At 55.7% G+C, this 57,671-nt stretch carries 50 protein-coding genes and 1 riboswitch (2 of these 51 running past the window's edge); of the genes, 22 read left to right on the forward strand and 28 right to left on the reverse strand.

Annotation, left to right across the window (positions count from 1 at the left end; all coding sequences use genetic code 11):
• The 6 genes from guaB to AC1RKC_RS14350 all read left to right on the forward strand — a co-directional run.
• Positions 1-409, forward strand: the 3' end of a protein-coding gene (guaB, locus tag AC1RKC_RS14325) for an IMP dehydrogenase (protein WP_020828138.1). It extends 1,055 nt beyond the left edge of the window; only the last 409 of its 1,464 coding nucleotides appear in the window; the start codon falls outside the window, past its left edge; it ends in the stop codon at positions 407-409.
• 176 nt (positions 410-585) lie between these two features.
• Entirely contained in the window at positions 586-2,163 is a 1,578-nt protein-coding gene (gene guaA / locus AC1RKC_RS14330; RefSeq protein WP_020828137.1) for a glutamine-hydrolyzing GMP synthase, read from the forward strand.
• A 426-nt stretch (positions 2,164-2,589) separates the two neighbouring features.
• Positions 2,590-5,643 carry a DEAD/DEAH box helicase gene (locus AC1RKC_RS14335; RefSeq protein ID WP_493092623.1) on the forward strand — a complete coding sequence of 1,018 codons (3,054 nt, stop codon included), beginning with the start codon at positions 2,590-2,592 and terminating at the stop codon, positions 5,641-5,643.
• An 848-nt stretch (positions 5,644-6,491) separates the two neighbouring features.
• A complete protein-coding gene (locus tag AC1RKC_RS14340; RefSeq protein WP_493092624.1) occupies positions 6,492-7,838 on the forward strand; it encodes an MFS transporter in 1,347 nt (448 codons plus the stop codon).
• A gap of 41 nt (positions 7,839-7,879) precedes the next feature.
• On the forward strand, positions 7,880-9,016 hold the full coding sequence (locus AC1RKC_RS14345) for an FAD-dependent oxidoreductase (protein WP_493092625.1): 1,137 nt from the start codon (positions 7,880-7,882) through the stop codon (positions 9,014-9,016).
• 94 nt (positions 9,017-9,110) lie between these two features.
• Positions 9,111-10,001 (forward strand): alpha/beta hydrolase, encoded by an 891-nt coding sequence (locus tag AC1RKC_RS14350; RefSeq protein WP_258090528.1) that lies wholly within the window; start codon positions 9,111-9,113, stop codon positions 9,999-10,001.
• Positions 10,002-10,093: 92 nt separating this feature from the next.
• On the opposite strand, the gene AC1RKC_RS14355 is transcribed toward AC1RKC_RS14350, so the two are convergent.
• Positions 10,094-10,468, reverse strand: coding sequence for a winged helix-turn-helix transcriptional regulator (locus AC1RKC_RS14355; RefSeq protein ID WP_493092626.1), 375 nt, complete (start codon positions 10,466-10,468; stop codon positions 10,094-10,096).
• A gap of 124 nt (positions 10,469-10,592) precedes the next feature.
• Between AC1RKC_RS14355 and AC1RKC_RS14360 the strand changes: the two genes are divergently transcribed.
• On the forward strand, positions 10,593-11,426 hold the full coding sequence (locus AC1RKC_RS14360; RefSeq protein WP_262017003.1) for an enoyl-CoA hydratase/isomerase family protein: 834 nt from the start codon (positions 10,593-10,595) through the stop codon (positions 11,424-11,426).
• An 80-nt stretch (positions 11,427-11,506) separates the two neighbouring features.
• On the opposite strand, the gene AC1RKC_RS14365 is transcribed toward AC1RKC_RS14360, so the two are convergent.
• Positions 11,507-13,288, reverse strand: a complete 1,782-nt coding sequence (locus AC1RKC_RS14365; RefSeq protein WP_116689981.1) for a hybrid sensor histidine kinase/response regulator — start codon at positions 13,286-13,288, stop codon at positions 11,507-11,509.
• The gene (locus tag AC1RKC_RS14370; RefSeq protein ID WP_129983491.1) at positions 13,285-13,917 is read right to left on the reverse strand and encodes a response regulator transcription factor; all 633 of its coding nucleotides are present in this window, start codon (positions 13,915-13,917) and stop codon (positions 13,285-13,287) included. Before AC1RKC_RS14370 ends, AC1RKC_RS14365 begins: the two co-directional genes overlap by 4 nt.
• 178 nt (positions 13,918-14,095) lie before the next feature.
• Here AC1RKC_RS14370 and AC1RKC_RS14375 point away from each other — a divergent pair, with 178 nt between their 5' ends.
• On the forward strand, positions 14,096-14,410 hold the full coding sequence (locus tag AC1RKC_RS14375) for a lipoprotein (protein ID WP_041414827.1): 315 nt from the start codon (positions 14,096-14,098) through the stop codon (positions 14,408-14,410).
• Between the two features lie 219 nt (positions 14,411-14,629).
• On the forward strand, positions 14,630-17,680 hold the full coding sequence (locus tag AC1RKC_RS14380) for an autotransporter outer membrane beta-barrel domain-containing protein (protein ID WP_187961776.1): 3,051 nt from the start codon (positions 14,630-14,632) through the stop codon (positions 17,678-17,680).
• A 94-nt stretch (positions 17,681-17,774) separates the two neighbouring features.
• Here AC1RKC_RS14380 and rluF read toward each other — a convergent pair whose 3' ends face one another.
• A complete protein-coding gene (rluF, locus tag AC1RKC_RS14385; RefSeq protein WP_262017001.1) occupies positions 17,775-18,560 on the reverse strand; it encodes a 23S rRNA pseudouridine(2604) synthase RluF in 786 nt (261 codons plus the stop codon).
• A 166-nt stretch (positions 18,561-18,726) separates the two neighbouring features.
• Here rluF and AC1RKC_RS14390 point away from each other — a divergent pair, with 166 nt between their 5' ends.
• On the forward strand, positions 18,727-18,987 hold the full coding sequence (locus tag AC1RKC_RS14390) for a type II toxin-antitoxin system Phd/YefM family antitoxin (protein ID WP_262017000.1): 261 nt from the start codon (positions 18,727-18,729) through the stop codon (positions 18,985-18,987).
• Positions 18,988-19,293, forward strand: coding sequence for a type II toxin-antitoxin system RelE/ParE family toxin (locus tag AC1RKC_RS14395; RefSeq protein ID WP_262016999.1), 306 nt, complete (start codon positions 18,988-18,990; stop codon positions 19,291-19,293). It abuts the gene before it with no gap.
• An 18-nt stretch (positions 19,294-19,311) separates the two neighbouring features.
• Here the strand turns inward: AC1RKC_RS14395 and AC1RKC_RS14400 are convergent, their stop codons facing one another.
• Entirely contained in the window at positions 19,312-19,761 is a 450-nt protein-coding gene (locus AC1RKC_RS14400) for a winged helix-turn-helix transcriptional regulator (RefSeq protein ID WP_020828124.1), read from the reverse strand.
• Positions 19,762-19,854: 93 nt separating this feature from the next.
• Between AC1RKC_RS14400 and AC1RKC_RS14405 the strand changes: the two genes are divergently transcribed.
• From AC1RKC_RS14405 to AC1RKC_RS14420, 4 genes are all read left to right on the forward strand, one after another.
• Positions 19,855-21,087, forward strand: coding sequence for an MFS transporter (locus AC1RKC_RS14405; protein WP_493092627.1), 1,233 nt, complete (start codon positions 19,855-19,857; stop codon positions 21,085-21,087).
• Between the two features lie 195 nt (positions 21,088-21,282).
• Entirely contained in the window at positions 21,283-21,990 is a 708-nt protein-coding gene (locus AC1RKC_RS14410; RefSeq protein ID WP_493092628.1) for a GntR family transcriptional regulator, read from the forward strand.
• A gap of 9 nt (positions 21,991-21,999) precedes the next feature.
• Positions 22,000-22,977: a sugar phosphate isomerase/epimerase family protein gene (locus AC1RKC_RS14415; RefSeq protein WP_493092630.1), complete on the forward strand. Its 978-nt coding sequence runs from the start codon at positions 22,000-22,002 to the stop codon at positions 22,975-22,977.
• Between the two features lie 107 nt (positions 22,978-23,084).
• A complete protein-coding gene (locus AC1RKC_RS14420; RefSeq protein WP_048762742.1) occupies positions 23,085-24,350 on the forward strand; it encodes an MFS transporter in 1,266 nt (421 codons plus the stop codon).
• A gap of 46 nt (positions 24,351-24,396) precedes the next feature.
• Here the strand turns inward: AC1RKC_RS14420 and AC1RKC_RS14425 are convergent, their stop codons facing one another.
• The gene (locus AC1RKC_RS14425; RefSeq protein ID WP_046372925.1) at positions 24,397-24,822 is read right to left on the reverse strand and encodes a GNAT family N-acetyltransferase; all 426 of its coding nucleotides are present in this window, start codon (positions 24,820-24,822) and stop codon (positions 24,397-24,399) included.
• A 68-nt stretch (positions 24,823-24,890) separates the two neighbouring features.
• A riboswitch (TPP riboswitch) is annotated at positions 24,891-24,992 on the forward strand.
• Between the two features lie 36 nt (positions 24,993-25,028).
• Between AC1RKC_RS14425 and thiM the strand changes: the two genes are divergently transcribed.
• The 4 genes from thiM (at position 25,029) to AC1RKC_RS14445 (ending at position 28,558) form a co-directional block, all read left to right on the forward strand.
• A complete protein-coding gene (thiM, locus tag AC1RKC_RS14430) occupies positions 25,029-25,823 on the forward strand; it encodes a hydroxyethylthiazole kinase (protein ID WP_493092631.1) in 795 nt (264 codons plus the stop codon).
• On the forward strand, positions 25,820-26,620 hold the full coding sequence (gene thiD / locus AC1RKC_RS14435; protein WP_493092632.1) for a bifunctional hydroxymethylpyrimidine kinase/phosphomethylpyrimidine kinase: 801 nt from the start codon (positions 25,820-25,822) through the stop codon (positions 26,618-26,620). The genes thiM and thiD overlap by 4 nt, the downstream gene beginning before the upstream one ends.
• A gap of 86 nt (positions 26,621-26,706) precedes the next feature.
• Positions 26,707-27,165, forward strand: a complete 459-nt coding sequence (locus AC1RKC_RS14440) for an inhibitor of vertebrate lysozyme family protein (protein ID WP_046372928.1) — start codon at positions 26,707-26,709, stop codon at positions 27,163-27,165.
• A gap of 358 nt (positions 27,166-27,523) precedes the next feature.
• The gene (locus tag AC1RKC_RS14445; protein WP_061069179.1) at positions 27,524-28,558 is read left to right on the forward strand and encodes a methyltransferase; all 1,035 of its coding nucleotides are present in this window, start codon (positions 27,524-27,526) and stop codon (positions 28,556-28,558) included.
• A 57-nt stretch (positions 28,559-28,615) separates the two neighbouring features.
• Here the strand turns inward: AC1RKC_RS14445 and gutQ are convergent, their stop codons facing one another.
• From gutQ to AC1RKC_RS14525, 16 genes are all read right to left on the reverse strand, one after another.
• Complete coding sequence (gutQ, locus tag AC1RKC_RS14450; RefSeq protein ID WP_020828113.1) at positions 28,616-29,587, reverse strand: arabinose-5-phosphate isomerase GutQ; 972 nt, start codon at positions 29,585-29,587, stop codon at positions 28,616-28,618.
• Positions 29,580-30,353, reverse strand: a complete 774-nt coding sequence (srlR, locus tag AC1RKC_RS14455) for a glucitol operon DNA-binding transcriptional repressor SrlR (protein WP_493092633.1) — start codon at positions 30,351-30,353, stop codon at positions 29,580-29,582. The genes gutQ and srlR overlap by 8 nt, the downstream gene beginning before the upstream one ends.
• Positions 30,354-30,436: 83 nt before the next feature.
• Positions 30,437-30,793 carry a transcriptional regulator GutM gene (gene gutM, locus AC1RKC_RS14460; RefSeq protein WP_046372929.1) on the reverse strand — a complete coding sequence of 119 codons (357 nt, stop codon included), beginning with the start codon at positions 30,791-30,793 and terminating at the stop codon, positions 30,437-30,439.
• 52 nt (positions 30,794-30,845) lie between these two features.
• Positions 30,846-31,625 (reverse strand): sorbitol-6-phosphate dehydrogenase, encoded by a 780-nt coding sequence (gene srlD, locus AC1RKC_RS14465; protein WP_493092634.1) that lies wholly within the window; start codon positions 31,623-31,625, stop codon positions 30,846-30,848.
• A 10-nt stretch (positions 31,626-31,635) separates the two neighbouring features.
• Positions 31,636-31,998, reverse strand: coding sequence for a PTS glucitol/sorbitol transporter subunit IIA (gene srlB, locus AC1RKC_RS14470; protein ID WP_020828109.1), 363 nt, complete (start codon positions 31,996-31,998; stop codon positions 31,636-31,638).
• Positions 31,999-32,020: 22 nt separating this feature from the next.
• Entirely contained in the window at positions 32,021-32,998 is a 978-nt protein-coding gene (gene srlE / locus AC1RKC_RS14475; RefSeq protein WP_020828108.1) for a PTS glucitol/sorbitol transporter subunit IIB, read from the reverse strand.
• A 15-nt stretch (positions 32,999-33,013) separates the two neighbouring features.
• Positions 33,014-33,562, reverse strand: a complete 549-nt coding sequence (gene srlA, locus AC1RKC_RS14480; RefSeq protein ID WP_020828107.1) for a PTS glucitol/sorbitol transporter subunit IIC — start codon at positions 33,560-33,562, stop codon at positions 33,014-33,016.
• Between the two features lie 265 nt (positions 33,563-33,827).
• Positions 33,828-34,877 carry a class I fructose-bisphosphate aldolase gene (gene fbaB, locus AC1RKC_RS14485; protein ID WP_012146277.1) on the reverse strand — a complete coding sequence of 350 codons (1,050 nt, stop codon included), beginning with the start codon at positions 34,875-34,877 and terminating at the stop codon, positions 33,828-33,830.
• Positions 34,878-35,082: 205 nt separating this feature from the next.
• Positions 35,083-35,769 carry a GntR family transcriptional regulator gene (locus tag AC1RKC_RS14490; protein WP_201896099.1) on the reverse strand — a complete coding sequence of 229 codons (687 nt, stop codon included), beginning with the start codon at positions 35,767-35,769 and terminating at the stop codon, positions 35,083-35,085.
• Positions 35,770-35,920: 151 nt separating this feature from the next.
• Entirely contained in the window at positions 35,921-37,396 is a 1,476-nt protein-coding gene (locus AC1RKC_RS14495; RefSeq protein WP_493092635.1) for a mannitol dehydrogenase family protein, read from the reverse strand.
• Positions 37,397-37,450: 54 nt separating this feature from the next.
• On the reverse strand, positions 37,451-38,740 hold the full coding sequence (locus AC1RKC_RS14500) for an MFS transporter (protein ID WP_020828104.1): 1,290 nt from the start codon (positions 38,738-38,740) through the stop codon (positions 37,451-37,453).
• Between the two features lie 353 nt (positions 38,741-39,093).
• Complete coding sequence (locus AC1RKC_RS14505) at positions 39,094-40,110, reverse strand: Zn-dependent oxidoreductase (protein WP_493092648.1); 1,017 nt, start codon at positions 40,108-40,110, stop codon at positions 39,094-39,096.
• Positions 40,111-40,124: 14 nt separating this feature from the next.
• A complete protein-coding gene (manD, locus tag AC1RKC_RS14510) occupies positions 40,125-41,339 on the reverse strand; it encodes a D-mannonate dehydratase ManD (protein WP_404780106.1) in 1,215 nt (404 codons plus the stop codon).
• A 212-nt stretch (positions 41,340-41,551) separates the two neighbouring features.
• Positions 41,552-42,469, reverse strand: coding sequence for a lipid kinase YegS (gene yegS / locus AC1RKC_RS14515; protein WP_149573715.1), 918 nt, complete (start codon positions 42,467-42,469; stop codon positions 41,552-41,554).
• 473 nt (positions 42,470-42,942) lie between these two features.
• Positions 42,943-44,295, reverse strand: a complete 1,353-nt coding sequence (gene trhP / locus AC1RKC_RS14520; protein WP_041414820.1) for a prephenate-dependent tRNA uridine(34) hydroxylase TrhP — start codon at positions 44,293-44,295, stop codon at positions 42,943-42,945.
• Between the two features lie 177 nt (positions 44,296-44,472).
• Positions 44,473-44,811, reverse strand: a complete 339-nt coding sequence (locus AC1RKC_RS14525) for a YegP family protein (RefSeq protein WP_020828098.1) — start codon at positions 44,809-44,811, stop codon at positions 44,473-44,475.
• 351 nt (positions 44,812-45,162) lie between these two features.
• Here AC1RKC_RS14525 and AC1RKC_RS14530 point away from each other — a divergent pair, with 351 nt between their 5' ends.
• Together AC1RKC_RS14530 and AC1RKC_RS14535 are read left to right on the forward strand one after the other, a co-directional pair.
• Positions 45,163-45,426, forward strand: a complete 264-nt coding sequence (locus AC1RKC_RS14530; RefSeq protein WP_197821614.1) for an antitoxin — start codon at positions 45,163-45,165, stop codon at positions 45,424-45,426.
• Between the two features lie 2 nt (positions 45,427-45,428).
• Positions 45,429-45,815 (forward strand): type II toxin-antitoxin system VapC family toxin, encoded by a 387-nt coding sequence (locus AC1RKC_RS14535; RefSeq protein WP_020828096.1) that lies wholly within the window; start codon positions 45,429-45,431, stop codon positions 45,813-45,815.
• Positions 45,816-45,821: 6 nt separating this feature from the next.
• Here the strand turns inward: AC1RKC_RS14535 and baeR are convergent, their stop codons facing one another.
• From baeR to AC1RKC_RS14565, 6 genes are read right to left on the reverse strand one after another with little or no spacing between them, the layout of a single operon-like run.
• Positions 45,822-46,538 carry an envelope stress response regulator BaeR gene (gene baeR, locus AC1RKC_RS14540; RefSeq protein ID WP_020828095.1) on the reverse strand — a complete coding sequence of 239 codons (717 nt, stop codon included), beginning with the start codon at positions 46,536-46,538 and terminating at the stop codon, positions 45,822-45,824.
• Entirely contained in the window at positions 46,538-47,920 is a 1,383-nt protein-coding gene (gene baeS, locus AC1RKC_RS14545; RefSeq protein WP_046372938.1) for an envelope stress sensor histidine kinase BaeS, read from the reverse strand. The genes baeR and baeS overlap by 1 nt, the downstream gene beginning before the upstream one ends.
• The gene (locus AC1RKC_RS14550) at positions 47,920-49,350 is read right to left on the reverse strand and encodes an MFS transporter (protein WP_020828093.1); all 1,431 of its coding nucleotides are present in this window, start codon (positions 49,348-49,350) and stop codon (positions 47,920-47,922) included. Before AC1RKC_RS14550 ends, baeS begins: the two co-directional genes overlap by 1 nt.
• Before the next feature lie 10 nt (positions 49,351-49,360).
• Complete coding sequence (gene mdtC, locus AC1RKC_RS14555) at positions 49,361-52,441, reverse strand: multidrug efflux RND transporter permease subunit MdtC (protein WP_493092636.1); 3,081 nt, start codon at positions 52,439-52,441, stop codon at positions 49,361-49,363.
• Positions 52,438-55,557 carry an MdtB/MuxB family multidrug efflux RND transporter permease subunit gene (locus AC1RKC_RS14560; RefSeq protein WP_128865063.1) on the reverse strand — a complete coding sequence of 1,040 codons (3,120 nt, stop codon included), beginning with the start codon at positions 55,555-55,557 and terminating at the stop codon, positions 52,438-52,440. The genes mdtC and AC1RKC_RS14560 overlap by 4 nt, the downstream gene beginning before the upstream one ends.
• Complete coding sequence (locus tag AC1RKC_RS14565) at positions 55,557-56,804, reverse strand: MdtA/MuxA family multidrug efflux RND transporter periplasmic adaptor subunit (protein ID WP_041415587.1); 1,248 nt, start codon at positions 56,802-56,804, stop codon at positions 55,557-55,559. Before AC1RKC_RS14565 ends, AC1RKC_RS14560 begins: the two co-directional genes overlap by 1 nt.
• A gap of 269 nt (positions 56,805-57,073) precedes the next feature.
• Here AC1RKC_RS14565 and AC1RKC_RS14570 point away from each other — a divergent pair, with 269 nt between their 5' ends.
• On the forward strand, positions 57,074-57,671 hold the 5' portion of the coding sequence (locus AC1RKC_RS14570) for an aldo/keto reductase (RefSeq protein ID WP_490633393.1). Its footprint extends 356 nt past the window's final position; the window shows 598 of its 954 coding nt (coding positions 1-598); its start codon is at positions 57,074-57,076; the stop codon falls past the right edge of the window.

The following is a 57,671-nucleotide window of genomic DNA, read 5'->3' on the forward strand; positions in this document are numbered from 1 at the left end:
GGCCGGCGCATCCTGCGTAATGGTCGGCTCCATGCTGGCGGGTACCGAAGAATCACCGGGCGAAATCGAGCTGTATCAGGGCCGTTCGTTCAAATCCTACCGTGGTATGGGTTCACTGGGCGCGATGTCCAAAGGCTCTTCCGACCGTTACTTCCAGACCGATAACGCCGCCGACAAACTGGTGCCGGAAGGTATCGAAGGCCGCGTGGCTTACAAAGGCATGCTGAAAGCGATCGTACACCAGCAAATGGGTGGCCTGCGTTCTTGCATGGGCCTGACCGGCTGCGCCACCATCGACGACCTGCGTACCAAGGCTGAATTTGTTCGCATCAGCGGCGCCGGTATTCAGGAAAGCCACGTGCATGACGTGACCATTACCAAAGAGTCACCGAACTACCGCATGGGTTAATTTCAGGGGCTGCGGCCGGCGCATTTGTTCGCCGTCCGCTGCTCGCATTGCTCATTGACTTTATGTCAACTGCGCATGCTGTGCTGCGGGCGACCACCAACTGTTTGGCCTCGCCGACTGAAACTGTCCTAACGTTTTAGATTTTCCTTTTTCTCTGTTGCTGGAATTCGCCTCACATGACAAAAAATATCCATAAGCATCGCATTCTGATTCTGGACTTTGGTTCGCAATACACCCAACTGGTCGCCCGCCGCGTGCGCGAAATCGGCGTTTACTGCGAGCTGTGGGCCTGGGACGTTAGCGAAGAGCAAATCCGCGAATTCAATCCGAGCGGCATCATCCTGTCCGGCGGCCCGGAAAGCACCACCGAAACCAACAGCCCGCGTGCGCCAGAATACGTGTTCACCGCCGGTGTACCTGTGCTGGGCGTATGCTACGGCATGCAGACCATGGCAATGCAGCTGGGCGGCCATGTGCAAGGTTCCAACGAGCGTGAATTCGGTTACGCGCAGGTGGAAATTACCACCGACAGCGCACTGGTTCGCGGCATCGAAGACGCGCTGAGCCCAACGGGTAAACCACTGCTCGACGTGTGGATGAGCCACGGCGACAAAGTGACCGCTATCCCGTCCGACTTCGTGACCGTTGCCAGCACCGATACCTGCCCGTTTGCCATTATGGCCAACGAAGAAAAACGCTTCTACGGCGTGCAGTTCCACCCGGAAGTGACCCACACCCGTCAGGGCCAGCGCATGCTGGAGCGTTTCGTGCTGGATATCTGCCAGTGTGAAGCCCTGTGGACTCCGGCGACCATCATCGAAGATGCGGTAGAGCGCATTCGTGAGCAGGTGGGCGAAGATCACGTGATCCTCGGCCTGTCCGGCGGCGTCGACTCTTCCGTAACCGCAATGCTGCTGCATCGCGCCATCGGTAAACGCCTGACCTGCGTGTTCGTCGATAACGGCCTGCTGCGTCTGAATGAAGCAGACCAGGTGCTGGAAATGTTTGGCGACCACTTCGGCCTGAACATCGTTCACGTGGCGGCGGAAGATCGCTTCCTGAGCGCCCTGGCTGGCGTTGACGAACCGGAAGCCAAGCGCAAGATCATCGGCCGCGTGTTCGTTGAACTGTTCGACGAAGAAGCCTGCAAGCAGACTGAAGTGAAATGGCTGGCGCAGGGCACCATCTACCCGGACGTGATCGAATCCGCCGCTTCCGCCACCGGTAAAGCGCACGTGATCAAATCGCACCACAACGTGGGTGGCCTGCCGAAAGAGATGAAGCTGGGCCTGGTCGAGCCGCTGAAAGAGCTGTTCAAAGACGAAGTGCGCAAAATCGGTCTGGAACTGGGCCTGCCGTACGACATGCTTTACCGTCACCCGTTCCCGGGCCCAGGTTTGGGCGTACGCGTACTGGGCGAAGTGAAGAAAGAGTACTGCGATCTGCTGCGCCGTGCCGATGCGATCTTCATCGAAGAGCTGCACAAAGCCGATCTCTACAACAAAGTCAGCCAGGCATTCACCGTGTTCCTGCCGGTGCGTTCGGTTGGCGTGATGGGCGATGGCCGTAAATACGACTGGGTTGTTTCACTGCGCGCAGTGGAAACCATCGACTTTATGACCGCACATTGGGCGCACCTGCCGTACGATTTCCTCGGCCGCGTCTCCAACCGCATCATCAACGAAGTCAACGGTATTTCCCGCGTGGTTTATGACATCAGCGGTAAGCCACCGGCTACCATTGAGTGGGAGTAAGAGGTTTTTATAGATATTTGATTTAAAACAATATTCAATGTGCCATTGATAATGCATATTGCGTTGTCAATGGCATTTTTTATGGCATTGAGTCAGGTATCACAAGTTGGGTGGTACTGATACCAAGGACACATCTAGCGACTGGCATGGTATTTGTCCGAAGTCTGTAAGTTGGGGTGATTTTCGCTGCGTCCTGCGGCTCTGTAAATGGAAGGCACTGACTGTTCTGCAGCGATCTCAGTCGTTCAACACCTGTGTGTGAATAGACGCTGTACGATGAGTTCCGGTCGCCACGATCAACGGCACTAGTAGCGTCGGTTGGGTAGAAAAACTATTCTGCTCCTCATTATTTGAGGATGCCCCAGTGCAGTTGACGAGCACTGCGCCTGATAGACTTACGTGAATAAAAAAGCATGGGAGGCACCGATGTTTAGCGATATTCCTCAGGGCATTAGCCTTTGGGATCACCAACGCAGAGCGCTTTCATTCGTCATTGAGCGTATGCGAGCCAATAGTACTGCTTGCCTAGTTCGGATGCCTACCGGTACAGGAAAGACTGGCGTCATCGCCTGTCTGTCCGTGATCAGTGCGCCAGGTCGTGTCCTGGTACTTACTCCTTGGAAGAATTTACGAGACCAGATGGTCAGCGCGCTCCAGCACGGATTCTGGGCAAACGTCAGATACCCAGCGCCAAATGAAAAAACTATTGTCGGTTTTGTGCCCTCATCCATAAAAGACGTATTAAGTAACACCGATGCCAAGGTGCTTGTCTGCACGTTCACCACACTGACTGAACTCCAAAGATCCTCGCCTCAGGAGTACGCCACGCTCGCCGCATCCGTCGATGCCGTTGTCGTTGATGAGTGCCACTACGAACCGGCACTACGCTGGGGGAAGGCGGTGAAATCGCTTAACAAGCCCATGATCCTCATGACTGCGACACCGTATCGCAATGACCTAAAGCTGTTCCGCATCGAGAACCCAAAAGAATCCGTTTTTCATTTTTCACACCACGATGCCGAAGCGGCAAAGATTATTCGTCCCCTTAAGACGCTATCCCTGCCTGATGAGATGGACGTTCCGAAACTGGCTCAGGAATTCTCCGCTGCTTGGAAGGCCGCGGTACAGTCGAATAGTCTGATCAGCAGCACACCTCGGGCCATCATATGCTGCACCAGTGCTGCTGACATCAAGGCAGCAGTGGCAGTGATTCGCGACGCGGGTCTTGACGCCATTGGCATACATGACACTTTTACAGGGAATGCTGGCTCGCATTTGTTGAAGGAAGTCCCTGAGAGGCACAGCGCGGTGATCTGGATTCATCAGCACAAACTAACCGAAGGACTGGACGACCACCGATTCTGCTGTGTCGCCTTCTTCGGGCCTGTTGGCAATGACCGCAAGCTCATTCAGCAAATCGGACGGGTTCTGCGAAGGGGACGTTCGGATCGAGAGGACTGTGCGGCTCTACTCTACGCGCCGAACTACTTAAATCTGGGTGATCGTTGGCTGGCGTACCGAGAGTTCGAAAAAAGTGTAGAACTCCTGACAGCGCAGCACTATCGCAATGTTGTCGAGCGTATGTTGGAGAGCCAGCCTTCCGTGGAGTACTTCGATGGTCGCTTCCGGCGAAGGTTTCGTCAGGATGTGCTTGCAGACAATCCTCAGGTTGTTATTGCGCCAAGCGTGCTCGTGCGCAGGCTAAAGAGCAGCTTTTCTCTGGAAGAATATATCGAAGACTGCACCGACAGTCTTAACCTTACAGACGCAATCATTCTTGGTGAGCCGAATGCGCCGTGCCAGCGAGCGACAGACTTCGCACTATGGGTCTACGCATCGATAGCAAATTCCCGTCTTCTGGAAGAGACATCACTGTATGAAGTCAGACTCGAAGTGCACTGCGTAGTCGTTGCTGGCGACTACCTTCTGGTTTCGGACACCACAGGTACTTATCCTGAAGCGCTTATCGATGTGTCGACCACAGCTCTCGGGGCAGCCGAGCTATCTCAGTTACTTGATGCGTCGTACAGCATCACCAATGTTTCCACGAGCAGCGCTATTCCATTTGACACTGTGATCAGGGCGTCAGTTCATCGCGGTCACGATCTGAAGCTGATCCCTGCCTCGCTGACTGACCGGGTTCAGATCTGCAAAGCGGCCCGTGGAGCGTCGGCAAAGGGTCGACGCTACGTTGGTATGCATCGCGGTCGGGTTCGTCAGGATATTCCCGAGCAGCAAAGACGACGCCACTCTGTATCTTTGTTTAAAGAATGGGCAACGTCAATCGCCTCGGCGCTGGCCTCGACGCATGTTGACAATATCGTCTTGCAAAGATACATGCAGACCTGCAAGCCACCTCTAAAACCGCTTCCGGTGACAATGTCGATCGATTTGTCGCAGTCGAAGATCCGCATCTCTTCCGCCGAAGGCGAAGAACTTCGCATCGTAGCTTCTTCCGTTGAGGTCACGTCGCCAAAGAGCGGGCCATCCGGCACAAGCACCAATATGCACGAGTGCACATACATATTCGAAGATCTCGCGGACCCGCCGGTAAGCGTTGAGCTGGAATTGCTCTTGGAGTACCAGCAAGATAAGGGTCGCTTCTGGTTCAAGGGAAAGGGCGTTCGAGGTGGGCTTGGCGTTCAAGTCCTCGAGGACGACACTGGGAGCAGCGCCAAGTCGTTCACGGACTACCTGAACCAGAATCAGGAGTTGGTTCTGATCGGTCTTCAGGATGGGGCCATGGTTTACCAGGGCCGCAACTTCTACAAGGTTGACTATGCTCACGCCGAGGAATCCCTTTTGCAGCACTTCAGTCGCCCACGCATCGCTGCCTGCGCTAACGAAAAGGGCACGACCGATGAGTTAGATGCAGCCAAGAAGCAAGGTACGAAGGCCACTGCCTTTATCCCAGGCTCTCTCTTCAAGGCAATCGCCGATGGTGACGTATCGCCCGGATTCTCGCCTGAGTTGGTCATCTGTGACGACTTGGGTTCGGAGTGCGCCGACTTTGTGCTGGCCAACTTCACGAATCGTCAAATCGCACTAGTTCATGCAAAGGCTGGAAAGGGTACGTCGATCTCGGCCTCGGCCTTTCACGATGTCGTCGCGCAAGCCATGAAGAACTTAGTTTACCTAGCGCGTGGATCGGAGACGCCTGACGGGGCAAAGAGTTGGACGAAATCCACCTTTTGGAACAACACGAAGATTCCACGGCTATATAAGGCACCCGCGAAATCGCCAACGGGCATCGCGCTGTGGAGGAAGCTAAGGAGCGACATCATCGAGCGGGCTGACGCGCAGTTGCATGTGGTTTTAGTGACCGCTGGCTGCTGCGACCTTGATGCACTTCAGAAGGTGATCAAGGATCCCTCCAAGAGAACCGCAGAAACCGCGCAGCTATTTCACCTGTTTGATGGTCTGGTTGGTTACGCTAGACAATTGGGTGTGCGAGTGACCGTGCTGGACGTTCCTCACTAAGCCCTATAGGCAATGCCAACAACAGCTGGATCAATGCAGACGTTCAGTGAATCGCCATAGGTTCCGTAGACAGCACCGAGCTTCAACGATTCACATACGTCAGGTGTCCGCCTCACGCAATCACAGATATTTGAATTCGTTAGGTTGCAGTTACAGATTTGGGGGTGCAGAACAGACTTCTGTAGAGTCCTTCAACAACTGTAGTCATTGATCTTTCTGAATTGAGCGACTGCAACCAGCCTAGTCTGGACATTCGGGCCTTGAAGCGAGTTCCCGTCATTGGTGAAATTGTGAGGCTGGGCTCTACAAGGCGGTTGACGAGGTCCGTTAAGAGGCTCACATTTGCTTCTTCTCTGTATGGTATTTTTAATGGTATTGGATAGTATGTTGGTTGAAAATCATTGTTGTATAAGAATTATTTTTTCTCATTTATGACTGAGTGGGAATGATGAACCGCTAATCACTGACTATCAGTGATGATCTAAAAACCCCCGTTGCGGCTAGGCTGTGCGGGGGTTTTCTTTTTTCCGACGCCCACGAAATATTCCCTTTGCGCGCCTCCTTGTATTCATTTTGGTTATACCAAAGATCCCTTTTTTGATTATTCCCTGATATCAGCACAGCCCTATACTCGATCAATCCCTGCTTTCTGGAAAACCTGCCCCTGCAGCGCTACCCAGTAAAACACCAGGTTATGCATAAGCTCCGGAACTGGCAGAAGGTAAATTATTACTAATCAGTATGTTGATGCCATTTTATTCACCGGTTAATCCCGGGTCTTCCTGCCGGTGGTGGCGTGCTTTTCATGATGCAAGGTAATACAAAAACAAGAAAAGAGGATTTTTGCCATGAACAAACAATCCGTCACCGACATTGTCGATCAAAGCCCGATCGGTGGTTTACAGATAATGACGCTGCTCTTGTGTTTTATTGTATTGATGATTAATGGTCTGGATGCCAGCGCGATGGGTTATATCGCCCCTGAATTGGCTCAAGAATGGGGGATTGATCGCGCCGAGTTGGGCCCGGCTTTCGCGGCAGGTCTGTTCGGCATGTTACTCGGCAGTTTCATTTGTGGCCCCGCGGCGGACCGTTATGGGCGCAAAACGGTGTTGCTGATCTGCTCGGTTATCGTCGCTTTAGGCACCCTGGGTTATGCCTTTTCCTCATCGATTAGCGTGCTTGTGGCACTGCGGTTGCTGACTGGCATGGGACTAGGCGGCGTATTGCCCGGTTGCATTACTCTGGTGTCAGAGTATTCGCCCATTCGCTGGCGCATGTTGCTGGTCACCTTGAGCTTTTCCGGCTTTACCTTGGGTATGGCGCTCGGCGGCTGGGTGGCCGACTTGCTGCTGCCGGTGCTGGGCTGGAGAGGCCTGCTCTTTGTGGGCAGTATCGCTCCTTTGGTGATGCTGCCTGTACTGTATTTCATGCTCCCTGAGTCGATCTGTTTCCTGGCCAACAGGCCGCAACAGAAAGCTAAATTACTGCGGATCGTCGAGCGGATTGGCGGCCATAGGAAGTGGCAGGACGTAATCTTTACCGACGGTATGGACAGAAAGCCCGGCGAAAAAAACCTGCAGCTGTCTCCCGTGGCGGCGCTATTTTCTGAAGGGCGAACCGAGCGTACGCTGCTACTCTGGCTGACCTTTTTCTGCTGCTTATTCTCGTTCTACCTGTTGAGCAATTGGCTACCCACGGTATTGCGCAGCAGCGGCTTTGACGCTCGGATGGCCTTACATGTTGCCGCAATGCTGCCGCTGGGGGGCATGATCGGTGGCATCATCACAGCACTTCTCATCGATCGAATCGGTATCGCCAAAATACTCCCTCCTTTAGCCTTATTGGCCTCGGTCGCGCTGCTGGTTACCGGCAGCCAGCTCGGCAGTTCTACCCGTTTATTGGTTTGCGTTTTTTTCGTGGGTTTTACCCTCACGGGAGCATTGAACAACATCAGTATTTTGAGCGCTGGCCTTTATCCCACCACGGCACGTGCGACCGGAGTGTCATGGGGGATCGGCGTGGGTCATGTGGGTTCCATCACGGGGGCTTATCTTGGCTCTTGGCTATATACCGTGGTTGGTGATTTGCAGAATTTTTTCTACTGGATGGCGATTCCCGCATTAATTGCCGCTTTGGCGTTGTTCTGCATGACCAGGAGAAAGGATCTGTTTGCGGTACAGGCGGGTTCTTAACGACGGGTACGATCAAAAACAAACGGGGCTGAGGAGAGGGTATGAAGCAACTGCATGCAGAAATTGCTGGGGCAGGTATCGCCGGGCTTACGGCGGCGGCGGCGCTGGCTCAGCGTGGCTGGAGCGTGAGAGTGCATGAGCGTTCGGCAAACCTGCGCACCTTTGGTGCGGGCATCTATATCTGGAGTAATGGGCTGCGTGTGCTCGAGGCGATTGGAGCCTATGACGAAGCTATGGTGGGGGCACACGAAGGGGCCGTATTCCAGACCCGGGATCACGGCAACGCAACGATGGAGGATATTCCGATCAACAGCAGCGGTGCCCCACGTCTGGTTACCATCCTGCGCGAGCGGCTGCTGCTGTCTTTGCTCAATGCGGCTCGCCGCGCCGGTGCTGAAATTGTCAGCGATTCCGAGGCGGTGGGGGCGACACCGGATGGAAAGCTGCTGATGGCGGACAAGCGAACGCTGTCAGCCGATTTGGTGATCGGCGCTGACGGTATCAACTCGCGGGTGAGAGAATCTCTGGACCTGCTGATGTACCGCAAGCCGCTGCACTATGGCGCGGTCAGAATGATGTTGAAGCGCGATGACGATGACGTACCGCCTGCAGATCGCTCGAACTACATTGAGTACTTTTCAGGCACGAGGCGGATCCTTTATACGCCCGCCAGCGCGACCGATCTTTATGTTGCACTGTGCTGCGCTGAGGACGATGTGGGTGCCTATCAGCTTCCGATTGCCCCGGAACTTTGGCGCAAATCCTTCCCACACCTTTCCGGCCTGATCGCACGTTTTGGCGAGGCCGGCCGCTGGGATGCGTTTGAGGTGCTGAAGCTCAAGGCCTGGAGCAAAGGGCAGGTGGCGATCCTCGGCGATGCAGCCCATGCGATGCCGCCTTACCTCGGCCAAGGGGGCGGTTGCGCACTGATGAATGCTCTTGGATTGGCGGTCAGTCTGGAAAATAACCGGGATATTCCGGCGGCGCTGGCAGTCTGGGAAGCGCAGGAAAGGCCGTTGACCGAACATACCCAAGACACGGCGGAATGCATGGGGCATATGAACCTGTGGCCAGACGACGTTCGTTCGGCCGTTTTGCGTATCACCGGACGCTGCGAGCAGATCGGCGCAGAGCGTATGAAAACGGCGTTAAGCCTGCCGACGGGCACTTTGGCCTGATCATTGCTCCGGCCCGAGAAACGGGGCCGGGAGTAACCACTTTTTTAGTCCGCAGCCGCTGGGATAAGGCGGTGTTCATCAGGGAGGTTGAAAAATGACGCTTTTGGCAGACGAAGTGTTTATGGATCCGGCACGCCTCAATGAGGATTACGATGCACGCGCTACGGTAGGTGTCGATGGCTTTGCCAAAGAAATGGCGCGTTATCGCTCGCAGTCTGAAAAGATGAAACTGGCTTATGGCCTCCATTTTGATATCACCTATTGCCAGAAAAGTGGCCAGGCTCTGGATATTTATGGGCCAACGGTGAATGGAAACGGGCCGCTGCTGCCCGTTTTTCTTTTTATTCACGGGGGATACTGGCGAGCGCTGTCGAAAGCAGATTCCGCGATGATGGCGGGCACATTGGCGGCAAATGGCATTGCCACGGTGGTTATAGATTATCCGCTTGCGCCGGCAGCCGGCATCGGTGACATCGTCCATGCCGTACGCAGTGCGGTGGCGTTCATTTGGCGGCGGGGACATGAGTTTGGGCTGGATCCGCAACGGATCTCGCTGGGTGGCAGCTCTGCTGGTGGCCATTTGCTTGCAACACTATTAGCACCAGGCTGGCATGTAGCTTTTGGCGTGCCGACCGATGTGGTGAAGTTTGCTTTTCCCATCAGCGGGCTTTTTGAACTCGCACCTTTGATGAAGACGCCCGTGCAGGCATGGCTGGCACTCTCCGACACCAGCGTGGCCGATTACAGCCCGATGCGTCACATCCCAGCGCCGGGGTGCCCCATCACCGTTGCCTGGGCTGAAGGCGATCCGCCCGGCTTCAAGCGGCAGTCCGAAGCCTTTGCCTCTTTGTATAAAGCGGCCGGTGCGGAAACGAATATGCTCGAGGTGCCCCATTGCAACCATTTCGATGTGCTGATGGAGTGGGCTGACCCGACTTCTCTGCTTTCCAGGACGCTGATCTCGGGAATATTCCGCAACCTCTGACCGCCCCCACTCATTTCTAGAGTTTCGGTTATCGCCGGGTGATTACTGGATGTACACGGCCATTCATCGCAAGGAAAAGTGAGGCAGGAGCCTCACTGTTCAAGCTGCTGGTTTTGCTCATCATATCTGCGCCGGCAGTCCTGAATAGCCTCCATATTCCCCATAGTCCACTCAAACAGAATAGAGAACGGCCCTTGCAATGATTGGCCGAGCGGCGTCAGCGAATACTCGACGCCGAGCACCGGCCCATCCAAAACCTTGCGGTTCACCATGCCGTTACGCTCCAGCTTGCGCAGCGTCTGGGTGAGCACACGTTGAGTGACGCCATCAAGGCGACGCTTGATCGCATTGAAGCGCCTCGGCTCACGCAGCACCTCCAGCACCATCATTGACCATTTGTCCGCGATCTGGTCGAGAATGATTCGGCTCGGGCAGTCAGCGCGGTAGACAGTTTCATTCGTCTCCATCGGTATCCTCCAGCATCCCTGGGATGCTTCAAGTGCGTAATTGACGCCAGGTATGCAAAGTATACCATTCGATCAGCGGCGCGAAAGTCCAGCGCCGATACGCCTGACAAACAAGGACATCGACATGAAAGATACCGATTTCAGCAAACTCAGCTTGTCTCACGCAAAGGGGGTCTTGACGATCACCCTCAATAATCCGCCGGTCAACGTGCTTGATGTGGCTTTGATGTCGGAAATCAGCCGCTTACTGCGTGCCTTGCGTGGCGACCCGGATACTCGCGTGCTGGTTTTCCAGAGTGCGGATCCGGAGTTCTTCATTGCTCATGTCGACATGACCTTAATCGATGAACCGCATGCTTTCGATGAGCTGGCGCGTAATGCGCCGGAAGGGCTCAACCCGTTCCAGGCATTCGGTGAGTTGCTGCGCAGCCAGCCCCAGGTGACTATCGTTAAGCTTGCCGGGTTGGCGCGTGGGGGCGGCGCAGAATTCGTTGCGGCGGCCGACATGGCTTTTGCCGCCGAAGGGCGGGCAGGGCTGGCCCAATGCGAAGCCTTGATGGGCATTACGCCCGGTGGCGGCGCGACGCAATACCTGACGAACCGCATGACGCGTGGTCGCGCGCTTGAAGTGGTCCTGGGGGCCGATCTTATCGACGCGGCGACCGCAGAGCGCTATGGCTGGATTAACCGCGCCTTGCCCGCATCCGAACTCGACGACTTTGTCGAACGCCTGGCGCACAACATTGCGGCACTGCCCGAAGGGGTTATCGCGGCGGCCAAGCAGGCGATGCCGGCGGCAGATCTGCGGGAAGGTTTTTATCGTGAGCATGAGGCCTGGGCGGGGCTTTTTGAACGTCCCGCAGCGGAGAGACTCATTCGGGGCGGACTGAAGGCGGGCGCCCAAACCAAGGTAGGTGAGCGCAACCTCGAAGGCCTGCTGCGCAATCTTGGTGCCTAAGCGGCAGTCTCAGCCGCAATCTTGCCGATGCCGGAAATGCAACGTCGGCAGGATAAAGCCCCGAACAGGCCTGGCGCCGGCTAGCAGGATGACCACTGCGACAGCAAGGCATGCAGCTTCGCGGGTTCCAGCGGCTTTCTTAATACCAGATAACCTTCCTGTTCGGCCTCTTGCAAAATGGGGGAGTTGAATTCCCCGCTGACCATGGCGCCGCTGGTGTTCGGCAGGCGTTCGAACAGCGCTTTCAATATATCGAAGCCGCTTTCACCGGAGCGGAGCCGTTGATCGCAAAGCACGGCGAAGGGGGTGAAGCCTGCGTCGATAATCGCAAAAGCCTCCTCGGCGGAAGCGGCGCAACGCACGGTGATCCCCCAGGTACTCATCAAACTCGACCAGGCGGAGGTGACCAGCGGATCATCATCCACCACCAGGCAGGCGCCGCTCAATGACTCATAGCGGGTAGGGATCTGGCTGTGGGTATAGGCGTTGAGGTTTTCTGGCGCTTTGACTTCGCCGGTATAGAGGGCAAAACGCATCCAGAAATGCGATCCCTTGCCCTCCACGGAGCGCATGCCGTATTTCACCTTCATCAATTTGGCGCAGCGGGCCACTACCGCAAGGCCTAACCCATGACCGGCGCTATCGATTTTCCACGCCAGTTCGGGGCGATAGTAGGGGGAGAAGATTTTGCCTTTCTCTTCGTCGGCGATGCCCACGCCGGTGTCCCAGACTTCGATCAGGCATTCTCCCTTTTGTGGGCGGATGGCAATCAATACGCCGCCTTTCTGGGTGTAGCGCAGCGCATTTTGTATCAGGTTAATCAGCGATTGTCGGATGAGCAATTGATCGCCCATAACGGCAATGCGTCGCTTGGGGCGCCATGTCCGCAGGGATAATCCCCGGCTGTTCGCTTCTTCACGGAACAGGGTAATCACCGAGTCAAGCAGGGTTCCAATATCGACATGGGTGGTCGCCGTACTGACGTTGCCGGACTCAATCTTGCTGAGATCGAGCAAAGAATTGAACATCAGGTGCACGGAGCGCACGCTCTGCTGCAGATCCAATAGCTGCGGGGTTAAAGAGGCATCGCGATTTTTATGGATGATGGCCTCGATCAGGAAACCCATGGCATGTACCGGTTGGCGCAAGTCGTGACTGGCGGTGGTCAGAAACTGGTTTTTATCGAGCAGGGCTTGTTCCGCCTCCTCTTTGGCCTGGCGAAATTGCTCCGCAAGGCGAGAGCTCTTCTCTTCGAGACGGGCTTGCTGAATAAAAAACTGATGAGAACTCAATGCGTGGCGGTAGATGGCGAACCCATAAAGCAGGTTGAGCATCAACACAATGAGCATGACGTCGTTTAAGCGCCAGATGATGCCAATGTTAAGCATGCCCCAGCAGGCAAAGAAGAACAGGGTAAAGGTACTGATGATGGGCGTCAAATGGGTCGCGTTCGCCGCGACGATGGCCGCGATGCTGATATTTAATAACAGGAAAAAATCGAAATTATTTATTTGTGGGGTTATTAAATATAATGAGGATATACCTATCCCATGTACGAAGGCGACTTTGTTGATATGTGGGAGCCAGCGGTTAAGAATAACGCCAGCATCCTCTTTCTCCGCTTCGCGTTGATATCTTTGGTGCCATAATCGGATAGCCAAAGCGCAGAATAAATACACTATTATCCAGCTGATTATCGGCCACAGCGGTTCACCCAGTAAATAAATCCAAATAGCAAAGGGGATGCCGACGCAGGGCACAGCACTGAAACTAAAGACCAATCGAATAAACGTATTGTTCAATAATCGGATTTGCGCGTGCGACGAAATGCCATCATCTTGTAAAGATTGAAGTAGTTTCATTCGGACGGCCCCTGCCTGCCATGCAGTAACGTAATAGCTTCTACCCGGCTGTTTACGCCTATCTTTTTAAGGATATTGCTGATGTGTTCTTTAACCGTAGGTTCGGAAATAGCAAGCTGAGAGGCTATTCTCTTATTGGGAAAACCGCGCATCATCATGGTCAAAACGTCAATTTGTCGCGGCGTTAAATTGAAGTTTTGAAGATGGTTTTTGGCACTGGAAGCCTCCAATAGATTATCCATAGGAAACCAGCTTTGATTTTCTAACAGCGCAGCAACGGCTTTGGCGAATAATTCTGGTGGCTCATTTTTGAGCACGAAACCATGGCCTCCGGCATCACGTACCTTTTGGCCTATTTCATTATTTTCATCGCCGCTGACCACTAATAATCTTACCTGTGGGTAAAGCTGTCTGATCTCTTTGAGTAATTTTAATGCCGTGCCGTCGGATAACCAAAAGTCGATGACGATTAAACGCGGGGCGCCATTTTCCAGAATATGTCGATAACAACTCTCCTCGTTTGTCATCACGTAGGCGTGTTTAAATCGACAGTGCGTATTCAGGAAATTGGCGATGCCACTTGCCACCAACGGATGGTCATCAACGACCAACGCATAATCCTGCCCCAAGGGTATCTCCTTTTGCTAAAACCTATCAGATTGGTCTGACGACTTGTTATTTTCTACCCTCCCTACTTTAGGAGGGTTTTTTCGGTTAGGAAAGGGAAATATATTATTCAGGGATTTTGATAAGGTAAAACATAAAGCCATTCAGCATTTGGAACTGTTTGGTTACAAAGGACAATTTATGAGAAAACCACTTATCGCATTAACCGTTACGCTTCTGGTAGCTGGCTGTTCCACATTGAAAACCGATCAGGCAATACCGCTGCTGCAGGCGGAAACGGCCAAAATGCTGGGCCTGGGTTCATCGGATGAAATTACCGTCACCAATGTTAATGGTGCCCAACCCGACGCCCTTGGCGGGCAAAAACTTTCTTACCGTGCCACTACGGAGAAAGGACGAATCTTTGACTGTTCCTCGATGATGATGCCGGGTATTTTAGGTTCAGCCCCGTCGTTAAGCACACCAAGCTGTACCCCGGTCGTTACGCATAAATAATTCACCTGACGCGTTTAGCGAGGGTGGATGATCAATACCGATCCGCAGTTCCCATAATTTTGGCATCGAAACGTTAGCGCTGGGGGGCAATAAGCTAGTGTCTCGATGACAAATCAGCCTGTGTTCTCGCACAACGCGTCGCGCATCCTCTAATGCATTGAGTTTTTCATATAAATAATAACTTTGATGGCATCAAGATAATTGGGCCGGAGAGAAAACATGAAAGATAAAACATCGCATAACTTAGCGGTAAGAAAACCGCTTTCGAAAGTTTACCTCGCACTTTTTTCCGCACCGTTGATATTGATTGGCCCAGCCGACGTGGCGCGTGCCGATGATGCTATTTTTGATGGTGAATCACGTATTACCGAATCTTTGACTTACACCGGGGATGTTTACGTCGGCCGTAATCAAAGCGGAAACCTGTTGATCGATAATGGCCAAATCAATGCCTATAACGTCAATATTGGCCGTCGTGCTAATGGCCAGATATACGAAAGCCTGGTCACGGTCAAAGGGCCGAATGCCGTATTAAATGCGATCAATGACCAATCCGTTATGCACGGCAGTCTGAATCTGGGGCTGGGGACGTTACGGGTAGAAGAGGGCGGATTGGCGACGGCGGAAGAGATTATCGTCGGCACCACCGGGGGGTATGACAGCCATCTTAATGTCAAAGGGGCCGGTTCCCAGGTGATCAGTGAGAGACTCGGTCTCGGCTTCGGACAGGGCGCACGTTCCACCTTGCTGATTGAAGATGGCGGGGTAGTGACCACCACGGCCGCCGCCAGAATCGACAGCGGTTTTCGCCCCGACGAGGCTGACAAGCTCAACCCCAAAGCCACGGTGACCGGCAATAACTCTCTGTGGAATATCACCCAGTCGCTCACCGCCAATGGCGATGTGGACGTGCTGAACGGCGGTGCGGTCAACGTTGGTAGCGCGGAGATTGCCGGTGTTTCAGGCTCAAGAAAAACCGCAGAGCTTTACATCGCCGGCAACGGCTCACGCTTTACCAGTGCGGGCAATGTCAACGTAGGGGATTATGGCAACGGGGTGCTGTCGGTTGTTGATGGCGGCTCATTCTCTGCCGGCAGCAACGAATTGCGGCTGGGGGATACCGGGTCCGGCTCTAACCGCGGCGCGTTGATTATCGGCAGCCGCGGCAACATGGATACCGGCACCGGCTTGACCGAACCTACGCTCGGCGCGGCGGGTGGTGCGGGTACTGTCGATGCCCAAACGGTGGTCAATCTGCGTGGCGGGTTGTTCGGCAGCTACGTTTACTTTAATCACAACTCAGATAACTACGACTTCCGCAACAAGATGGTCGGCGAAGGCGAAGTCATCAACACGGCCGGCCAGACGACGCTGAGCGGCGACCTGACTCAACTCCAGGCGAATGTCACCGCACGCGGCGGCAAAATCACCATCGCCAGCGACATCAATACGCAGCAAGAAGACAACGTTTTCGATGTGCAGACGCTGAGCGCCGAGAATGGCGGCACGCTGATCCTGAACGCCACTGCCGGTTCCGACGTCAGCAATGGTCTGGGTTACAGCAGCGCCGCGTCAATCAAAGCCGGCGGGACGCTGGGCGGCAACGGCACCTTGGGGCAGACTGAAATCCAGTCCGGCGGCCATATTTCCCCTGGCGACGGCAACATCGGTACCCTGACGCTGAAACGCTATCTGAATTTCCTGGGTGAATCCTTCTATGACGTCGATATCGCCGGTGATGGCAGCAGCGACAAACTGGTCGTTTCAGGCAAAACCACCATCAGCGATCAGGCCAAGGTGCAGGTGACCGCGTTGGATCCGCAAACCAGCTATCAAACCGGCCAAAGCTATCGCATTTTGACCTCGGATGGCGGGATTGACGGTCGGTTTGCTGAAGCCGTCTCAAAATCTGCATTTTTGGACGTCGCGCTTAACCACAGCACCAACGCCGTGGATCTGACGATTGCACAAAAGGACGGTAATCCAGGCGAAGGCGGCAACCCAGGCGAAGGCGGCAACCCAGGCGAAGGTGGCAACCCAGGCGAAGGCGGCAACCCAGGAGAAGGTGGCAACCCAGGCGAAGGTGGCAACCCAGGCGAGGGCGGTAACCCAGGTGAAGGCGGCAACCCAGGCGAGGGCGGCAAGCCCGGTATTTTCCAGACGGTCGCGCAAACCAGTAACCAGTGGAATACCGCCGGTGCGCTCTCGACGTTAACGCAAAGCGGTCCTTCGCTGGCCTTGTATAACTCTGTGCTGCTGTTGAGCGCACCGGAAGCGCGCGAGGCGTTCAATCAACTGTCCGGTGAAGTTTATCCGTCCATTCAATCTAACCTGATCGCCGGCAGTAGCATGCTGCTCAACGTGTTGAATCAGCGCATGCTTCGCGTATTTGATAATGATGCGCTGCCTGTTCCACCGATGGCGATGACGTTGGTTCAACCGGCTCAGGCTGAAAATAACGGCGTTTGGGGGCAGACGTTCGGCTCCTGGATGAGAAACAGCGGTAATGACAACGTTGGGAAATTGGACGGCCACACCAGCGGTTTCCTGTTGGGCGCCGATCGTAAACTCGCTGACCACAGTATCCGCGTTGGGGGATACGTAGGCTATAGCCGTGGCGACTATGATGTCGATAGCCGTCGCTCCAGTTCCGACAGCGATAATTACCACCTGGGTCTGTACGCTGCAGGGCAGCAGGATGCCTTCTCCCTGCGCGGTGCGCTGGGCTATACCTGGCACCGACTCGAAAATGAGCGCAACGTTAATTTCGGCAATTACTCGGATCGGCTCAAGGCGGACTATGACGCAGACTCGCTGCTGGCGTTCACCGAAGCGGGTTACCGTTTTGGTCAGTTGGATGCGAATATCGAGCCATTCGTCAACCTGAGTTATATCCGTTTGCATACCGATAACTTCCAGGAGAAAGGCGGGGCAGCGGCGCTGAGCGTCCGTAATGAAACGATGAATACGTTCTATTCAACGTTGGGCGTGCGGGGATCTACCGAACTGCCGAAAAACGTCAGCCTTTACGGTTCATTAGGCTGGCAGCACGCTTACGGCGATAAAAATACGTCATCGCGCATGGCATTTGCCGGCAGCGACGCATTTATCACGCAGGGACAGGCGGTAGATGACAATTTGCTGGTGGCGGATGTGGGGGTGAGCGTGAAGCTATCGCGTTCCACTACGCTGGCTCTCGGTTATCAGGGGCAGTACGGTTCTGATACCCAGGTCAATTCGGTCAATGCCAATATCAGATGGTCGTTCTGATTCACTGAGGAAAAGGGCCTTTGGTCTTGAGATGTCGTTGGGCAACTTGCAGTTTTACCTGGTTGCCTGGCGATATCTCTGCTCCAGAAAACCTTCACTCCGTGTCGAGATTTTCGCTGACATCAGGCGCTAGCGAAACGGGCAGGCGAACATCCTCGCAAGATGAGTGCTCAATCAGCTTAAACAGCACGTTCTTTTCGTCACCGGTCAAATCTCGCCATTCACCCAGCGGCAATCCTGTCAGATCGACGTTCATAATGCGCACACGCTCAAGTTTGGTGACGTGATAACCAAAGTATTTGCTCATACGGCGGATTTGGCGGTTAAGGCCCTGAACCAGCGTGATGCGAAACATCTGCGGCGCGATTTTCTCCACCAGGCACTTTTTCGTCACCGTATCCAGGATGGGGACACCGGCGCTCATCCCCTGAATAAACGCGTCGGTCAGCGGCTTATCGACGGTAACCAGATACTCTTTTTCGTGGTTATTGCCGGCACGAAGGATCTTATTGACCAGTTCGCCGTGATTGGTCAGGAAAATCAGCCCCTGGGAATCTTTGTCCAGACGGCCTATAGGAAAGGTGCGTTTGCTGTGATTGACGAAATCACCGATGTTATTTTGCACGTGCTTTCCCATGCTGGTGATGATGCCCACCGGCTTGTTCAGCGCGATAAGCACCAAATCTTCCGCATTACGTGGCTCAATCCGCTGGCCGTTAACTTGCACCACGTCCCCGACAAATACCTGAGCGGCCACGGCGGCTACGTTGCCGTTGATGAAAACGTTGCCCTGTTTGATATGACGATCGGCACTGCGGCGTGAACAGATGCCGCTGTCGCTAATGTATTTATTAAGGCGAATGGATGATTGAGTCAGCATGATTTCCCCGTAAAACGCGGACTATACAGTAACCCTTGAGGCCTTGCGAAGGGGCATATGGGGTAATGCGTAAACCGAAAGATCGCCCCCAATAAAAGCGTGTGAATAATTTTTGCTCAAGAAATCGAATGAGCGAATCGAACGATTCAGTCGAAAGGTAATGAAAATGCATATTCTGACAGCCAATGAAGCCAAAACCCAGTTTGGCGATTTGCTGCTTAAGGTTCCGGGTGAACCGGTGCAAATCACCCGTAATGGCAAGCCCGTTGCGGTTGTGGTGTCTGCCGAAGATTACGAGCAAATTGAAGCGATGAAACTCCAACTGTTACAAATGAAGATTCAGCGCTCCCAGCATGATATGGCGATCGGCAATGCCGTTGATGGCGAGACGTTTTTCTCTGAACTGCTGGAGCAGGATAAAGGATAAATGGCCAGTTACCGACTGACCGGTGAGGCGCAAAGCGATATCCTGGAGATTCGCGACTACACATTGAGCAACTGGGGCATACAGCAATCCAGAGATTACCTTGTAAGACTGCGCCAAGGATTAACCAACCTGACGGAAATACCAGGCATTGGGCAGCATCGAGTCGAGGATTTAGAGACCGGTGTTTATAGCTTTCCCTACGTCAGCCATATGATTTATTACGCTACAGCAAACAGCGAAATTACCATTCTTGCAGTTTTGCTCCAAAGCCGCGTTCCAGCCAAACATCTGTCTCAGCGGCTCTAAGGTTCAACTAATGTGATTTTACTCTTCACCCACCTTTACCACCCGGGTATTCAGCGGTGTGAGCGTTTGCCCGACGCTGCCGGTCGGCGTCATGCGTGGGATCGGTTGGCCGCTGTCGCTTTCGACTAAGGTTGAATGCGCCTCTTGCTCGGCAAACAGATGATCTTCCCCCCATTGGCGCAAGCCGACGATCACCGGGAACAGGGCTCGGCCCTTGTCGGTGAGAATATACTCCTGATAGGCGCTGCCGTCTGAGGCCGGTGCGATCTCCAGAATGCCCTGTGCCACCAGGGTGCGCAGACGGGTGGAAAGGATATTTTTCGCCATCCCCAGCCCCTTTTGGAATTCACTGAAGCGGCGCACGCCGTCGAACGCGTCGCGCACAATCAACAGTGACCACCAGTCGCCAATCACATCCAAAGTGCGTGCCACCGGGCACGGCGCATCTTCCAGGCTTTTACGTTTCACGTTATCCCTCCTGCCACACTATCTGGTTGCATTATAAAACCTCTGCGCGTAATGTCCATTGGGTTTAATAATGAAACCGCTTTGGAGAAAACGATGAGTGACAAAACGCTGGATCCGATCTGCGTATCTCAGGCGAGGGGACTGAGTCGGCTGCCGGCTTCGCTGGTGTTGTTGCTGGCCGGCGCCAGCGCTTTTAGCGTGGCTAATGTCTATTACGCCCAGCCGTTGTTGGATGCCATAGCCCAGGAATTTGCTATCAGCGTGGCGTCGGTGGGTATGGTGATCACCGCCACCCAGCTTGGTTGCGCGTTGGCGCTGGTATTGGTGGTACCGCTGGGGGACCGCATTAATCGCCATCGGCTGTTAGCGGTACAGCAACTGTTGTTGATTGCCGCATTGTGCATGGTCGGTTGGGCAAACAGCAGCCTGCTTATGCTGATCGGCATGTTGCTGGTGGGATTATTGGGCACCGCCATGACACAGGGACTCATCGCTTTTGCCGCCACGCTGGCGGCACCTCATGAGCGTGGGCGGGTCGTGGGGGCGGCGCAGGGCGGTGTAGTGCTGGGTCTGCTATTGGCGAGAACCCTGTCCGGCGCGTTGGCAGACGCAGGAGGTTGGCGCACGGTGTATTTTTTTTCCGCCGGAGTGACGCTGGTCTTGCTGCCGATTCTGGCACGTTTGCTGCCTGCACCGAGCACGCCGCCTTCAACGCTTAGCTACACCGCCTTGCTGCGTTCGATGCTGACGCTGTTGCTGCGCGATCGCACGTTGCAAATTCGCGGCATACTGGCGCTGTTGATGTTTGCGGCATTCAGCATCTTCTGGAGTGCATTGGTGCTGCCGCTGAGTCAGGCACCGTTCAACTTTTCGCATTCGGTGATTGGCGCCTTTGGCCTGGTGGGCGCGGTGGGGGCGCTGGCGGCGGTAAGAGCAGGGCACCTGGCGGACCGCGGCTTGGCGCAGGTGGCGAGCGGCATCTGTCTGCTGCTGTTGGTGCTGGCCTGGCTGCCGCTCGGCATGCTGGATTATGGCCTGGGGTGGTTGATTATCGGCATTGTATTGCTCGATTTGGCAGGCCAAGCCATTCATGTGTTGAATCAGAGCCTGATTTTCAGCGCACATCCGCAGGCGCATAGCCGGTTAGTGGGCGTCTACATGCTGTTCTATGCCATTGGCAGTGGGCTCGGCGCTTTTGCCAGCACTCACGTATTTGCACTGGCTGGTTGGCAGGGGGTGTGCTGGTTGGGGGCGGGCGTCAGCTTTATTGCCCTGGTGTTCTGGGGCCTGACGCTGCGTGCGATGCCGATGGCGCCGGGAAAATGACGGCGTTTTTGATTCTGCCTGGCTCCTTGCTTAATCCGCAGTAAGAGAGGACCGGAGGGGGGATCTTGCCCAAGGTTGCCAAGATCCCTTCTGTTCTGGGACCGAAGTCACACATAAAATCCAATACCCCCATTGTTTGTCATAATTCACCGCGATACTGTTGTGCAATCTGGTTTAAACCAATTAGGTGTGGATATGAAAAACAGCTCAACCGTTGAATTGGCAAAGGCCAGGTTGAATGACTGGCTGAGCCAGGGGGCAATCGCCCCCGGTGACAAGCTTCCTTCGGAGCGAGAACTGGGAGAATTGCTGAACATCAAACGCATGACGTTACGTCAGGCGCTGTTGTTCCTGGAAAGCGAATCGAGGATCTTCCGCAAGGATCGACGGGGTTGGTTTGCGGCACTGCCGCGTTTTAACTATAACCCCAATTCCTCTACCAGTTTCAAACAGGCGGCTATCGAGCAGGGCCGTTGTCCCTCCTGGGACTATATGACCAAAGAGTGCGTATTGGCAGCTCCGGGGTTTATCAAAGAGTTATTGCAGGTCGACGCGGCGAGCGAGATCTACAAGATTTCTGGTTGGGGTGCGCTGGATAATCACATCGTGTTTTATCACGAAACCTTTATCAGCCCGCGAGTGGCACCCGGTTTTATCGAACGCCTGGGTGAGAACTCGTTTGCCGAGGTCTGGGAACAGGCTTATGGCACTTCCACGCGAACCCGTCATCTGGCCTTTAAACCCACCCGGTTATCCGGAGAGGCCTGCAAGGTGATGGGCGGAAACGCCAGCACGCCTGCGATTTTGGTCGAAAAGCATCGTGCCGATGCCGAACGCCGTATCGTGCAGGTGGATATCGAGCACTGGCGCTTCGAGTCGGTAGATTTCTTTATTAACTTATAGGTGAATATCATGGATCGCTTAACGGCGGAGAAAGTCCTTCTACGGGCGCATAACTTGCCCCTTTACCTGCATGCTTACGCCTTTCATCTCAATATGCGTATGGAGAAGATCCTGCCAGAGGATTTGTTGAGCATCGCCCATCAGCAGCGGTTGCGAGGGGTGAAGGTGCATGTGCTGGATGGGGAAAGTCAGGCGCTTTGCCATGCTGATGATGCCCGGCTGCGCCGGTTTGGCGAACAGGCTCGGCGCTATGGATTGGATATTCATATCGAAACCAGCGCCTCCGACTCGCAAACTATCGATCAGGCGGTGAATATCGCGCTGAAATGTGGGGCCAGCTCAGTGCGTTTTTATCCGCGCTATCAGGGCCCTTTGCAAGAGGTGTTGGCGCGTATCGGTGCGGATATTCAGTACATCAAACAGCGTTATCAACACAGCGGCCTGAGTTTTACTCTGGAACAGCATGAAGATCTCAAGAGCCATGAATTGGTCGGCCTGGTCCAGGCGGCAGATTTCCCTCAGCTTTCCCTGCTGTTTGATTTCGCCAACATGATTAACGCCAATGAAGAGCCGCTGCCGGCACTGGCGGCAATGAGTGGGGAAATCACTCAGGTGCACATCAAGGACGCAATTATTGTGCGAGAGAACAAGGGGATGGGGCATCGTGCCTGTATTTCCGGACAGGGAGATCTGCCATTCCGAGAACTGTTATTGGGGCTGATCTGTCTGGGTGAAGATCAACCGCAGGTCACCGCCTACGGGCTGGAAGAAGAGGTGGATTATTACGCACCGCCGTTTCGTTTCAGCGACGAAGGGAATAATCCTCCCATTCCATGGCGAGAAATGAGTGAAACAGCGTTACCGGAGCAAGGGTTGGAAGCGCGATTAAAGAAAGAAACTCAAGATGCTTTAAATCAAATTCACTATGTTCGCACCATCATTGACAGTTTAACGCAGCAAGCTCAGGAACTGCTAAATCCGGCATAATATAAAAATAAATCTATAAATCACATATTCTCGCTGATGAGCGATCAACGCTCGCCTCATTATCGGGTAAACAACACCGCTTATTAATTATTGGCTGTGAGGGGACTATGTTAACTAAAAAAAGATGGGCATTATTTAGCTTGTTGGTTTTATGTGGAGGGACAATCTATAAATTGCCTTCCCTTAAAGATGCTTTTTATGTTCCGATGCAACAGTATTTTCACTTGAGTAACGGCGAAATAGGCAATGCCATGTCGGTTAACTCGATTGTGACGACCATTGGCTTCTTCTTATCAATCTATTTTTCCGATCGCCTGCCGCGACGTTTTACCATGTCGTTTTCGCTGATTGCTACTGGCTTGCTTGGTATCTACCTGTCCAGCATGCCGGGGTACTGGGGCATACTGTTTGTCTGGGCGCTGTTCGGCGTGACCTGTGACATGCTGAATTGGCCGGTGCTGCTCAAATCGGTGAGTATGCTGGGGGATAATACTCAGCAGGGGCGGTTGTTCGGCTTTTTTGAAACCGGGCGCGGGGTTGTGGACACGGTGGTGGCCTTTTCTGCGCTGGCGCTGTTTACCGCATTTGGTAGCGGCTACCTGGGTTTTAAAGTCGGCATATTGTTTTATTCGGCCATCGCCATTTGCGTAGGGATTATTATTCTGTTGGTGATGAAAGAAAGCCCAGAGGAAAAGTTACCCGCTAAAGAACAAACCCCTGTCAATAAAAAGCCTGGAATGGGCAGCGTATTGAAAAACAAAACTGTATGGCTGATTGCCTTCAGCGTTTTCTGTGTTTACGCGGTGTATTGCGGATTGACGTTCTTTATTCCTTTCCTGAGTCATGTCTATGCGCTGCCGATTGCACTGGTGGGTGCTTACGGGATCATTAATCAATACTGCTTAAAAATGGTGGGTGGACCGATTGGTGGTCTCATTGCCGATAAAGTATTAAAGTCTCCCAGCAAGTATTTATTCTATACCTTTATTATCAGCGCCATTGCGCTGGCGCTATTGATCCTGTTACCGCATGAACAAATGCCGGTTTACTTGGGCATGGCCTGTACGCTGGGATTTGGTGCAGTGGTCTTTACCCAAAGAGCGGTGTTCTTTGCCCCCATCGGTGAGGCCGGCATTGACGAAGAACATACCGGTGCGGCTATGGCGCTGGGCAGCTTTATCGGTTATGCCCCGGCGATGTTCTGTTTTAGCCTGTACGGTCATATTCTCGATGCCTTCCCAGGACTGACCGGTTACAAGATTGTTTTCGGGCTGATGGGTATGTTTGCCTGTGCCGGGATCATAGTGTCGGGGCTGTTGGTCAGAAATATCCGCGCACGTGCAAAACTGACCCCGGCAGCTTCTGTCGCCTGAGCCGGGGGCTTTAATGAACGGGCACGGTTTGCGCTGTGCCCTTATTTTATTTTGCCGGGGAATGCAGCAGGTAATATTCTTCCCCGCCGTCATTGCCGGTAGTGATGATTCGCCAACCGTGCTTGTGGTAGAACGCCAGCGCCTTCTCATTCTTCACCAGGCATTTCAGCGAACCGGTGGCGGTAAAGGTCTGTTCTGCCGCTTGTAACAGAGCGCTGCCGACGCCGAGCGGCGGCAGATGCGGATCGACATACAGGTTGTGAATAAAGTTGTCCTGGCGATAAATCGACACAAATCCCAGCCGCTTCCCCTGATCTTCCGCCACCCAAATATCTTCGCCCAGCGTTGAGCGATCGAAATCCTCCAGCCGGTAATCTTCGGTATCGCGCCACGGAAACGCCGCTTTACGCGAAGCCAGATACAGGGTGCGCAGGAAGGGGCGATCGGCCTCTTGGTATTTTCTTATCTGCATGGCGCCTCCTTTTTATTTTTTGACACTATAGCGCGATTGACCTCACCGGCGGCAACCCCAATAATGGCCGTCTTGACTCGGGGTGCCCTGCGCGATGCGCAGTGGCTGAGATTTTACCCGTATTACCTGATCTGGATTATGCCAGCGTAGGGAAGTCTCGGTGCCTCAACCGGTACCCGCCTTCTTGAACGCCGGTTGGGAGGAATATGCTCGCTCGACCTGATGTTTTCCCCGGCGCCCGCGCCGCGGCCTGTTTGACTCAATTTAAACGCCAATCGCCCCTGATCCATTGCCTGACCAACGAAGTGGTGCAGGAACTGACGGCTAACGTCCTGTTGGCGCTCGGCGCTTCGCCGGCAATGGTGGTGGAACCGACCGAAGCGGCGCAGTTCAGCCGACTGGCGGATGCGGTGCTGATCAACGTTGGCACCCTCAATGCATCACGCGCTGAATCCATGCTGGCCGCGGTGGAAGCTGCCAACGTGGCACAAACCCCCTGGACGCTGGATCCGGTAGCGGTCGGCGGGTTGGTGTATCGCACCGCGTTTGCCCATCGTTTGTTGGGTGAGAAGCCGGCGGCGATCCGCGGCAACGCTTCTGAAATCATGGCGCTGAGGGGTCTGCAGGCTAACGGACGTGGCGTCGACAGTGCAGACGACTCGCTGGTGGCATTGCCGGCGGCGCGCGAATTGGCGCGCAGCAGCGGTGCGGTAGTGGCAGTAACCGGCGTTGTTGATTACATCACCGATGGCCAGCGTGACTGGGCGGTCACCGGCGGCGATGTGCTGATGACGCGGGTGGTCGGTACCGGTTGTGCACTTTCTGCAGTGGTGGCGGCATTTTGCAGTTTACCGGGCGATCGGCTCGATAACGTGGCGACCGCCTGCCGGGTGATGTCGCTTTGCGGTGAACGGGCCACGCGCCGTGCCGCCGGGCCGGGCAGTTTCACCCCGGCGTTCCTCGACGCACTGTATCAACTGCGCCCGGAGGAACTGCAATGAAACGCATTAACGCACTGACAATTGCCGGGACCGATCCGAGTGGCGGCGCCGGCATTCAGGCCGATCTAAAAGCTTTCTCTGCGTTGGGGGCCTATGGTGCCTCGGTGATTACCGCGCTGGTGGCGCAAAACACCCGTGGTGTGCAGTCGGTCTACAACATAGATCCGGCCTTTGTCGCCGCTCAGCTGGATTCCGTCTTCAGCGACCTGCGCATCGACAGCACCAAGATTGGCATGTTGGCCAACGCCGATATTGTGCAGGCGGTGGCGGAGCGTTTGCGCCATTATCAGCCGTCGTTTGTGGTACTGGATACCGTGATGCTGGCAAAAAGCGGCGATCCGCTGCTGGCGCCGGAAGCGGTGGATTCGATCCGTCGTGAACTGTTGCCGCTGGTGTCGATCATCACGCCGAACCTGCCGGAGGCGGCGGTGCTGCTGGCATGCGCCCCGGCGGAAAATGAGCGCCAGATGCGCGAGCAGGGCCGGGCGCTCCTGGCGATGGGGTGCCAGGCGGTGTTGATGAAAGGGGGTCACCTTAGCGAAAGCGAAAGTCCGGATTGGCTGTTTACGGCCGAGCAGGAGCTGCGGTTTACCGCGCCGCGCGTGGCGACCCGACATACTCACGGCACCGGCTGTACGCTGTCTGCCGCCCTGGCGGCGCTGCGACCGCGTCACGACGACTGGGCCGAAACGGTCGCTGCCGCCAAGGACTATTTGCAACAGGCCCTGCTGCAGGCGGATACCCTGGAAGTGGGGCACGGTATTGGGCCGGTACATCATTTTCATGCCTGGTGGTAAGTCAACTTTTTGCTACCCTTGTGGTCTGACTAGATCCAGACCCGGCTTGGGCCGGGTGCAACCGAATTTTTTCTAGGGAGAAGGCAATGACAGGACAAAACGCACTTCGCGGCGCCATCTTCGGCGCGTTACTCAGCTTCAGCGTGGGTGGTTTCGCTCAGCAGATCGTCACCACCTCGGACGTGATCCAACAGCCGGGTTACCAGACCAGTTGGCAAAATATGGTCAAAGGGCAGGCTCGCTTGCCGGGTTGGGCGCGCAAGGGGATGGGAACCTCCACGCCGGCGCAGAGCCTGAGCTGGAAAGGGCAGAACTATCTGGTGGGCAATCTGTGCAAGCCGCATGACTGCGCCAACAACTTTATGATAGTGGCGTTTAAGGAAGACAAATCACAGGCCTGGGCCGTGCGCGTTGAGGTGGCGGATAAGCCGGAAGCGGTTGACCATCCGAAGAAATACGCCAAATACCAATGGCTGGGTAAACCGAACGACGATATGAAGGCGTTGCTGAAACAACAGTTTGAGAATAATCCCGACTGGAAATAATCAGTTTTCGGCTGAAGGCATCTGCATTCAGCCGAATTTTTAAGGTATGTGTCTATTATTGAAATGAAATTTATATAAAATAAATCCTGGTGAGGAGTATATTGCTTCGTCATGAATTAATTATCTAATTGTATCTATGCTTTATCATTTTGTTTTTCCTGTTATATATATTCCTTTGCCATTTAATTGGTTGCATGATTTATGGTTATTTTTGCCTGATAACCTTGTTGGATTTATGGTTTTATTTTATTTAGTGTCTATGATCTTGTTTGGCGAATTTATTTCACACGAAATAAATAATCATTGTTAATTTTGCAATGGTGTCTGAGGTTAAATATCCAAACGGAGCATTATGATCATGGCAACTAATCACGTCACTCTTTCTGAAGATGAAAAAGCCTCTTTGTATTTGTTGGATCAAACGATGGGATTCACCGTGCAGGCCGCCTTGCGGGCTGCGGCTGAGCTGTGCGTGGCCGATCATCTGATTGACGGCCCCAAAACGGCCCAGGAGCTGGCAAGGAAGCTGGAAGTAAATAGCAGAATGCTGCATCGGGTCTTGAGTATTCTGGCATCGCGCAATATTTTTTCCGTTTCCGAAGACGGACGTTTCTCGCTTAACCCAGTAGCGCAATATTTACGTTCAGACTTGCCGGATTCACTGCGTGGCGGTGTAATGATGCTGACGGATGAAACAATGTGGCGTCCGTTGGGAAAATTGGCGGCAACGTTACGCGGCGAACCGGTATTTAAACAAATATTCGGTATGCCATTCTATGATTATTGGTCGCAAGAGGATATTCCTGACGCGGAAAATGATTTCCATATCGGCATGGCATCGATGTCGGCGTTGGAAAATAAAATTTTGATGCGCAGTTATAAATTCCCCGAGCATTCTACGGTGGTAGATATCGCCGGGGGATTTGGCGGATTGCTGCTGAGCGTATTGCGCGCCAATCCGACGGTTAAAGGCATTCTTTTTGACCAACCGCAGGTATTGCCAAGAAACCGCCTTGGTGAATTGGGTGATGATTCGCGTTGGGAAACCTGCGCGGGCAGTTTCTTTGAAGCCTGTCCGACGGCAGACTTTTATCTGTTGAAATTTATCGTCATGGACTGGGCCGATGAGCCGGCCAGTCGCATATTACGTACCTGTCGTAATGCGATGCACCCGCAATCGAAGCTATTGCTTATTGAACCTGTAATAGTGCCGAATAACACCGCCTGGGACAGCTGCCGGGAGCTTGATTTGGTTCTGATGGGCAGTTTTGACGGTGGGCAGGTGCGCACCGAAGAAGAACTGAAGGCGCTGTTGGCCAGCGCCGACCTGAAGCTGAACCGGATTATCGATACCGGTTGTTATTTGTCGATCGTCGAGGCTGTACCGAATTGATACCCGGGATGAATAGGCAAGGAGGAACCCGCATTGCTGCGGGTTTCTTCAGTTTAATTAGCCGATCCCGGCCTGATGCAAATCGTGCAGGTTGATCGCGCCGACCAGTACGCCGTCCAGATTGACCACCGGTGCGGCACTGATATGTTGTTCGTGCAAAGCTTCCAGGGCTTCCCCTGCGCGCCACTGCTCCGGCAAGCGATAGCCAGGGCGGGTAATGGCCGGGCTCAACGCATCCTGCAGGCTATTGCCTTTTACCAGCCAGCGGCGCAGGTCGCCATCGGTAAATACCCCCACCACTTTCTGCTGTGCGTCGCACACCGCGACCAACCCCAGCCCGGTGCGGCTCAGTTCGAGCATGGCTTCCATCACGTTGGCGCTTTCACTGACTTTCGGCAAACGATCGCCGGTGCGCATCAGGTGATGTACCCGGTTGAGCAAACGCGCACCCAGGCTGCCGCCCGGATGTGAACGGGCAAAGTCTTCGGCGTTGAAACCGCGCTGGCGCATTAAAGCCATTGCCAATGCGTCGCCCATCATCAGCGTATTGACCGCGCTGGAGGTCGGCGCCAAACCCATCGGGCAAGCCTCGCGTTCGACGCTGATGTCCAGCATGCAGGCCGCAGCCAACGCCAGAGGTGACTCTTTGCCGCCGGTGATGGCAATCACCGGGATGTTATTTTCCGCCAGCAACGGCAGGATTAAATCCAGCTCTTTGGCGCGGCCGGAATAAGAGATAAACACCACCACGTCGTCGGCGCCAATCATGCCGAGATCGCCATGCAGTGCTTCTGCCGGGTGCACGAAGAACGACGGAGTGCCGGTACTGGCCAGCGAGGCGGCAATTTTTTTACCGATGTGGCCGGATTTGCCGATGCCGGAAATCACCGCCTTGCCCCGGCAGTTCAGCAGCAGTTCGCAGGCGCAGACGAAATTATCGTCCAGTCGCGCCAGCAGGCGTTGTGCTTCAGTCAGCTCAATTTCCAGCGTTTCGCGGGCAAAGGCCAGCAGGGCAGCGGCGTTACTCATCAAAATCTCCTACCAGAATGATATTGATCCCTTTCGCCTGCAATGCGGCGAGGTAATCCGGATTGATGTTTTTATCGGTGATCAGGGTATCCACGGCGCTCAGGTCGCAGACCACGTTCGGGCTTTTGCGGCCGAACTTTGACGAGTCCACCAGCAGGATAATGCGGCTGGCGGCTTCGCACATCGCCTTGCTGACGTTGTGCACTTCGTTAAAGGTGGTGACACCGGCATTAAGGTCCACGCCGTCCGCCCCGATAAACAGTTTGTCGAAGCTGAACTGCTGGAAAGCCGATTCCGCCAGGCTGCCGTGAAAGGACGCCGACTTTTTGCGATAGGTGCCGCCGGGCATCAGGATGGTTTGGTCGTTATTCAGCTCCACCAGCGCATTGACGATGTGCAGGCTATTGGTCATGACCGTGATGTTATTGAACTGCGCCAGATGCGGCACCATTTGCAGCACGGTGCTGCCGGCGTCGAAAATCAGCGAGTCGCCGTCGTTGATAAGCCCGATGGCGGCATAGGCGATCTGGCGTTTCTTTTCGGTATTGATATGGGTTTTGCGGTCGATAGGCTGATCGCCATCGTCGCGGCTGAGCACCACGCCGCCATAAGTGCGGATCACTTCACCTTCCTCTTCCAGCAGGGTGAGATCCTTGCGGATGGTGGTGCCGGTGGTGGCAAAGTGCGCTGCCAGGGCATCCACTGCCGTTTTGCCATGCCGCTGCAGATATTCAAGGATAGCGGCCTGCCGCTGCTTTGGTTTCATAGCCCGTCCTGTTCACAAGAGTTGCGCATTTCCCTTCGGCTAACAATTCAATATGAAAGGTAATGTCTTTTAATGTGAAAATATCATGATTTAGGGGCAATCGCTAACGATAGTGCAGTCTGGCATGCGGGATCCTCGGGGAAGATCACATCCGGGCGAAGATCACGCTGATGCAGGCCGTGCAGCCGGGCGATAGGTTTCGGTTGGGCAAAGATGGTCAGGCCACGCATTAACATGCTGCCGCAAACCCGCCGCTCGGAATCAAAGGCCAGCGCCAGCACCACCCGGGGTTGAAAGCGCCCGCCGGAACGCCCGACACCGACGGCACCCAGCTGGCACAGGCCGTCGAAGGCACGGTTGAAACGTTGGATCTGCCACCAGCCGAGGGCGATTTGCAGTAGCCAGGCCAGAACTGCGAAGGTGATCAATGCCTGAGTCATATAGCCTCCTGTTTGTTTTCCCTCTCCAGAAGGAGAGGGAGCGTTGACAAGATCAGAACATCACCTGACCGCCGGTAATGTTGATCGACTGGCCGGTGCAGTAAGAAGCCTTATCGCTGGCGTAAAACAGCAGGGTATTGAGCACGTCCTGATAGTCACATCCGCGTTTCAGCGGCACCTTGTCGGTGTAATACTTTTCAACCTGATCCGGCGCGATCCCCAGTTTTTGTGCGTACTGCGGCAGCAGCGACTGGAACATCGGCGACTTCAACAGGTTACCCAGCATTAAGGAATGCACGGTAATGCCGTATTCCGCCAGATCGAGCGCCAACGACTGTGTCAGCCCCACGCCGCCGAACTTGGCGGCGCTGTAGCCGGAGTTGTGCTTGCTGCCGACCTTGCCGGATTTAGAGTTGATCTGAATGATGCGTCCGGCAATGCCGTCGCGGATCATCAGGCGAGAAAACTCGCGGGCACAGAGAAAATAGCCCACCAGATTGACCTGCAGCGAGCGGTCGAAATCCCCCAGCGGGAAATCGGTGATCGGTGCCGCCTTGGCGATACCGGCGCTGTACACCAGCAGTTTGGCCGGGCCGAATTCATCGTCAACCGCTGCCGCCAGCGCAATCACGCTTTGTTCGTCGGTGGCGTCGGCCTGGAAACCACGCGCGCTGCCCGCGCCGTATTGGTCGTTAATCTGTTGTGCTACCTGCCGGGCGTTATCCGCGTTTAAATCGGCGACCGCCACGCGATAGCCCGCCTGCGCCAGACCCTGGCACAGAAATGCACCCAACGTTTGGCCACCGCCAATCACTACAGCTACTTCAGACATGGTTTACTCCTTATGCGATAAATTTCAGCGTGCTGCCCAGTGGGATATCCGCCGGCGTGGTGCCGGATACGTGGATCGAACCGGGGAATTCGGCCTGCGGCTCTCCGTCGAAACGTACGGTGAGGTGACCCAATTCACGCAGGTTTTGAGTGGCGACGTCACCGACGGCGGTGATTGGATAACGTTGCTCTGCCAGCTCCATCCACCCCCCGGCCTGCAATTCACCGGAAGTGTTGCCGTGCTGGTGGATGAAACAGAATTCTTCGATGTCTGCCGGTGCGCCTTCACGGAAGGTGATCAACATGTCATCTTGCAGCGCCTCGCGGGCGCAGTCGCCAATCTGGGTGATGATGGTCTGGAAAATGGTATTCATAACGGCTCCCTGGCAAACGAAGTTATTGGTAGATGAAGGCGGATGCGGCCCAGGCGATCAGCACCGTCGGTGCGCCGGTCAGGAAACGTCCGACCAATACCGAAGGAACGCCGACCCTAACCGTGTCCTGCTTGGCCTCCGCCAGCGACAGGCCGACGGGAATAAAGTCACAGGCGGCCTGCGCGTTAATCGCGAACAGCGCGGGCAGCGCCAGCTGCGGCGGAATATGGCCGAGGCCTATCTGCACCCCGACCAGCACGCCGATCACCTGAGCGATCACCGCGCCAGGGCCGAGGAACGGCGACAGCAGTGGGAAGGAGCAGATCAGCGCCAGCGTCACCAACCCAATCGGGCTGTTGGCCAATGGCGTCAGGCCATGGGCGATAAAATCCCCCAGGCCGGAAGCCATGATGATGCCGATCAGCGCCGAGACGAACGCCATAAACGGCAGTATGGTCTTCAGCACCGTGTCGATGGTGTCGCGCCCGGCCTGGAAGAACACCGCCACCACCGATCCCATGCCCATACCCACTTTGGCCAACAGGCCGTCGCTCTGCTCGGTGATTTTTTTGCTGGTGTCGTAATCCCGTCCCTTGGGTTGCGACGTGGCTGTCGGGATCTGATCGGTAGCCGCTTCCACCCGGCTGATGTTGCTATCACGCACGCCGGAGACGTAAATATCCTCGAGGATAAACTTCGCCAACGGGCCGGATTGGCCGGTAGCGTGAATGTTGACCGTCGGAATACGGCGCTTCGGGTACAGGCCGCAGCGCAGGGTACCGCCGCAGTCGATCACCATGACGCCAATTTCGTCTGCCGGCGGTTCGCCTTCTTTAAAGCCATCGACGGCAGGCCAGCCGGTCAGTTCGCTAATCCGGTCGACGATCGATGGGCGGGTACCGGCAGTGATGTACACCACTTTTTTGCCAGGTTCGATCGGCAACGTTAATGGGCCACCCCAGCCGCTGGCGCCTTTCTCAATACGGATATAAGCACTCATGCTGCACTCCACGAATTAAAGTTGCACCTGGCGATCCAGGCGGATCCCCATCTTGCGTTCGAACAGGCTGGTGGTGAGATCGGTGATCCAGCCGCGGAAAAAGTTGGTGAACAGCCCGACCAGAAAATAGCTCACCGCCAGCGGCCCCAGTGGCAGGCCGAGGGTGGTCAACCCGCTGGCAATGCCGAGATAAACGAAGAGTTCGCCGGGGTTGATATGTGGGAACAGACCGTTCATCGAGTGGCAACTGTAGGACGCTGCCGCGTAGTAGCTGGGTTTATATTTCTCGGGCATAAAGCGCCCGAGGCTGAGGGTCATCGGGTTGCAAAAAACAAAGGTGCCGATCAGCGGCAGCAGCAGATAACGAGAAACCGGGTTTCCCGCACAGCGCTGCGCCAAGCGTTCGATACGTTCCTGGCCTACAAATTTGATCAGCGCGTTCATAATGACCAACAGGCTGATTAACAAAGGTAAAATGCCCGTCACCATGCCGACAAACACTTCACCGCCTTTCTGAAACAGGCCGATAAACCATTCGGCTCCGTGGGTGATTAGCTCAATCATTATTATTCTCCTGTGATGGAAGGTATGGCCTGGAGCGAACGGCGGCTCTGTCGCCATGGGCCTTACACTAATCACTTTATGGATTCATTTGTTTTAAATAGATCACAATTCGAAAGATAAATATTTTATTGTGAAAGTTAATAATGAAAGAAAAATAACATTAAGCGGCGGGGGGAACAGAAAAGGGGAGCGGGGATCGGCAGAAAAACGCGACAAAAAAGCCCGGCGAACCGGGCTGGAGAAACGAACTGGGTGTGGCTTGGGATCAGGCGATGGTGACTTTCTTGTCCAGGTAGGTGTCCTGAACGGCATTGATCAACGCCACGCCTTCTTTCATCGATTTCTTGAACGCCTTGCGCCCCAGAATCAGGCCCATGCCGCCCGCGCGTTTGTTGATGACCGCGGTGCGAACCGACTCCTGCAGGTCATTCTCACCAGCGGCACCGCCGGAGTTAATCAACCCGGCGCGGCCCATATAGCAGTTGGCCAGTTGGTAACGCACCAAATCGATCGGGTGGTCGGTAGTCAGCTTGCTGTAAACGCGGTCATCGGTATAACCGAATTTCACCGCGCGGTAGCCGCCGTTGTTTTCCGCCATTTTTTGCTTAACGATATCGGCGCCGATGGTGGCGGCAATGTGGTTGGCCTGGCCGGTGAGATCGGCACTGGAATGATAGTCCACGCCATCTTTGTTGAACGCCGGGTTGCGCAGATAGGCCCACAGCACGGTGACCATACCCAGCTCGTGCGCGCGCTCGAAGGCACTGGAAATTTCTTCAATCTGGCGGCGTGACTGCTCGGAACCAAAGTAAATGGTGGCGCCGACCGCAACCGCGCCCATGTTGAACGCTTGCTCGACGCTGGCGTACAGCGTCTGGTCGTATTGGGTCGGGTAGCTCAGGGTTTCGTTATGGTTCAGTTTGACCAGGAACGGAATTTTGTGCGCGTAGCGGCGCGAGACTGACGCCAGCACGCCATAAGTGGAGGCGACGCAGTTACAACCGGCCTCAATGGCCAGTTCGACGATATTTTTCGGATCAAAATACAGCGGGTTAGCGGCGAAAGACGCGCCGGCAGAATGCTCAATGCCCTGATCGACCGGCAGAATAGACAGGTAGCCGGTGCCGGCCAGGCGGCCATGGTTAAGCAGGCTTTGCATTGAACGCAACACGGTGTTGGGGCGGTTGTTATCGATCATTATCCGGTCAACAAAGTCGGCGCCCGGCAGGTAGAGATTTTCAGCAGGGATGGTAGTACAGCGGTGTTGCAACAGGTCTTCCGCTTCCTTTCCTAACAACTGTGCAATATCAGTCATGATTAACTCCCGATTTAGCTTCTTCATACACCGGCAACCTAAGGTATCTGACCACCGGCGTAGCAAAAAGCGGTGATTGAAGCTGATAGAACGATAGTAATGAAATCCTGACGGCAAGGAGAAACAATAGATGCGATTGAGAGGAATTGCCATTTGCGTGGCCAAATACGTGGGGACGATCGCCCCACGGAAGATTTGTGGCTGATTATTCGACTTCAAACCACTCGGTATTTTGCATAGAGATAGGGGTAATGGAGTAAATCATCTCTTGCAGGTGTTCATGAATGGCGCGCTCGGCGGCGTCGGCATCCTGTGCTTTCAGCGCTTCAAAAATGCGGTAATGCTGTTGGATCAGGCTTTCCGGCGGCGAAACCTCGCTCAGGCTGAGAAAGCGCACCCGATCCATGGTGGCCTTGATGGTTTCGATGGTTTCCCAGGCCAGCGGGCAGTCGGCAAACTGGGTTAGCAACTGGTGGAACTCGTCGTCCAGAGCCAAAAACTCACGGGTTTGCCGATTTTGCGCCGCCAACGTCTGGCGATGCAAATTATGCTCCAGCGTCATCAGCTGCTCCGCCGTGATCCGTTCTGCGACACGACGAACAATCGCGCATTCCACTGCCTGACGAATAAAGCGCCCGTCGGCTACCCGCTTGGCGGAAATCTTCATCACGAAAGTACCGCGCTGCGGCAGGATCTGCACCAGTCCCGCTTCCGCCAGCTTGATAAAGGCCTCGCGCACCGGCTGACGTGAAACGCTAAAGCGGGTGGAGATCTCTTTCTCAGACAACAAGGTGCCGGGGGGAATGGTGCAATCGACGATATCCTTACGCAGGAACCGATAGATTTGCTGATTGACCGGGAGGTTGTTGGTAAGGCTGTAGGTTTCAGACATGGTGAAGATCGGTAATCTGGCTGAGATTCGGGTGCCACCATACTAGCAGATTATTCTTTGATGGCGGGCGGATTAATCCACCCGCTTAATATGATAACTCAATGATGCTCTCCGTCGGCTGGAGGGACATGCGGGAGGTCTGCCAGTATCGTTATTCCGTGACGGGCAGCGCGGCAACGGTGGCTCGAGCCCCCTGCGCCAGCAGCGTAAGGTAGGCATCGGTCACCGCCTTGACGAACCGTAAGCTGTCCGGCAGATCGCGCCCAAACACCGTTTCAAGCTGCAGCAGCGCCAATACCCGTTCGGCGCCTTCGCGGCTGTTGCCGACCTGTTCGGCAAGACGTTCACGCAGGGGATCGTTGATTTCGATAACCTGACCCTGTTCGTCCTGGCCGCCGACGTAACGCATCCAGGCGGCCACCCCTAAAGCCAGGCAGCTAAAATCGCTGCCCTGTGCCAGGTGCCAGCGGATGGCGTCCAGCAAACGCTGTGGCAGTTTTTGCGTGCCGTCCATGGCGATTTGTCCGGTGCGGTGCTTCAGCGCACCATTGCGATAGCGAGCCAGCAGCGATTCGGCGTACTGCGTCAGATCCACACCGCTGACTTGCAGCGTCGGCGCCTGTTCCGCCAACATCAGATGGTGCGCCGCACGCACAAAATGCGCATCCTGCATGCAGTCGCTGATATGCGCATAGCCGGCCAAATAGCCCAGATAAGCCAGAAAAGAGTGGCTGCCGTTGAGCATCCGCAGCTTCATTTCTTCGTAAGGCAGCACGTCGTGGACCAGTTCGACGCCGACCTTTTCCCACGCCGGACGCCCCTGTGGGAAGTTATCTTCTATTACCCATTGGCTGAAGGGCTCGCAGGCGACAGCGACCGGATCGACGATACCACCCAGTAAACCTTCAATCTGCCGCAGCGTTTCCGCCGTCATCGCCGGAACAATGCGGTCGACCATGGTGGAGGGGAAGGCGACATGCTGTTGAACCCACGCCGCCAGTTCCGCATCCTGTCGCTGCGCCAGTTGGCAGAGCAGGTTGCGGGTCACCTGGCCATTGGCTGGCATGTTGTCGCAGGACATCACGGCGAATGCCGGCAGCCCACGCTCACGACGTAGCCGTAGCGCCGCCAGCAGCAAACCGGGGGCGGACTTTGGCCGCTGCGGGTGGGCAATATCATGCTGAATGTCCGGATGTTCAGCCAGCAACTGGCCACTGGCGGGATGATAACAGTAGCCTTTCTCGCTGATGGTCAGTGAAACGATAGCGACCTCCGGCTGCGCCATGGCTTCAAGTACGGCTTCCAGCCCGTCGACCTGCAGATGCAGCGCTTGCCTGATAATGCCGACAACCTGACCTCGCCAGCCGCTGTCGTCCATTTCGGCCACCGTATATAACAGGTCCTGACGTTGTATATCGGCGATTTTTTGCTGGCCGTTGTGCATGCTGATCACGCCGTAGCCCCAATCGCTGGCGTGATTCTTTGCCAGACGCTCGGCGTAAATCGCCTGATGAGCCCGGAAAAATGCGCCAAAACCGAGGTGTACGATTCTGGGTTTTAGCCGTTGGCGATCGTAGCCTGGTGCTGCAATTGCCGCCGGTAGCGCGGCGGTGCTGGAAAGCGTCATGTTGTCGTTCCTGAAGAAGGGGAAAGCGGGGCGACCTTGGCCGCCCCTGAAGCATTAAGATTTCGAGATTTGCGGCTGTACGGTGTTGCGCGGTGCCTTGATCACCAACAGCACCAGCACTGCACCGAGCGCAGCCACGCCGCCTGCCAACATAAAGGCGCTGTCGAACTTACCGGTGTTTTGCACAATGTAGCCGGTCACGATAGGGCCAATGATGCCGGAAACGCTGCCGACCAAATGGATAAAGCCGCTGGCACCGCCGACCCGGGACTTATGCACCACGTCCTGAATAATCGCCCAGTAAATGGCGCCGGTGATGTACAGGAAGAAGATCGATACCGACATCAGCACCACCGCCGGTACTACGCTGCTGACGGTACCCGCCAGGGCCACGCAGATGGCCGCCGCCAGCAGGCTGGTGACCAGCACGATCTTGCGCGAAAGCAATAGCTTGCCGGTGATATTGAAAATCTTGTCGGAGATATAGCCGCCGAGCGCCAGCCCGACAAAGCCGACAATCCACGGGATCATGGTGGTGAGGCTCATTTCCTTGATGTTCAGGTTATGCGCCTGAACCAGATAGGAAGGGAACCAGCTCAGGAAGAAGAACAGGATGTAGTTGTAGCAGAAGAAAGCGAACGCAGTGACCAGGATGATCGGCTGTTTCAGGTAGTAACCCAGCCCATGTGCCGCGTTGCTCAGCTCTTCTTCCGCGCTGTGGGTTTCCTGTTTCATCCGGTTGACCAGCGCAAGTTCCTCATCGCTGACGCGTTTGCTTTTCGCCGGATTATCCGCCACCACGAAGAACCACACTAGCATCCAGACGATACCGATCGAGCAGATAATCATAAACGCCGGTCGCCAGCCGAACGCCAGTGCCAGATAGCCGACGATTGGCCCGGCGACGGCACCACCCAAAGGTGAACCGGCGCTGAGCAGCCCCATGGCGGTTGCGGCCTGTTTCTTCGGGAACCAGCCGTTGATCATCTTATTGGCCGAGGCGCAGATTGGCCCTTCTGCCATGCCGAACAGCACGCGCAGGATCAGCATGGAATAGAAACCGGTGGCTAATGCCGTCATGCCGCAGAAAATCGACCACAGGCCAACGGCGACACCGAGCACCAGCGTCGGGCCGAACTTGTCTACCGCCAGCCCGCCGACAAAGTTGAAGATGGCGTAACCGAAGAAGAAGCTGCCGAAGATGATGCCGAACTGTTCGGCATTCAACATCAGATCCTTCTCGATCATCGGCACGGTAATCGACAGCGCAACGCGGTCGAGGTAGTTGATCATGTAGACCATAAACAGCAGGAACACTATGGTCCAACGCAGGTTTTTAAACATAAAATCACTCCACTTGGTATAGGCTGTGTCCCGTCATTGTCCGTGGCGCCGTCGCAGACCCAAAGGCCCGTAATCAAGGCGGAGGGTGCTGGGCATAGTGGGCCTACGTTCAAGCCCGACAACACAGAGTACGGGTCTTTGGGGCGCGACCCGGAGGGCTGGGGCCATTCGAACGCGCGCGTGTATTGCATGCTGCTTATTTGGCCTGCCAAACCTCACAGCTCGCGCCTTGTTGCGCGTTCAAATGACCACCAGCGGCGTTCACGTACAGTGACGAGGCGCAGCCTGGCTTAATTGCGAAGCTTCATGGTTGAAGAGGGCGCTTCCTGCCTCCCTCTGCCCTGGTAAATTCATCAGTCAAATTGCAGTAACACCTTGCAGCAGGTGCGCTGATCTTGTTCGAACATCAGCATCGCCTGCTCAACCTCGCTGGCCGACACGCAGTGGGTAATTAATCGTTGCGGATCGATTTTGCCGCTGGCCATCCAATCGATGACCTGCGGGAAGCGCCCGCTGTTTAGGCGTGAGGAGAAAATCGACAGCTCCTTACTGGTGATGCTTTGCTGGGTCAGGGTGCAGGCCTCGCCGGAGAAGCCCATGATGCCGATACGTGCCGCCGGTGATGCCAGGTTAATCGCCTCCTGCAAAATGGCCGGATGGCAGGCGGCGTCGACGATCAGCGTCGGCTGGAGTCCGCGCCGCTCCAACTCGGCTTGCAGCGAGCCTTCAGCGTTATTGAAGGTCCAGTCGGCACCGCTTTCCTGCGCCATCACCAGGCGCTCACTGATGCGGTCGGTCACGATCACCTGCTTCACGCCGTAGACCCCTTTCAGCGTTTGGATCACCGTCAGCCCCATCGGCCCGGCGCCGTAGATCAGCGCGATGTCATCGGCAGTGGGTTGCAGATGGGCGGTGATATTGGCGCCAATGGTGAAGGGTTCGACCATGGCGGCATGGCGATCGCTGATGCTGTCCGGGATGCGGTAGGCATTGCGCGCCGGGGCGTAGGCGTAGTCGCTGAATCCCCCGTCGCGGTGCACGCCAATTACCTGCAGCTCGGTGCAGACGTTAGGGCGGCCTATAGAGCAAGGGTAGCAATGCCCGCAGCTGACGACCGGATCGACCGCAACGCGTTCCCCGATGCGTTGTGGATCGACATCGCACCCCACTTGGTCAATGACGCCAAAAAACTCATGGCCGATGACGCGCGGGTAGCGAGCGAAAGGGTTATGGCCATGGTAGATATGCACATCTGAGCCGCAAATACCGGCGAACTTTATCTTCACCCGCACTTCGTTGGCTGCCGGCTGCGGCAAGGGGCGTTGCTGGATAACCAGTTGGCCTGGTTTTTCAATGACCACGCTGTGCATGGTGCGTTCTTCTGTTACCAGTTCCATAAGGTGCCATCCTCCAGGCGTGCGACCGGCAGATAAGCCGGTTCATAGGGATAACGGGATGCCAGTTTTTCATCGAACTCGATACCCAGCCCCGGCTTATTGCCCGGATGCATGTAGCCGTCGTTGAAGCTCCAGCTGTGCGGGAATACTTCGAGCATCTGTTCGGAGTAGCCCATGTATTCTTGTACGCCGAAGTTAGGGACCCACAGATCAAAGTGCAGCGCCGCCGCCATGCAGATAGGGGATAAATCGGATGGCCCGTGTGAACCGGTACGTACCTGATACAGCGAGGCAAAGTCGGCGATACGGCGCATGCCGGTAATGCCGCCGGCGTGGGTCAGGGTGGTACGGATATAGTCGATCAGCTGTTCTTCGATCAGTTGCTTGCAGTCCCAAATACTGTTGAAGACTTCGCCGACGGCGATAGGGGTCACGGTATGCTGGCGGATCAAACGGAAGCATTCCTGATTTTCTGCCGGGGTCGGATCCTCCATCCAGAACAGGCGGTATTGTTCAATGCTTTTACCGAAGCGGGCGGCTTCGATAGGGGTCAGCCGGTGGTGCATGTCGTGCAGCAGGTGTTCGTCGAAACCAAAACGGTTACGTACTGCTTCAAACAGCTTGGGGGTGAAATCGAGGTATTTTTCCGTTGACCACAGCTGTTCTTCCGGCCAGTTGCCTTTGGTGGCGGGTTCATAAGCCAGGCCTTTGCCTTTGGCCATGCCGTAGGTGGTTTTCATGCCAGGCACACCGCATTGGGTACGAATGGCTTTAAAGCCCAACTCTTTATGTTTGGCGTAGTCGTCGAGCACTTCGTCGATGGAATGGCCGGTGGTGTGGCAGTACACCATGACGCCGGTACGCGATGCGCCACCGAGCAATTGGTACAGCGGCATATTGGCGGCCTTGCCCTTGATGTCCCACAGCGCCATGTCTACGGCAGAGATGGCGGACATGGTGACAGGCCCGCGGCGCCAGTAGGCGCCTTTATAGAAGAACTGCCATATGTCTTCGATCTGATGGGCGTCCCGGCCGATCAACTGCGGACAGACATGATCTTTCAGATAGGACGCCACCGGTAGTTCACGGCCATTAAGCGTGGCGTCACCGATACCGGTAATGCCCTCGTCGGTGGTGATCTTCAGCGTGACAAAATTCCTGCCTGGGCAGGTCACAAATACCTCTGCGTTAACAATCTTCATAACGTCTTTATCCTGTTCCCACGGGTCATCATATTGGACGGAAAATACGCTATGAACTAACTACCATACAAGTATGATTTAAAGAATTTGCCGGAGAGGATCACATTTCGATGCGGAATAAAGTGCAGGCGACAGGCGGTAAATTATTTGGGATAAAGGGGCTGATGCTATGACGAGTGGCGCTCAGCCTTGCCGGTGAGCGCCATAGACGGTTATTCGGGGGTAGGGCCTTGACCCAGCAGCCCGCAGTTTGGCGGCAGGCGACATTCAATGGCATGCGGCAACACTTCAATGCGAAAATGCTTGCCCTTCAGGGGTTCACCGTCGAGGTTAAAGGTCATCTCGTGCGGGGCCTTGATCTCCAACCACGGCAGTGCGGCGCTGATGACGTTTTTGTTTTCTTCATCGTTAAACAAGCTGGCTACCAGCGCCGGCAGTAGTTCATCCGCGATCAACAGGCGCAGTTGCAGCAAGCCGTCGTTAATCAGCGCGTCCGGGCAGAGTTGCTGACCACCTCCGGCCTGTTTGCCATTGCCGATGCCGATGACCAACGCATTGCCTGCCCAGTGGAAATCCGGCCCGCGGATCTCGCAGCGGTCGGCCTTGAGCGTATCCATGCGCAACAAACCGTGGATAAAGTAGGACACGCCACCCAGCGCCGCCTTCAGCTTCTCTGGTGTTTCGGTGGTGATGCGTGTGCCGAATCCGCCGGTTGCCATATTGATGAAATAGCGTTCATCGTTCACTTTCGCCAGGTCTATCGGCACCGCGCGGCCTTTTACTGCCAACCGCAATGCCTGTTCCGGCATCAAAGGAATGTTGCAGGCCATGGCAAAGTCATTGGCGGTGCCCAGCGGCAGAATACCCAGTACCGGGCGTCCGTCCGCCGGCAAGGCCGTTAGCGCCGCAGCCACTTCGTTGATGGTGCCGTCACCACCGCCGGCAATCAGCGTTTTAACACCCAGTTGGCAGGCTTCCCGTGCGTAACGCGCTGCGTCACCCTGTTCCCAGGTTACGCGAACGTGCAGAGGCTGGCCTTCATCTCGCAACTTTTGTACGGCAAGGCGAACCTCGTCGTTGCCGGCGCCTTTGCCGTTAATGATAAGAAGCGCTGGTGCTGGTGAATGCATTCCTGATATCTCCCGGCTGTAAACTATAGGGCAACGATAAACTACCCATCGGCGGCAGGCCATCAGAATATTCAGTTAATTCTGATTAATCCTGACCTGGCAGAGATTATTTCTGCAGGATTGACTTAAATTAAGATATATCCGTGGGAAAGTTAGTGGTTTTTGTTAATGCATTAATTAATCGTTGTAGCTTTATTTTTATATCGCCATGACAACAGGCCGTAATGAAAAATAGGCAAGTCAGTGAATTTAAAGCTAATGGATATATTAGATAGGATTATTTTACGATATCAAAGAAAAAGCCAGTCCAAGGGAGATTGGACTGGCTAAGGAGGTGGTTCCTAGTATTGCTATGCAAATCTTTTTCGTTCTTAGTTTTAAGCAGCCTGATGTTAACCAAGCTGCGGAGTAATTGATGTGATCCAATTCTAATATTTGCTAAAAAATGCCATTAAAGGATCACTCCCTGCATTTTATGCCGCAGGAGTATTGGTATCCGGCAAATTTCGGATCAGCAACGCGTAATTGAGATCGATATCTTGCGGGATCGGCAAATAAACGATATGGCCGTTACCCGGCGCCACGTCGATCGCTTCACCTTTCTTATTTTGCATGCTCTCCAGGGTAAACAAGACGTTACCTCCTGGGGTCATCATTTCTACGCTGTCGCCGAGTAGGAATTTGTTTTTCACGTCAACTTCAGCCCAGCCGTCACGCCGTACCCCGGTGAATTCGCCGACAAACTGTTGGCGCTCAGACAGCGATGAACCGTAATCGTAGTTTTGCTGCGCTTCATGTACGTGACGGCGCAGGAAGCCTTCGGTGTAACCCCGATGTGCCAGGCCTTCGAGCGTGGTCAACAGAGTGGGATCGAAAGGCTTGCCGGCGACGGCGTCATCGATAGCGCGACGATAGACCTGCGCGGTACGCGCGCAGTAGTAGAAGGATTTGGTGCGGCCTTCAATCTTCAGCGAATGCACACCAAGTTGCGTCAGGCGCTCCACGTGCTGGATGGCGCGCAAATCCTTCGAGTTCATGATGTAAGTGCCGTGTTCATCCTCAAAGGCGCTCATGTATTCACCGGGTTTCTGCGCTTCGGACAGCATGAACACCTTGTCGGTGGGGGCCCCGATGCCCAGCGTCGGCTCGACGGTCTGCACCGGGATCGGTTCATGCATATGCACGATGTTGCCGGTCTCGTCTTCTTTACCTTCTTCCGCTTTGTACTGCCAGCGGCAGGCGTTGGTGCAGGTGCCCTGGTTAGGATCGCGTTTGTTGATATAGCCGGACAGCAGGCAGCGGCCGGAGTAGGCCATGCACAGCGCACCGTGGACGAAGATTTCCAGTTCCATCTCCGGCACCTGGGTGCGGATTTCTGCGATCTCTTCCAGCGACAGTTCACGCGACAGGATCACCCGCGTCAGGCCCATTTGCTGCCAGAATTTTACCGTCGCCCAGTTTACCGCATTTGCCTGCACCGACAGGTGGATATCCATCTGCGGGAAGGCTTCACGTACCATCATGATCAGGCCGGGATCGGACATGATCAGCGCGTCCGGGCCCATGTCGATCACGGGTTTAAGATCGCGCAGGAAGGTTTTCAGCTTGGCATTGTGCGGGGCGATATTCACTACCACGTAGAAGCGTTTTCCCAACGCATGGGCTTCGTTAATTCCCTGCGCCAGATTCTCGTGGTTGAATTCATTGTTACGTACCCGCAGGCTGTAACGCGGCTGGCCTGCATAAACCGCGTCGGCGCCATAGGCAAAGGCGTAACGCATGTTTTTCAGCGTGCCGGCTGGGGAGAGGAGTTCCGGTGTAAACATAATGAGTCTCGGTCTGATTTCAGGTCAGTACCACACCACCAAATGGCGCAGTAAAAGCGGGGAATTGTAGCCGCAGCGCGGCGAGAAATCAGCAGGTAACCGGATTTATTGCAGGGAGATTGATCCTGGTCATAAGAAAAACGCGCGATGGCGGGCATCGCGCGCCTTACAGATGCATTACGCGCTCAGATCGCGCACGTCGGTGGCTGGACCGTTTTTGATCACCGACTGAATACCGTTCTTTGCCGCAGTTTCAGAGCTGTACATCTCACTGACGCCGATCACCTGATGGTTTTTGGCTTTCAGCACGAAATAAGGCTGATTGCTGGTGCTGTGCTTCAGTTCGTATTGTGCTTCGTGGGGGGAATTGGTTTGCACCGAGGCAATGCCATTCTCCGCCGAGGCCTTGCTGGCGTACATCTCGCTGGCCAGAATGATTTCGCCATTGCTGGCTTTCAGGTTGAAGTGGTATTGCCCATTCTTTGCTTTTTTCAGCTCATAGTGACCGATTGCCATGGTTCTTCTCCTGTGGGTTCCGATTAGTGATGTAAGTGTAGCCAATGGCTTGAAATTGAGCGGCTAATAAACCGGACTTGAGAAGGGTAGCGCAAAAAAAACGCCATTTTTTTGCGCTGACAGGGAGTTTTGTGCAGCGGATACTGCTGTAGCACGGGAAGCTAACGGGGGATTGTCATGCCGAAAGTTTGCGCAGCCCGCCGCATTCTTGAGCACGCAGTCTTTCAACCGCAACCTGGGAAGGGTAGGGTGAGGCCGTTGCATTATTGCGGTCAAAAAATAAACGCCGTATATTGGCATCTCCCCTTAACAGGCATATGCTTAGGCCTATGCCTGTTAAGGGGGATGGAAATGGAAAGGGTCGCGAAACTGTTTAAAAACGGCAGAAATCAGGCGGTGAGGTTACCCGTGGAATTCGAATTTGATACAGATCGTGTGTATATCCGCCGCGATCGGGAGGGAAACGTGATTTTATCTAAATATCCGGCCAAACCTGACAGCTGGGCTCCGCTGCTGCAAATGATCGAAAAAACGCAGGTACCGCATGACTTTCTGGCGGATGATGAACGTCAGCAGGGCAGTGCCACCCGCGATCCGTTCGCCGGGGAAGAGTAAGCATGTATATGTTTGACACCAATACGGTCAGCCAACTGTTCCGTCGGCATCCCCGCTTGCTGAGCCTAATGGAAAAAATCCCGCCTTCTGCAGTATGCATTTCCAGCATTACGCAGGCGGAACTGCTTTATGGCGTGGCCAAGCGGCAGAACCTTGCGCTGAAAGCGACGGTCGCGGCATTTCTTGATTCCGTGACGGTATATGCCTGGGACAGTGAAGCCGCGCACTGCTATGGCACGCTGCGGGCGGAAATGACGCAAAAGGGGCGGGTGATGGGGGCCCTAGATCAGCTTATTGCCGCCCACGCGCAGAGCCGCGGAGCGACAATAGTGACTAACGACCGGGCGTTTGCCATGGTGCCGGGCCTGACGGTAGAAGACTGGACCTAGGGCCGATTAAAGCCCGTTCACCAGGCGGCAAGGTTCGGACTCCCAGCGGTAACCGACGCCGTACACGGAGCGGATAAATGATTTCTCGCCGTCGATCAGCTCCAGTTTGCGCCGCAGGTTTTTGATGTGGCTGTCGATGGTACGGTCGGTCACCACCCGGTAGTCGTCATACAGATTATTCAGCAGCTGCTCGCGCGAGAACACGTTGCCCGGCTGGCTGGCCAGGGTTTTCAACAGGCGAAACTCCGCCGGAGTGAGATCCAGCATCTGCCCCTGATAGCTGGCCTGAAAGCGCGGTTCGTCAATGTGAAGCTGCGTTTCTTCCTGCATATTGTCCAATGGACGATAGCAGCGGCGCAAAATGGTTTTTACGCGGGCAACCACTTCACGCGGGCTGTAAGGTTTGCAGATATAATCGTCTGCACCGATCTCCAGCCCCAGCAGGCGGTCGATCTCTTCAATTTTTGCCGTCACCATCACCACCGGAATGTCAGTGAAACGGCGCAATTCTCGGCATACCGTTAACCCATCGCTGCCCGGCAGCATCAGATCCAACAGGATCAGCGCCGGCGAATGTTCATGTACCGCCGGGACCACCTCACTGCCGTTGGTCAGCCAGCGCGTGGCATATCCCGCCGCTTGCAGGTAGTCCACCAGCAGTTGGCCGAGCTTGGGCTCATCTTCAACAATCATAATTTGCAACGGTTGATTCTGGGTTTCCATCATGACGCCTTATTCATTACCGGGGTGGCGAATTCTACTGTAATCCGCACGCCGCCCAAAGGCGAGTGCTGGGCGTAGATCGTCCCGTTGTGTGCTTCCACTATGTTTTGACAGATTGACAACCCCAGACCGGAGCCGCCACTGGCGCGGTTACGCGAACCTTCGGTACGGTAAAAACGTTCGAAAATGCGCGCCAACTGATCGTCATTGACGCCCGGTGCGCTATCCTGCCAGTAAATCAGCAGGCGGCCTGGCTGCGTCTGGGCGCCAATCTCCAGCTTGCCACCGGCGTCGGTGTAACGCAGGCTGTTTTCCAGCAGGTTGTTGAATAGTTGGTTAAGCCTGTCCGGGTCACCAAACAGCGGTGCCTGTTCTGGCAGTTGGGTCACGATGTCCAACCCTTTGGCGTGAAAACGCTCGCGGAAGCTGGCAACCGCGATTTGCAGTAAATGCACGCAATCAACCTGCGATTTACGGTAGGCGAGCGCACCGAGATCGGATAACGACAGTTGATGCAGATCGTCCACCAGTTTGGTCAGGGTGGAGACTTCGGCCTGCAAGGATCCCAGCGAAGCAGCCGTAGGTTGGCGTACGCCGTCCTGCAGCGCCTCCAACTCACCGCGCAGCACCGCCAGCGGGGTGCGCAACTCGTGCGAGACGTCGGCCATTACGGCGCGCCGCATCTGCTCATTTTTTTCCAATGAGGTAGCGAGCTGGTTGAAGTCATGCGCCAGCCGACCCAGTTCATCCTGGCTGCTGACGGCTACGCGGGTGCTGAAATCGCCAGCCGCCAGCCGGTGGGTACCGGCTACCAGCCGTTTGACCGGCGCCAGCAACCCGCGCGACATCAGCCAGGTGACCGCCGCTGCCAGCAGGGTGGACAAGGCGACAATCATCCAACTGGTGCGTCTTTGTTGCTGATCGAAACTGATGTCGGTATTACGTGTCAGCCTCTCTATGGGCGTCGTAATTACCCAGCCGACGATTTCATTGTTGTAGCGGATCGGATGACGTGGGCCTTCTTTCGGTACCGGGCCGGAGTGCCCCACCAGCCGGTTGTACTGGCTGTCCACCACCCAAAACTGGGTGCGCCAGCCTTTGGGCGGCAAATTGTGGCTGCTGTCGCTGTTTTGTTCGAACGAACGCATGATCTGGTAAATCACCTGATCGTTATTACGCAGAAAAACCCAGTTACCGTGACGACTGTACTGTTCTTCCAATGCTTCGCTCAGCATGTTGATGCGCTGCTCGTTGCTGTTTTTGATGTAGTCGATAAAACCGCGCTCGAAGCTGATGCGAACGCCCCAATGCATGGTAATGAGCACCAACATGCAGGTGGCGAAAATGGCCATGAACAGCTTGCCGGTGATGCCTATTTTCATTATTGCAACCTCGTGGAGCCGGTCCCCGGCTCTTTGGTCAGCGTACGGTTGGGGGCGGTATCGGCCGGAACGCGGGCGAAGGCCAGCGCGGGCAGCGCGATGATCAACGCCATGCAACAGTAGCTGTAAATAAATGCGCTATGGATGGCCGGGCTGTCGGTAACCACCTGATGATGGGCAAAGCTGCCGATCAGAATACCGGCGATGCTGACGCCAAGGCTCATCGACAGCTGCATCACCATCGACAGCAGGCTGTTGCCGCTGCTGGCCAGCCGATCCGGCAGATCTTTCAGCGTCAGGGTGTTCATGGCCGAGAAGCGCAATGAGTTGACCATGCCCTGGAAGAACAGTACTACCGGCAGCAGCCAGATCCAGCCCAGCATCGCCACCAGCGGGAAACTCAGGCTGATCAACGCCAGCATCAGCGTGGCGGCAACCAGCACGTTACGGTAACCGAAACGGTTAACCACCCGCACCACAATGCGTTTCATTCCCATGCTGCCGATAATCATCGGGATCATCATCAGCCCGGCGTGGAACGGGGAGAAGCCCATGCCGACCTGCATAAACAGCGGTGTCATAAAGGGCAACATGCCGCTGCCGATACGGCCCAGCAGGCTGGCCGTCAGCCCCACTTTATAGGTTTGGGTTTTGAATAACCGCAGTGAGAACAATGCGCGGCTGTTGCCATGCGCATGCCACCAGTAACCCGCCAGTGCCGCGATGCCGGCAACCACCAGCGCGGCGATGGCGGGAGAGGAGAGCCCCATCCCTTTGTGGCCGTCGAGCGCCAGCGTCAGCGTCGCCATGCCGATCGCCAGCATGATAAAGCCGCTGATGTCGAAGCGACGGGTCTGCATGCGGTAATTGGGCATCAGCAGCAACGTGGCGATGGCACCGGCGATCCCCACCGGGATATTGATCAGGAAAATCCAGTGCCAACTGGCGTACTGCACCAGAAAACCGCCCAACGCCGGCCCCATTAACGGGCCAATTTGGCCGGGCAGGGTGACGAAGGTCATCGCGGCCATATACTGTTCGCGCGGGACGATTTTCATCACCGTCAGGCGACCCACCGGTACCATCATGGCGCCGCCGATGCCCTGGATCACGCGCGAGGCGATCAGCTCATTCAGCGTCTCAGAACGGGCGCACAGAATGGACCCCAGAGTAAACAACACGATGGCGCTGAAGAACACCCGCTGCACCCCAAATCGATCCGCCAACCAGCCGCTGGCAGGCAGCATCACCGCCACCGTCAGCACATAGGAGACAATCACCGACTGCATGCGCAGCGGGTTCTCCCCCAGGCTGACGGCCATCGACGGCAGGGCGGTGTTGACGATAGTGGTGTCCAGCGTCTGCATAAAGAAGCCGAACGCCACGATCCAAAGTTGCCATTGTACGGAGGCGGTGTGTTTTATCAGCATCGGGTGGCCATTATTGGGGCAATGGATCCAGTTTCTTGCCGCGACGGAATTTCATCTGCAGCCGGTCAAAATACAGGTACACCACCGGCGTGGTGTAGAGCGTCAACAGCTGGCTGACGATCAGGCCGCCGGCGATGGTGATGCCAAGCGGTTGACGCAGCTCGGCGCCGTCGCCGTGAGTCAACACCAGCGGCAATGCGCCAAACAGCGCCGCCAGGGTGGTCATCATGATTGGCCTGAAGCGCAGCAGGCACGCCTGGAAAATGGCGTCATGTGCGTTGATGCCGCCATTGCGCTGCGCGTCGAGGGCAAAATCGACCATCATGATGGCGTTTTTCTTCACGATACCGATCAACAGCATAATGCCAATCAACGCTATCAGGCTGAACGGCGCACCGAACAGCTCCAGCGCCAGCAGGGCACCGACCCCAGCGGAGGGCAGGGTGGACAGAATGGTCAGCGGATGAATGTAACTTTCATAAAGAATGCCCAGCACGATATACACAGTAGCGATGGCGGCGGCGATCAGCAGCAACTGAGATTTCAGCGTTTCCTGGAACACCTGGGCGGTCCCGGCAAAAGCGCCGCGTACGGTGGAAGGCACGCCGAGCGCCGTCATGGTTCGCTCTACGGCGGAGGTGGCGTCCGACAGGCTGCCGCCATCCGGCAGGTTAAACGAAATAGTCGACGCGGCCGACAGACCCTGATGATTGACCGACAGCGGTGCATTGGCGGGGCGCCAACTGGCAAAGTAGGACAGCGGGATAGCCTTGCCGTCTTTGTTGATCACAAACATTTTGTCCAGTGAGCTGACGTCCTGGGTGTATGGGGGGGCGACTTCCATCACCACTTTGTACTGATTGAGCGGTTGATAGATAGTCGAAATCTGACGTTGGCCAAAGGCGTTATTCAGCAGGTTGTTGGCATCGGAAACTGAAATACCCAAACGGGCCATGGTCTCGCGATCGTAAACCAGATCCATTTCTGAACCTTTGTCCTGCTGATCGGAGTTGACGTCTGCCAGCTCTGGCAGTGCAGCCAGCGCAATACGGATTTTCGGTTCCCATTCGCGCAGCGCGGCGAGATCGTCCGCCAACAGCGTGTACTGGTAACTGGCGTTAGCCTGCCGGCCGCCGACGCGGATATCCTGCACCGCCATCAGGAACAGACTGGCTCCCGGTTCTTTCGCTAACCGGGCACGCAGCCGGGCAATCACTTTCTGTGCATCGTCGCTGCGCACTGACAGCGGTTTTAACGAGATAAACATCGATCCGCTATTGGTGCGTGAACCGCCGGTGAAACCGGTGACGTTTTCCACATCCGGATCTTCACGCACGATCTTCATGAAATCTTCCAGCTTAACGCGCATAGCCTGGAAGGAGATGCTCTGGTCTGCCTGGATAAAGCCCATCAGTCGGCCGGTGTCCTGCTCCGGGAAGAAGGTTTTCGGAATGCTGATATACAGCCAGACATTGAGCGCGATGGTGGCGAGAAATAAGGCCAATACCCAGCGTGAATGGCCAAGCACCCAGCTCAGCGAGCGTCCATAGCCTTTTTGCAGCGCCAGCAGCATTTTACCGAAACCACGAATGCGCCGCTGCGCCCGCGGCGGCTGGTGGCGCAGCAGGTAGGCGCACATCATCGGCGTCAGCGTCAGAGAGATAATCAACGACAGCCCGATCGAGACTGACAGAGTGACGGCAAACTCGCGGAACAGCCTGCCGGGCAGGCCTTCCATCAACAGCAGCGGGATAAATACCGCCACCAGCGACACGCTCATCGACAGCACGGTAAAGCCGACCTCCCGACCCCCCTGCAACGCGGCGTTCAGCGGTTTCATGCCGGCTTCGACGTGGCGCGAAATATTTTCCAGCACCACGATGGCATCATCGACCACAAAGCCGGTGGCAATGGTCAGCGCCATCAGCGACAGGTTATTCAGGCTGAAGCCGCACAGGTACATCGCGGCAAAAGAGCCGATCAGCGACACCGGTACTGCCACCGCCGGGATCAGCGTCGCGCGCCCGGACCGCAGGAAGATGAACACCACCAATATCACCAGCCCAATGGCGATCACCAGCGACTGTTCCACTTCCGCCAGCGAAGCACGGATGGTTGGTGAGCGATCCTGCGCGATATTCAGCTGAATGGACGCCGGGATGTTGTCTTGCAAGGCGGGCAATTCGGCGCGAATACGATCGACGGTTTCGATGATGTTGGCGTCCGGCGCCCGGCTGATGGCCAGAATAATCGCCGGTTTGGCGTTGGTCATCCCGGCGTTGCGTACGTCCTGTACCGAGTCTTTGATCTCGGCCACGTCGCTCAGGCGTACCGCCGCGCCGTTGTTGTAGTGGATAATCAGCGGGCGGTAAGCCTCGGCAGTTTTCAATTCATCGTTGGCCTGGATCTGCCAGCGCTGCTGCTGATTGTCTACCGAGCCCTGCGGCCTGCGTACGTTGGCATCACTGATGGTTTGGCGCACCGCATCGAGCGATATCCCCTGATTGAACAGCGCACTTGGGTTAAGTTCGACCCGCACAGCAGGCAGTGAACTGCCGCCCACCGAGACGTCGCCTACCCCTTCGGTCTGGGCGATTTTTTGCGCCAGCTGAGTCGAGGCGAAGTCGTAAAGCTGGCCCTGGCTGTAGGTGTCGGAGGTCAGCGTCAGGATCATGATTGGCGCGTCTGACGGATTGACCTTACGGTAGCTCGGGCGGCTCGGCATGCCGGTGGGCAACAGGCTTTGCGCCGCGTTGATCGCCGCCTGCACGTCACGGGCCGCGCCGTTGATATCACGGTCGAGATCGAACTGCAAAATGACCCGGGTGCTGCCGAGTGAGCTCATCGAGGTCATTTCATTGACCCCGGCTATCCGGCCCAGAGCGCGTTCCAGCGGCGTAGCCACCGACGAGGCCATGGTTTCCGGATCGGCACCCGGCAACGAAGCGCTGATCGAAATCACCGGATAGTCGACCTGTGGCAGCGGCGATACTGGCAACAGGCTAAAACCAATCACACCGCTGATGGCAATTGCCAACGTCAGCAGCGTGGTGGCCACCGGTCGGTAGATGAACAGGGCGAAGAATCTCACGGCAGCTCCTGCACATCCGGCTGCCGGCGAGTGTTACGCGCCAGCTTGTCAAACAGCAGGTAGATCACCGGGGTGGTGAACAGCGTCAGGATCTGGCTCATTACCAGCCCGCCGACCATGCAAACCCCGAGCGGGTGTCGCAGTTCCGCGCCGACGCCGGTGCTGAGCATCAGCGGCAGTGCACCCAGCAACGCCGCCAGCGTGGTCATCAGTATCGGCCGGAAACGCAGCAGGCAGGCCTGATAAATCGCATCGTACGGCGTCATACCTTGCTCACGTTCGGCGGCCAGCGCGAAGTCGATCATCATGATGGCGTTTTTCTTCACGATGCCGATCAGCAAGATGATGCCGATGATGGCGATCACATCCAGTTCGCTGCCGGCCATCATCAGTGCCAGCAAGGCACCGACCCCGGCGGTGGGCAAGGTTGAAAGAATGGTAACCGGGTGAATAAAGCTCTCATACAGCACGCCCAGCACGATATACATCGCTACCACCGCCGCCAGGATCAGCCACAGGGTCCCCCCCAACGCCGCCTGGAACGCCAGCGTCGCGCCCTGGAACTGGGTGGTGATATCTTTCGGCATATCGAGATTTTTTTCCGCCAGGGTGATGGCGTCGACCGCTTCCCCAAGCGAATAATTGCCGGCCACGTTAAAGGAGATGGTGGCCGCCGGGAACTGATCGAGATGATTGACCGATAGCGGCCCGAAGCGCTCTTCGATTTTGGCAATGGTGTTCAGCGGCACGATGGTGCCGTTGCTGCTGGTCAGGCGGATCTCACTCAGCGCCGCCAACCCTGGCGTGGTGCTGACGTCATGTTCCAGCACCACCCGGTACTGATTGGCCTGGGTGTAAATGGTGGAGATCAACCGCTGGCCGAAAGCGTTGTACAGGGCGTTATCCACGTCACTCATGCTGATACCGAGGCGGGAAGCCGAATCGCGATCGACGTTCACGTAGGCCACCAGTCCTTGATCCTGCCAGTTACTGGTGACGTCCGCCAACTGCGGTGCCTGTTTCAATTCCGCCATCAGCTGCGGTACCCACAGGCTGAGCTCGTCCAGCGACATGGCCTGCAGGGTAAACTGGTACTGGGTGCGGCTGACCTGGGTGTCGATGGTCAGATCCTGCACCGGTTGCAGATACAGCTTCACGCCAGGAAACTGTGTGCTCAACTGCTGCAGACGAGTGATGATGGCCGGAATACGGTCGCTGCGTTCGCTCAAGGGTTTGAGGTTGATTTGCAACCGGCCGCTGTTGAGCGTGGCGTTGCTGCCATCGACGCCAACAAACGACGTCAGGCTCTCCACCGCCGGATCCTTGAGGATTTCTGCCGCCACCTGCTGTTGGCGCTCGGCCATATTACTGAACGACACCGACTGCGGCGCCTCCAGCGTGCCCTGAATAATGCCGTTGTCCTGTACCGGGAAGAATCCTTTCGGGATCAGCAGGTAAAGCAAGACGGTGAGCACCAGCGTGCTGAACGCCACGCCTAGCGTCAACCAAGGATGATTCAGCACGGTTTTCAGCCATTTGCCGTAGCGGGCGATGACCCGGTCAAAGAAGCGTTCAGAAGCGGCGGAAAAACGGTTCTGCTTGCGCAGGGATTCGTGGCTCAGCATGCGTGCGCACATCATCGGCGTCAGCGTCAGCGAAACCACCGCCGAAATCAAAATTGCCACCGCCAGCGTCACGGCAAATTCACGGAACAACCTGCCAACGATATCACCCATAAACAGCAAGGGGATCAGCACGGCTACCAGCGAGAAGGTCAGTGAAATAATGGTGAAGCCGATTTCGCCGGCGCCTTTTAAGGCGGCGTCGAGCGGTTTCTCGCCCTTTTCGATATAGCGTGAAATGTTCTCGATCACCACGATGGCGTCATCGACCACAAAACCGGTGGCGATGGTTAGCGCCATCAGCGTCAGGTTATTGATCGAAAAGTCCAAAAAGTACATGGCGGCGAAGGTACCGATCAACGACAGCGGTACAGCGACGCTGGGAATAATAGTGGCCGGGACATTGCGCAAGAACACGTAAATCACCATCACCACCAACGCTACCGCCAAGAGCAGCTCGAACTGCACGTCGCTGACCGAGGCGCGAATGGTGGTGGTTCGATCGGTCAGCACCTTGACGTCGACCGACTTGGGCAGGCTTTTAATCAACTGAGGCAGCATCTCGCGGATGCTGTCGGCGGTGGTGATGACGTTTACGCCTGGCTGGCGCTGAATATTGAGCACGATGGCCGGCTGCTTATTGGCCCAGGCCGCCAGCCGGGTATTTTCCGCGCCTTGTTCGATGGTGGCGATATCCTGCAGGCGGATAGCCGCACCGTTCTGGTAAGCGACAATCAGCTGACGATAGTCGTCGGCTGATTTCATCTGGTCATTGGCCGAAAGGGTGACCGAACGCGTCGGGCCGTCCAGGCTACCTTTGGCAGAGTTGACGTTGGCGTTGCTGATGGCGGTGCGGATGGTTTCGCTGTCCAGACCGTAGGCGGCAACGGCCGCCGCATTGAGCTTCACGCGGACCGCTGGCCGTTGGCCACCGGAAATGGTCACCAGTCCGACGCCGGTGACCTGCGATATTTTCTGCGCGACACGGGTTTCCACCATGTCTTCCACCTGGGTCATCGGCATGGCGCTGGAGGTCACGGCCAGCGTCAGGATCGGTGGATCAGCCGGGTTAACCTTGCTGTAAATCGGCGGGTAGGGCAGATCGTTCGGTAACAAGTTGGTGGCGGAGTTGATTGCCGCCTGCACTTCCTGTTCGGCGACGTCGAGCGGCAGCTCAAGCTGGAATTGCAAGGTGACGACCGAGGCGCCACCGGAACTTTGCGATGCCATCTGCTTGAGGCCGGACATCTGGCCAAACTGACGCTCCAGCGGGGCCGTGATCGCCGAGGTGACCACGTCCGGGCTGGCTCCGGGATACAGCGTGACCACCTGAATGGTCGGATAGTCGACCTCCGGCAGGGCGGACACCGGCAGAGCGCGATAACCGATGATCCCCGCCAGCAGGATCGCCAGCATCAACAGCGTGGTGGCAACCGGCCGCAGTATAAACAGGCGGGATGGACCGCCGCCGGCGTTAGGTGGCATCACCTGCATCAGGATTTCCCCTGGGTGCGAGGTGAGTGGATTGGTTTGCCGGCCGCAGAAGCCGCCTGCGGCGTGACCACCTCAACCTGCATGCCTTCGGTCAGGCGATCTATGCCGTCGGTCACCACCCGGTCACCGGCGTTCAGCCCGGCGTTAATCACCACTTTTTGGCTGTCCTGCACGCCGGTGGTCACCAAATGTTTACTGACCTTGTTATCTTCGCTCAGGGTCCAGACGAAGTTGCCTTCGTTGCCCATCTGCAAGGCCGCCGTAGGGATAACGATCGCATCCAGCAGCGTTGCCACTTTCAGGCGTGCATTAACAAATTGGTTGGGGAACAGCGCGTCGTCCTCGTTGGTGAAGCGCGCTTTCAGTTTGATGGTGCCGGTGGTGGTGTCGATCTGGTTATCCAGGCTCAGCAGTGAACCGGTCGACAGCAGATTTTGGTTGGTGCGATCCCAGGCTTCGACGCTGACCGGGCCGGCTTTTTGCGCTTTGATCAAATCGCTGATAGTAGCCTCAGGCAGGGTAAATACCACATCGATAGGGTGAGTTTGGGTGATCACTACAATGCCGGTGGTGCTGCCGCTGGTGATGTAATTACCGACGTCCACCAGCTTCAGACCGACACGACCGTCAATTGGTGCGGTGATACGGCTGTAGGTGATTTGCAGCTTGGCGCTGTCGACGGAGCCCTGATCGGCTTTGATTGCGCCTTCGGTCTGTTGCACCAGCGACAGCTGAGTGTCCAGATCCTGCCGCGACACCAGATTGGTTTTGGCCAGTTGCTGATAACGTGCCAGATCGCGCCGGGCATTGGCGAGGGTGGCCTGATCTTTGGCCAGTTGTCCCTGCGCTTGAGCCAGCTGTACCTGGAACGGACGCGGGTCAATTTCAACCAGCAAATCGCCGGCTTTGACCTGTTGCCCTTCGGTGAAGTGGATCGCCATCAGTTGGCCATCGACCCGGCTGGTGACGGTCACTGTGTTAGCGGCGGTAGCCGTGCCCAGCCCGGAAAGGTAACGCGGCACCGTTTGCTGTGTGGCGGTCGCAGCCTGTACCGGTGACATTGGCGCTCCCCGTCGTCCTGCGCCTGCCGCCGCTTTGCCCCCACCGGCGTGACGCGCCCCAGGGGCAGCATTGTCGGCCGGCTGCGGAGCGCTGAAGTGACGCCAAATCAGCACGGCGGCAATAGCCACAATAACCACCACCAACAGGCGCAGTAACAGTGAACGACGTGGGTTTTTTGCATTCATGGTGGCGAAAATCTCTCCAAAAGGCAGGCGTGCGGGCACTCATTGCCAAAAAAGTTACACTCCTTACAGAATACTAGTTTAGCGAGGAAAGACGGCATAAAAATGAAGGAAATATGGAGGAACCGTCAGCATTGTCCGAATAAGTTGTAGATTTGATCATGCTATGTTTATAAGCGTTGCCATCCGGCTTATAGCGAATGCGTTTTAGCGGATTTCCTGCTTTCGCGCTAATAATTATCCTGCGAATCATCAACTCCATGGAGCATGCAATGAGTCATAAAGAACTGGGCCGTTCGGGCATCAAAGTGCCGGCATTGACCTTCGGCGGTAACGTGTTTGGCTGGACGGCGGATCGCGAAACTTCATTCAGCCTGTTGGATGCGCTGGTGGAAAATCAGCTCAACTTTATCGATACCGCCGACGTGTACTCGAGCTGGGTGCCGGGCAATCAGGGCGGTGAATCGGAAACCACCATCGGCCAGTGGCTAAAAAAGAGCGGCAAGCGTGACCAGGTGATCATCGCTACCAAAGTCGGCAAGCCGATGGGCGAGGGTAAGCAGGGGCTGTCACCACGCTATATCCAGCAGGCGGTAGAGGATTCACTGCGGCGTTTGCAGACCGATTATATCGACCTTTATCAATCGCATGACGACGACCGGGACACGCCGTTGGCGGAAACCCTGGCGGCGTTCGACGGCTTGATCAAGGCCGGTAAGGTGCGGGCGATAGGCGCTTCCAACTATCAGGCCGATCGTCTGGAGGAGGCATTGAAAGTCAGTGAAGAGAATGGGTTGGCGCGCTATGAGACCCTGCAACCGGAGTACAATCTTTATGCGCGTGAGGAGTATGAACGCAGCCTGGCGCCGG

This window comes from Serratia sp. GW822-FHT06E05 (assembly GCF_058799445.1).

What these genes read in the sequence shown, in the direction of transcription:
- AC1RKC_RS14360 (WP_262017003.1), top strand. Translation starts at nt 10,593, where the DNA reads ATGAAAGATACCGATTTCAGCAAACTCAGCTTGTCTCACGCAAAGGGG.
- srlA (WP_020828107.1), bottom strand. Translation starts at nt 33,562, where the DNA reads ATGATTGAGCTAATCACCCACGGAGCCGAATGGTTTATCGGCCTGTTT.
- AC1RKC_RS14490 (WP_201896099.1), bottom strand. Translation starts at nt 35,769, where the DNA reads ATGTCTGAAACCTACAGCCTTACCAACAACCTCCCGGTCAATCAGCAA.
- AC1RKC_RS14495 (WP_493092635.1), bottom strand. Translation starts at nt 37,396, where the DNA reads ATGACGCTTTCCAGCACCGCCGCGCTACCGGCGGCAATTGCAGCACCA.
- AC1RKC_RS14395 (WP_262016999.1), top strand. Translation starts at nt 18,988, where the DNA reads ATGGCCAGTTACCGACTGACCGGTGAGGCGCAAAGCGATATCCTGGAG.
- AC1RKC_RS14335 (WP_493092623.1), top strand. Translation starts at nt 2,590, where the DNA reads ATGTTTAGCGATATTCCTCAGGGCATTAGCCTTTGGGATCACCAACGC.
- thiM (WP_493092631.1), top strand. Translation starts at nt 25,029, where the DNA reads ATGCTCGCTCGACCTGATGTTTTCCCCGGCGCCCGCGCCGCGGCCTGT.
- AC1RKC_RS14350 (WP_258090528.1), top strand. Translation starts at nt 9,111, where the DNA reads ATGACGCTTTTGGCAGACGAAGTGTTTATGGATCCGGCACGCCTCAAT.
- AC1RKC_RS14425 (WP_046372925.1), bottom strand. Translation starts at nt 24,822, where the DNA reads ATGCAGATAAGAAAATACCAAGAGGCCGATCGCCCCTTCCTGCGCACC.
- AC1RKC_RS14390 (WP_262017000.1), top strand. Translation starts at nt 18,727, where the DNA reads ATGCATATTCTGACAGCCAATGAAGCCAAAACCCAGTTTGGCGATTTG.
- rluF (WP_262017001.1), bottom strand. Translation starts at nt 18,560, where the DNA reads ATGCTGACTCAATCATCCATTCGCCTTAATAAATACATTAGCGACAGC.
- AC1RKC_RS14530 (WP_197821614.1), top strand. Translation starts at nt 45,163, where the DNA reads ATGGAAAGGGTCGCGAAACTGTTTAAAAACGGCAGAAATCAGGCGGTG.
- fbaB (WP_012146277.1), bottom strand. Translation starts at nt 34,877, where the DNA reads ATGACTGATATTGCACAGTTGTTAGGAAAGGAAGCGGAAGACCTGTTG.
- AC1RKC_RS14505 (WP_493092648.1), bottom strand. Translation starts at nt 40,110, where the DNA reads ATGCACAGCGTGGTCATTGAAAAACCAGGCCAACTGGTTATCCAGCAA.
- AC1RKC_RS14500 (WP_020828104.1), bottom strand. Translation starts at nt 38,740, where the DNA reads ATGTTTAAAAACCTGCGTTGGACCATAGTGTTCCTGCTGTTTATGGTC.
- gutQ (WP_020828113.1), bottom strand. Translation starts at nt 29,587, where the DNA reads ATGAGTAACGCCGCTGCCCTGCTGGCCTTTGCCCGCGAAACGCTGGAA.
- AC1RKC_RS14550 (WP_020828093.1), bottom strand. Translation starts at nt 49,350, where the DNA reads ATGCTGATAAAACACACCGCCTCCGTACAATGGCAACTTTGGATCGTG.
- AC1RKC_RS14405 (WP_493092627.1), top strand. Translation starts at nt 19,855, where the DNA reads ATGAGTGACAAAACGCTGGATCCGATCTGCGTATCTCAGGCGAGGGGA.
- AC1RKC_RS14340 (WP_493092624.1), top strand. Translation starts at nt 6,492, where the DNA reads ATGAACAAACAATCCGTCACCGACATTGTCGATCAAAGCCCGATCGGT.
- AC1RKC_RS14440 (WP_046372928.1), top strand. Translation starts at nt 26,707, where the DNA reads ATGACAGGACAAAACGCACTTCGCGGCGCCATCTTCGGCGCGTTACTC.
- thiD (WP_493092632.1), top strand. Translation starts at nt 25,820, where the DNA reads ATGAAACGCATTAACGCACTGACAATTGCCGGGACCGATCCGAGTGGC.
- AC1RKC_RS14345 (WP_493092625.1), top strand. Translation starts at nt 7,880, where the DNA reads ATGAAGCAACTGCATGCAGAAATTGCTGGGGCAGGTATCGCCGGGCTT.
- yegS (WP_149573715.1), bottom strand. Translation starts at nt 42,469, where the DNA reads ATGCATTCACCAGCACCAGCGCTTCTTATCATTAACGGCAAAGGCGCC.
- manD (WP_404780106.1), bottom strand. Translation starts at nt 41,339, where the DNA reads ATGAAGATTGTTAACGCAGAGGTATTTGTGACCTGCCCAGGCAGGAAT.
- AC1RKC_RS14380 (WP_187961776.1), top strand. Translation starts at nt 14,630, where the DNA reads ATGAAAGATAAAACATCGCATAACTTAGCGGTAAGAAAACCGCTTTCG.
- srlD (WP_493092634.1), bottom strand. Translation starts at nt 31,625, where the DNA reads ATGTCTGAAGTAGCTGTAGTGATTGGCGGTGGCCAAACGTTGGGTGCA.
- AC1RKC_RS14365 (WP_116689981.1), bottom strand. Translation starts at nt 13,288, where the DNA reads ATGAAACTACTTCAATCTTTACAAGATGATGGCATTTCGTCGCACGCG.
- AC1RKC_RS14560 (WP_128865063.1), bottom strand. Translation starts at nt 55,557, where the DNA reads ATGCAGGTGATGCCACCTAACGCCGGCGGCGGTCCATCCCGCCTGTTT.
- guaA (WP_020828137.1), top strand. Translation starts at nt 586, where the DNA reads ATGACAAAAAATATCCATAAGCATCGCATTCTGATTCTGGACTTTGGT.
- gutM (WP_046372929.1), bottom strand. Translation starts at nt 30,793, where the DNA reads ATGACTCAGGCATTGATCACCTTCGCAGTTCTGGCCTGGCTACTGCAA.
- AC1RKC_RS14445 (WP_061069179.1), top strand. Translation starts at nt 27,524, where the DNA reads ATGGCAACTAATCACGTCACTCTTTCTGAAGATGAAAAAGCCTCTTTG.
- AC1RKC_RS14565 (WP_041415587.1), bottom strand. Translation starts at nt 56,804, where the DNA reads ATGAATGCAAAAAACCCACGTCGTTCACTGTTACTGCGCCTGTTGGTG.
- trhP (WP_041414820.1), bottom strand. Translation starts at nt 44,295, where the DNA reads ATGTTTACACCGGAACTCCTCTCCCCAGCCGGCACGCTGAAAAACATG.
- AC1RKC_RS14375 (WP_041414827.1), top strand. Translation starts at nt 14,096, where the DNA reads ATGAGAAAACCACTTATCGCATTAACCGTTACGCTTCTGGTAGCTGGC.
- AC1RKC_RS14415 (WP_493092630.1), top strand. Translation starts at nt 22,000, where the DNA reads ATGGATCGCTTAACGGCGGAGAAAGTCCTTCTACGGGCGCATAACTTG.
- baeR (WP_020828095.1), bottom strand. Translation starts at nt 46,538, where the DNA reads ATGGAAACCCAGAATCAACCGTTGCAAATTATGATTGTTGAAGATGAG.
- srlE (WP_020828108.1), bottom strand. Translation starts at nt 32,998, where the DNA reads ATGAGTGCTTATATCCGTATTGAGAAAGGCGCCAGCGGCTGGGGTGGC.
- AC1RKC_RS14525 (WP_020828098.1), bottom strand. Translation starts at nt 44,811, where the DNA reads ATGGCAATCGGTCACTATGAGCTGAAAAAAGCAAAGAATGGGCAATAC.
- srlR (WP_493092633.1), bottom strand. Translation starts at nt 30,353, where the DNA reads ATGAAACCAAAGCAGCGGCAGGCCGCTATCCTTGAATATCTGCAGCGG.
- baeS (WP_046372938.1), bottom strand. Translation starts at nt 47,920, where the DNA reads ATGAAAATAGGCATCACCGGCAAGCTGTTCATGGCCATTTTCGCCACC.
- AC1RKC_RS14535 (WP_020828096.1), top strand. Translation starts at nt 45,429, where the DNA reads ATGTATATGTTTGACACCAATACGGTCAGCCAACTGTTCCGTCGGCAT.
- AC1RKC_RS14355 (WP_493092626.1), bottom strand. Translation starts at nt 10,468, where the DNA reads ATGGAGACGAATGAAACTGTCTACCGCGCTGACTGCCCGAGCCGAATC.
- AC1RKC_RS14420 (WP_048762742.1), top strand. Translation starts at nt 23,085, where the DNA reads ATGTTAACTAAAAAAAGATGGGCATTATTTAGCTTGTTGGTTTTATGT.
- srlB (WP_020828109.1), bottom strand. Translation starts at nt 31,998, where the DNA reads ATGAATACCATTTTCCAGACCATCATCACCCAGATTGGCGACTGCGCC.
- AC1RKC_RS14410 (WP_493092628.1), top strand. Translation starts at nt 21,283, where the DNA reads ATGAAAAACAGCTCAACCGTTGAATTGGCAAAGGCCAGGTTGAATGAC.